Consider the following 57,671-nt stretch of genomic DNA (forward strand, 5'->3'; position numbering starts at 1 on the left):
GCCCGTGAGCGCACCGAGAGCAGGAACGAAATCTTCCGAGTTGACCAGCTCCCAAAACTTCTTGGCCCCCCGAGCCGCCAACGTATGCTCAATCAAGACAGAACCGCGAAGACGAAGCACATCTTCAACCGAATAAGGCCGTGTAATCCCTTCATACCGTTTGGAGCTCCAGCTTGCCTGCAATTGTTCCTGTTGTTGTTGTCGATCACTCATCGTTATCAATCTCCTTTAATATTGTAGTTACATCGATTCCTCTAAATAACCGCTGCCTTCGCAGGTGGGGCAGGTGGCAGGCCAAGCTCCCCGCTCCCGGTCCGCTCCGTAATGTTTCTCTTCATTCAAACCTGAAGCTCCACTCCCGGCGCTGCTCTCCAATTCTCCGTTACCGTGACATCTCGGACAGTCCATTGTCGTTCTCCCCTCCTCCAATGTATTAATACAGTTTTGAATTTCATATATATTTTATATCACAATACTTACCAATGTGCAATACTGTTTTTTTATTATTAATCTGTTTTATAACAATTAACTTTACATCCTGTCTTTTGTCCATCAAGCGTATCGCACGAATAGCCCGTTTGCTTTCCTTGAGGAAAGCAAACGGGCTATTCTTTGATCATCCACCACGTTCCAGGTCATGCGGCGTGCGGTTTCGTAAGACGGACAACCTCACCCGGCCTCCAGCAGCAAAGAATGATACATGGTTAAAAAAACCGGGGAAAGCGGGTAAAAAACCGTTTCCTCACAGGTGCAATCTGCTTGAAGCGCGTTCGGACTTCCGTGCGACGCCAGGTTCTCCAGTTCTTCACTGCCTTGACATCCTGATCTTTCCATGGAAACAACCTCCCGTATTAATGTTATAAAACATTTAATTTAATTTATATAAATATATAACAATAATTATTTATGTTCAATACTGTTTTATTAAAATAAACTGTGTTATATATTATATTTTCATCTGAAGTTTTTTCCCGCTGCTGCTCACGGGGTATGCGCTATGACCGCATTGCTTCTCTGGAGCGAGGTTCGGCCTCTGGTTCAACTGAAAAAAACCGTATACGCAGCGTATACGGGTGTGGCTTTGCTATTAATCACCTATAACATACTCAACCTGTCTTCGCGTGAAGCTTTTACGTCCGGCTTGTGTAGAATTGCTGTTCGTTTCGACTTGCTTTATCCGAGCGCCTCCATGTAGAAAACCGACAAAAACTTTCTGACGTTGATCCGGCATTTCGTTGATTTCACATCGGCTTCCAGCTCATGCATGCGTAAGCGGATCTCCTGGAAATCGAACAGCCGAGGCGCAAAATGCTCGAAGGTCGGATTCGCATAATCCGCCAGCCCCATCGACGACAGATGCGTGAAGGCTTGCAGCACCATGCGGCGAATTCGCTGCTCCATCGCGCGCACCTCGCGCTGCACGACCGGGTCGTCTTCCTTGTGACCGTGCAGTTTGTGCAGCACCTGGATGTAAATTTCCTTGAGCTGCAGCTCGAACAGCAGCTCCTCCCCCCGTTCGTCCTGATGCAGCCACTGCATCATCAGCAGCAGGTCCGGGGCCCCGGCTTCCCCGGCGATGCCGAGCTGCAGCAGCATCTGACGAACCTTCTGCTCAAGCTTGTTTTGCTCGTAGGTGCCGTAGCCGAGGCCCGATTCGCTCCTGCCGCCTCCGGGCTCCGTCTGTTCTTTGCCCTTCTCATCCAGCAGCTGCAGCGACTTGCGTATCGAATGGAGCGATACCGCGAGCGTAATATGATTGGCCACCCGCTTCAAGACCGACAGCACTTCCAGGCGGTTGATCGGCTTCTGGATGAACGTATCGATGCCCTGCTGGTAAGCCTCCCCGATCATTTCTTTGTTTTCCACCTGGGAAATCATAATAAACCGGCCGGCAAATCCCCCCGACTGCAATTTCCGGATCGTTCGAATGCCGTCCAGTCCTGGGAGCAGCAGATCGATCAGGACGACATCTATCCCGTATAGCTGATCCGCCGAAACGTGAAGACCATCCTCCGCCTGACCCGCAATCTCTCCCAGCCCGCTTTCGTTAATGATGCGCTCGAGCATTCTTCGTACAACCGCATCGTCTTCAATCAGGTAGAAACGGAGCATGCGACCACCTCCTTACTGAGCAATTGATCGATAGGAATCCTTACCTCGAAACGCGTCCCTCTGGAGCTCGGGAGCAGCCTTAGCGTTCCGTTCAAGCTATGTACAATCCCGAGCGCATGCGTCAGCCCGATTCCCGTCGAGGCATTCCCTTCCGTATCGTATTTCGTCGTGTATCCGGATTGAAACACCCATTCCTGCTCCTCCTGCGGGATGCCGGGACCGGTATCGGCAACGAGAAATATGAGATCCCGCCCGTCCACATGAACCGCAAGCTCGATCCGGCCCGCATGCCCGATAGCCTCCACGGCGTTGGCGACCAGATTGTTCAATACCGACAGCAGCGCGTAAATTTGCGACGTGACCAATGGAATGCCGCACGATTCATGAAAAGCGATCGGCTTGCCTAACATTTCCGCATACTTCCGATTCGTGCGAATGACCAGGCCGCACAGTTCCATGACGGTGATTCGGGAAGCCAGCTCCTCTTGATGCATCAGCTTGGATAAGCCTGCCAAGATCCGCTGCGAGTCTTTCTTGACTTCATGCACATTTTCCGTAACGTGCAGGGCTGTAGAAGCGTCCTGATGATCCGTCTCGCACAACCGCTTATACAACTGATAGCTTTTACGCGTAATTTCCTCGAGGTGGGCCATCGATTTGCGCAAATAAAAGGTTTCTTCATAGAGATTCGTATTAATCATCCGAAGCCGTTCCAATTCCTGCTGACGAACCTTGCCTACGGCGCGCAATTGGCGAATGGAGAAATTGTTATACAGCCCTACAACGAACATGCTGCGCAGGGACGCGAAGAGCAGCAGAAGCGAGATGCTTTGCCAGGTCGGCGAGATATGATCGCCCAGCGAGTAGCGGACCAGCAGTTCGACCATGTTGGAAGTAAAATCGACCGCCGTGCCGATTAACCCGACCCGAAACGGAAATTCCAGGTGCCGTCGCGCCCGGCTCATATGGATCAACAGCGTAAAACTGACGTAATAAACGGCCGACGGCAAGTGGGCTTGTAAACTGTCCGTATAGGCGATACCGTAAAAAAATTGATCGAAACTGAGACGAAAGCACAAGATGAACGCGCCGGTCAGCAAGCCGGTGGGGATAACGGGAACGGAACGAAACCACAGTAAGCCGAAGAAGAAGGCGGCGATGCCTAACGAGAACCGGAACGAGCCTCCGAACGGATTTACTTTCATTTCCCCGAAGAACGCCGTCGCGAACATAATGATGGTTAAGATGGCAAGTCGCTCGCGCACATGCTCCCTCTTTTCGATAAAAAATAAGACCCCCATTCCTATATTACCAAGAAATGGCGATCTTTAACACCAATGAAATTCAGGAAACGCGTCGCTCGAGCCGCCTGGACAGCACCGACAAAGCATAGTTAACGGCAAAATACATGACCGCTACGCATACAAAGATCGGAATCACATAGTTTACATTGCGGCCGTTAATGATTTGCGCATGGTTCATCAGTTCCGGCAGGGCAATGACGACCGCCAGCGAGGTGTCCTTGAGCAAGGAGATGAACTGGCTGACGATCGGCGGCACCATGCGCCGCAGCGCTTGCGGCAGTACGATATGCCACAGCGTCTGGACATTGTTCAGCCCCGACGACCGGGCCGCTTCGATCTGCCCCTTCTCGACCGACTTCAGCCCGCTTCGCACGATCTCGGAGATCATCGCCGACTCGAAAATAACGAGGGCCAGCACGGCGGCGAACATCTTATCCAGCTTAAAGCCGATTTCCGGCAATGCGAAGTACGTGAAGAAGATGATCAACAGCAGCGGCAGGTTCCGTACGGTTTCCACAGCCAATACCACCGCCTGCGAGAGGACGGGAATTTTGGCGTAACGCACAACGCCGAGCACGGTCCCGACGATAAAACTAAGCACGATCGAGTAGAAGGCTACTTCCAGCGTGACCCCAAATCCTTGGAGCAAGAACGACAGATGCTCGGGAGAGTACGCTCCTGTAAAATCCATGGATCTCCCCCCTTAGCGGTTCGTCTCTAAACGCCGCTCCAGGTACCCGACCATCAGGCTGAGCGGAACGGTTAGAACGAGATAGAATAAGCCGACAATGATGTAGACGTCAAACGTAATGAACGTCCTTGTAGAGATAAGATCGCCGAAGTACATCAAGTCGAGACCGGCGATGACGCCGAGAATCGAGGAGTTCTTCACCAGGTTAATAAACTGGTTGCCGATCGGAGGAATCACGATTTTGATGGCCTGCGGCAAAATGACATGAAGCATCGCTTGGATGTACGTCAGGCCCGACGATCGGGCCGCTTCCATCTGGCCTTTGGACACGGAGAGAATCCCCGCGCGAACCGTCTCGGCGATGAAGGCCGCCGTGTATACGGTAAGCCCAAGCGTTCCGGCTGTGAACGAATCAAGCCGGACGCCTACGGCGGGCAAGCCGACGAAGAATACGAATACGACGAGAATGAGCGGGATGTTTCGAACAAATTCCACATAAGCGGTACCCGCCCAATTCAACACACGGTAAGGCGCTATGCGGAATACGGCGAACACCGTTCCGAGAACGAAGCTGCCGATCAGCGCCAAGACGCTTGCCTTGACCGTGTTGCCGAACCCTTCCGCGTACATCCCCCAATGCTCTGTCAGCACGGTAAGATCAAGCATTCGTCAAGCTCCCTTCTCCTTCTGCATCACATCTTTACATTATTTCGCAGGCTTCGATCCGATCCATTTCTCATAGATCTTGTCGTATTCGCCGTTATTCTTCAGCTCTTTCAACGTATCGTTGACGAGCGTGACGAACTCCTGATCGCCTTTCTTGATTGCAATGCCATACGGTTCTTCGGTAAATGCGCCTTCCGTGACGCGGTAGTTCGGATCTTGCTTGGCCATCCCGTAGAGCAGCGCGTTATCGGTCGTCAGCGCGTCGCCTTGCCCGGCCTTGAGCGCCGTGAACGCTTCCGCATAGTTTTCGAACTCAAGCACCGTGGCGTCAGGCGCCTTGGCGCGAACATTCACAGCGGATGTCGAGCCTTTAGCCGTCACAACCTTCGTGCCTTTCTTGATATCGGCGATTCCGTTGATCGGGCTGTCCTTCTTCACGAGGAACGACTGGCCGGCCATGAAGTAAATGTCGGAGAAGTCGACCTCTTGCTTGCGCTCTTCCGTAACCGTCATCGTCGCGATAATCGCATCGATCTCGCCGTTGCGCAGCATCGGAATCCGCGTCTTGGACGTTACTTCCTTCAGCTCGATTTTGTTCTCGTCGCCGAGCACCTTCTTCGCGATCGCCTTGGCGATGTCGATATCGAAGCCTTCGACCTTGCCGGTGCCCGGATCCTTCAGCCCGAACAAATTCAGATCGTACTTGACCCCGACGACGAATTTGTCGCGCTTCTTCATTTCAGCGAGCGTGCCTGCCGCAGGGGTAACCTGCGCTTTGTCTTCCGGTTTCGCGCTTGGCGCCGGCTCCACCCGCGTACATGCGGCTAATGCCGTCGCGCTTAAGACAACAGCCAAACTGAGACCTACCATGCTTTTCCACGTTTTTTTCATCGTTCATCCACCCTTTTCTCATGAAATTAGTGATTGAGGATACGGCTAAGAAATAAACGCGCCCGTTCTTCCCGAGGTTGGGAGAAGAAATCGCGCGGATGCGCTTCCTCCAAAATTCGCCCTTGATCCATGAAGACGATGCGGTCGGCCACTTCGCGGGCAAAGCCCATTTCATGCGTCACGACAACCATGGTCATCCCTTCCTTGGCCAGCGTCTTCATAATATCGAGCACTTCTCCGATCGTCTCGGGATCGAGTGCCGAGGTGGGCTCGTCGAACAGCATGATCTTCGGCTTCATCGCCAGTCCCCGGGCGATCGCCACCCGCTGCTGCTGGCCGCCCGACAGCTGCGCCGGATAACTGCCGGCCTTCTCGGCGATGCCGACCTTCTGCAGATAGAACATCGCCGTTTCTTTCGCTTCGGTCTCCGATACCCCAAGCACCTTGACGGGTGCCAGCGTAATGTTCTGCAGAACCGTTTTGTGCGGGTACAAATTAAAGTGTTGAAACACCATGCCGATCTCCCGGCGCAGCTTGTTCAAGTCGGTGCCCCTGTCGTTCACTTTCACGTTATCGACAATCAGGTCGCCGCTCGTAATCTTCTCCAACTGGTTGATGCATCGAACCAATGTGCTTTTGCCGGAGCCCGAGGGACCGATGACGACCACGACTTCCCCTAGGTTGACGCGCAGATTAATATCCTTTAAGACGTGAAAGCTGCCGTAATGCTTCTGAACCTGATGAAAACTGATCAACCGGATCCCCCCCTCTTGGATGAATCGACTTTCTGATTATTTAACCTCTTGTAAAGCTAGTGTAAACACCAGCCTACCAGTTTCTACCGGAAACGACGAAGAAAATCGGAATCGCATGTTATCCGCATCACCTTTCATATAATGGAGAAGACGATCAACTGCGAACGTATGCGATGCTGATTGGCGCGATTGGTTCAAGGGGAACGAGGGGACAAGGGAGGGTGGATGCTCGGATGGATACGATGAGCGAGACAAACTCGGAAATCCAGCGCCTGACGGAAGAGCTTTTGCGGCTGCAGAAGGAAGACGGGTCATGGCGCTTTTGCTTTGAGAACGGAACGGTAACAGATGCCTATATGATCATTGTCCTGCGAACCTTGCAGGAGCCCGACGAAAGCCTGATCCGGCATCTGCACGACCGGATTGCAGCTGCCCAGCAAGCCGACGGTTCCTGGAAATTGTTTCACGATGAAGAGGAAGGGAACTTGTCCGCCACGGTGGAAGCTTACTATGCGCTTTTGTATTCGGGATACAGTGCCACATCGGACGAGTCGATGAGGAAAGCCAAGCAGTACATCTTGTCAAAAGGCGGGGTCCGCAGCATCGACAGCCTGCTGACCATCGTGCTGCTCGCGGCCACCGGTCAATATCCATGGCCGGCTTCACTCTTCATTCCTCTTGAATTTTTGCTGCTCCCTCCGTCTTTCCCGCTTAACTTTTTCGATTTTTCCGCTTATGCGAGAGTGCATCTTGCTCCCATTCTTCTCATGGCCGATCGCCGATTCGCTATGAAAACGCAAGCCTCCCCCGATTTGTCCGACTTGTCCGACTTGTCGGCCGCCCGGTCAGGCAGCCTGGACCCGTCGGGCCCGGCCGGTCAACGACAGCCCGCAGACGGCTTTCAAGCCTTGCTTGATGAAATCAGGGCGGGCCTGGGGAAGCTCGTCGGCATCCCTGGCAAGCTGCATATGGCCGCTGCCAAACGGGCGGAGCAATACATGCTGGAGAGGATCGAGCCGGACGGAACGCTCTACAGCTATGCAAGCTGCACATTTCTGATGATCTTCGCACTGCTCGCGCTCGGCTATGACAAGCAGCATCCGGTCATTACCCGTGCGGTTCGGGGCTTAACGGCCATGGTCTGCAGCTCGGACGGGAAGATGTTTCTGCAAAACTCGCCATCGGCCGTCTGGGATACCGCATTACTGTCCCACGCGCTGCAGGAAGCCGGGGTTGCCCCCGAAAGCAAGGCGATCCGGAGCGCCGCCTCTTATATCGTTTCCAAGCAACAGCGGACTTTGGGCGATTGGAGCCTCCATAACCGGAATCCCGTACCGGGTGGTTGGGGGTTTTCGGACTCCAATACGATCAATCCCGATGTGGACGATACGACAGCAGCGTTAAGAGCGATCAAGCGGTTGGCGCAGAGCGATCCCCCCAGCCGGGATGCATGGAACCGCGGACTGAATTGGCTGTTGTCGATGCAAAATCGCGATGGAGGATGGCCCGCATTCGAACGAGACACGGATAACAAGCTGCTCGCTTGGCTCCCGATCGACGGAGCCCAAGCGGCGGCTATCGACCCTTCGTCAGCCGATTTGACGGGACGAACCTTGGAATTTTTGGGGAATACGGCGGGGCTCGGCCTAAAGCACCCTTTCGTTCGCCGCGGAACGGATTGGCTGATCGATCATCAGGAAGAGGACGGCTCGTGGTACGGACGTTGGGGGATTTGCTATATATATGGCACATGGGCCGCGATGACGGGAATGATCTCGGCGGGGGTAGACACGGGCCATCCCGCTGTGCAAAGAGGCGTCAGCTGGCTAAGCAGCATCCAGAATCCCGACGGCGGCTGGGGAGAATCCTGCAGAAGCGATCGGCTTATGCGGTATGTGCCGCTCGGGGCCAGTACGCCGTCGCAAACCGCATGGGCGCTGGACGCCCTGATCGCCTTTCATCCGAAGCCGGTTCCCGAAGTGGAGAAAGGCATGCAAAGGCTCCTCGCCCTATTGAGCGAGGACGGTTGGGCCGCCGCTTATCCTACCGGGGCGGGCCTTCCGGGTGCATTTTATATGCATTACCACAGCTATCGGTATATTTGGCCGCTTCTGGCCTTAAGCCATTACAGGAAAAAATACAGCGGTTAGGAGGCCGGCAATAGGCATTTAACACGCGCTGAGCCGGTCGTTTGCCGGGTGGCGCATCGGAGTTGCCCCGGGCCATATAAATCCCCCTAGTTCTTCGGCTTTTAACGCTTCCGGCCCGAATAAACGATGGGTAAAAGGCCTGCCGCGATGACGCTGTGCCCGTTATCGTTCGGATGCACCGCTGTGATTCCGCGGGGAACCTCCTCGACGCTGCCGCTCCGGTAGCCGTCAATCAAACGCGGCTCGTTACCGGAGAACCATTGATCCACACGGGCAACGCTGCAGCCGGTTCGGGCAGCCGTTCCGCTGATGACCTGATTCAACAAGCCTATGCCGGTCACGGCGATCGGACTGTTCGGAAACGGGTTATACTGGGTGCAGCAGACCACGTCGCACGATCCGGCCGTGCGGATGTGGCGGAGTATGGCACCGAGTCTTCTTTCATATTGGCGAATCATCGCTTCCAAACCAGACTTGCCGGAGCCTTGAAGCATTTGCAAGCCGCCGCTAATGAGATCAACCCCGCCGATCCATACCGTCACCGTATCGACGAAACGAAACGGATAAGGATCCGTATCCAATGCATCTACCAGATCCGCGCTTGTCCATCCCGGACGAGCGAGCACGATTCGTTTGGCTTGTATGCCTTTGGAACGCAGCATGGAAATGATCAGGCTGGGATACATTCGCTCGACGGAACTTGCATTTTGACCAAACGTAATGGAATCGCCTAATGCCGCATATACGAACATGCCGTTCCTCCCTCTCTTATTGTGATGTACTATCTTACGCAATAATGGGAGTGTTTGCATATGCGGCCGCCCCTTTGCCGCCAACGAATCAAAGCCGGGATCAAGATTTCCCGGACACATTTTACACGGAGTCCAAGAAAAGAGCACGCCTCCCGCCATACAATATACCACTTCCTAAGGAAAGGAGGCGTTATCTATGGGATTTTTAGGCGGCGGTTCTTGCGGAGGGTTCACTAGCACGGGCGTCATCCTTGTTCTGTTCATTCTGCTTGTTATTGTTCTTCGCGGCTGGCTCTTATAATCGATCCGAAGAAAGGATCTTGTTGACGGCAAGATCCTTTCTTCACCTGCCAAGCCTTTCAGGTTAGGGAAACGGGTGCGGATGCGGGTTCAGCTGATCGATAGCCAAACGCTGCTTCCTAAACCCCAGCTCTGCCGGTACGGTCAGTACTCTTTCCAGTCCCGCCAAGCGGGTCAGGTGATGCCCGAACGTCATCGGCAGCATCCCCGGAATCAGCACCTTGACACAATATAATCCGTTTCGTAACGTTTCCGGCGTGGACTGGTCGATGACAATCACCTCGAGGTTCAACCGGCCGAACGTCTGAATGACGTCCTTCAGATCATCGGTCAAATCCGCACGCCTGTCTTTCAGCTTGAACTCCTCATCAAACGTGCGCAGAGGGCGGCTGCCATCCAGTAAAAAATGCAGGCGCTCCTCGGCTTCAGGCAAGCTGTACAGCATGGAATGGTCTTCCATCTGCCGCACCAGGGACGCATCGTGCAGCATAGGTACATAATCTTCCCGGTTTGTCTCCAATTTCTCGCCTAGCATCGGCAGGATGCCGGCCAGCTCATGAATCGCACTCTTCGCGGCTCTTACCGGGTCCAAATGAGCCCCGGCCGCGCAGATGAGATTCACTCCCGCCGGTTTGCTGTTTTTGGCGATGGCCACTACGCTCGGAATTCCATTCTCCATCGTTGTGTTAAACAAATGCAGCTTATACCCGGTCACCGCCTGCAGACGGTCGACCATCAGCCGCAATTGCCGATCGCCCGCTGAATAAGGATCCAGGCGCGGTACAGGCAGCTGCGCGTACCAGGTCATCAGAAACGAGTCGCGTTCCACCACTTCCAATATGCCGTATAACACGGCCTCTTCCAAACTTCCACCCAGCGCGCAACCGCTGGATGCTTCGTTCACAAACCCTTCCCCAAAACCTACGCTGTAATAGGCAAGCAGCTCCGGAACCAGAATCGGACGTTCCCGCAGGAACGAATAGCCCCAAACCCAATCGATGGGCCGGTCCGGATCAAACGGCTGGAACGGAAAATCGGGCTGCGCATACTGTTCCTTCGTATATACCCCTACCGTGACCGGATTGAGCGCTTGCTCCGCCACATGGCGGTAGCTGTCATTCATCACGGTCCGCTTGCCGCGGGGAGCCATCCCGCAGTTTCGTTCCAAGCCCTCTAATATAGCAGTCAGCTCGCTTTCCACATACGAATGCGTTCGGCCGGCCGTTATCTCATCTTGCGCGAACAACGGCAAGCTCACGCAAACATTGGCAAACGGCGACACGAGATCAATCCTCTTCCCTTTCAGAAGACCGGTCCGGTCATCCAGATAGTCTTTAACGAGAACTTTCTTCAGGTCGTCCAGCGGACGGCAGCGATAACTGGAGGCGCTGATCTTAGGATTAGGCTGCAGCGAAATTCGGGATGCCGCCGGTGTATCGTCGGGTATCCGCCCACAAACCGGACACAACGGGTCGGGCAGAAAGAAGTGAAGCGAGCTCTCCAGCGTGTTCATGTTCATGAGATAGACCCGTCCTTCCGAGCGGGCCCGGCCGCCCTGCAGCACCCTCCGGGCCTCCGCTGCAAGCAGGCGGCTCAGCTGCCAAAGCGCTGTTCGGGACGCCCGCCGCTGACGCGGCATTCCCCCGTTCACCAGCAGCATCATCTGCAGCTCCGACATCTCCTGACCGCGTCCCGCCATTTGCCGGCGCATGTCCGCACACTGGGAGCATCCCGGCGTACCCGGTCGAACCAGTGGTCCGACTACGCCCTCGTCCGATGAAGCGAAGCCGCTAAGCCAAATCTTGCCGCTGGGCTGCAGTGCCGCTTCCGCTTCCTGATTGACGGAAGCGTTCCAATCATCCTGCAGCACCAGCACCAATTCCGCCGCTTCCGGTACAATTGCCTTGAAATCCGTCTGACGAAAGACTTGGTGCGGGCCGGACAAGGCTTCGCACACGAAGTCCGCCAGCAGCCCTTCTCCGACAATTGCCACAATAGCGCCCACCGAGATTCCTCCTTCCGCAGCCTTGCAGGAACTGCTCCGAATACATTACAAGTATGATGAACGATCCGCTTTTGTTACGCTTTCCGATTACGGTAACGAGGTTGCGAAACATCAGCAGCAGCAAGGCCGGACGACTGATTTCCATCATTTATGTATTGAACACAAATTTTATTAATTTATAATGGGTGAAGGAAAGGGGAGGATCATCCATGATGCGAATGAAAGCATTCGCCTTTCTTGTCGCGGTACTGCTCATAAGTGCCGGCACATTTCATGAAGGGCACGCCCAGGCGGCAACGAAGCCTGCGGTATTAACCAAAGGGACGTCAAACGGGGATGTGTGGGACTTACAGTTCCGTTTAAAAACATTAGGATATTATCAAACGGCGTTAGATGGACAGTTCGGAACCCAAACCTTAACGGCGGTTCGTAAATTCCAAAAAGATTACGGCTTGGCGCCAGACGGCGTCGTTGGCCCAAATACCTGGAAAGCCTTAAAAAAGTATTCGCTGAACCGAAGCGAACTGGACGTTATGGCCAAAATTATTAATAGCGAGGCCCGCGGAGAACCTTATAAAGGACAAGTTGCCGTTGGGGCTGTAGTCATGAACCGGATTCAATCCGCCCAATTCCCGGACAATATCCGCGATGTCGTGTTTCAGCCGGGAGCGTTCACAGCAGTCGATGACGGCCAATATTGGTTAACGCCTAACAAAACCGCTTATTTGGCGGCACAGGACGCTGTTCGCGGCTGGGACCCTACAAACAATTCGCTTTATTATTTCAATCCGGATACGGCGACCAGCGCATGGATTTGGTCCCGCCCGCAAACCGTAAAAATCGGCAAGCACATTTTTGCCAGGTAAAAAAATAAGAACGGCTATGATTGATCCTATATAAAAAAACAGCTCCGTTACCGTTGCAGGTAGCGGGGCTGTTTGCGTTCCGTTCGAAACGCTAGTGCGCGACAGGCCGTTCGCAAGGGACTGCCTGTCTTCAATGGCTTAAAGCGGTCAGGGGTTAAACGACCGGAAACCAGCCCGGCGTATGCATGATGGCCTGCCACAGCGGATCCGGGATGACCAGACGCTCCTGATCGTCTTTCGTTAAGGTAGTTTGGATATCCGACTCCCGGCCTTCGGCTACTTTCACAACCCAATCGGGCTCGATAATGAGCTCGCGGCCCAGAGCAATGAGCGGAATTCCCGTTTGCAAAGCTTTCAGCGCATCATCCGCACTGTGAAGCGAGCCTACGCCGATGACAGGCACACGGTTACCGGCACGCTCGCGGATCCATTCGATCCGAGACTTGCTTTCGTCTGCGCCACGTCTAGGTTTGGACCAGAAATCCATTAACGATACATGGATGTAGTCGAGATCCCGGTCCGCTAACGCATCGACCAATTGCAGCGTATCCTCCATCGTGATCCCGGGAGTTTCCGCTTCTTCCGGGGAAAAGCGGTAGCCCACCAGAAACGGTTGCTTCGCGTGCTTGGCCACAACCCGCTTCACTTCCTCCACAACAGCTAACGGGAAGGTCATGCGCTTCTCCAAGCTTCCTCCCCAGCGGTCTTCGCGGCGGTTGGAATGCGGGGAGAAAAACTGTTGGATCAAGTAACCGTTGGCTCCATGAATTTCGACGCCATCGTATCCGGCTTCGATAGCCCGGCGGGTAGCTTCTCCAAAATCGCGAACAATCGCCTCGATCTCCGAATCAGACAAAGCTCTCGGCACGACGCTTCCTTCCTGTTCCGAAGCAACGGCACTGGCGCTTACGACATCGCCGTCAACCAGTTCCGGGGGACACATCCGGCCGCCGTGAAAAATTTGCAGGACAGCCTTGGCACCTTGTTCCTTAATCGTTTCAGCCAGACGACGTAAACTTGGAATCATCTCGTCGCGGTCGCCGGCAAACTCACCTTGAAATCCTTTGCCGTTGGGGGTTACATAGGTGCAGGCGGTAATCACCATGCCGACCCCGTTCGACCGGCGGGCATAGTAGCTGACTTCCGCGTCGCTGACTGTGCCATCCTCGTGCGATGAGAAGTTGGTCATTGGCGCCATCACGATGCGATTTTTCAGTTGAATGCCGCTTTTAAACTTGAAAATTTCGAATAAAGGCTTGTATTTTGTGTCCAAAGGTATGATTCCTCCCCAATTTATAAACAATATCTGTAACTAGTTTGTTCTGGTTTCATGCTTTTTAGCATTTCATCAGGACCCGCTCCGATTTTTTGGAGCCGTTCCAAACAGCCTTGAAGCAGGCGCATGATGGGTGTGCTGCCGGCCAGCCGATCCGGTTGCGGAGGCTGCAGACTGCCTGGCTCTCAGTTCTTCGAACCATTCTTTATCATGCGTCATCAGAGCAAGTTCAATCAAACTGCGCACTTCTTCCGGAGCTGACGGTGTGTAGGCCGGCAACTTCTTTACTCTGGCAAGCTTGGTTTCGATGGTCGTACCCACCGTTTCCTGAAGGTCGCATTGTGTCACCACAACCTTCAGTTCGCCATTTTCGTTCATCGACTCGACGTATCCGATAAATTTTTCATCCTTAACGGATGTGCCGCTTACCCAATCGCCTTCTCTAATCAACGCATCGTTTGCTGGATTCATACCCGGTCACCTCTTTCTTTTTACTAAGCCAACCTATCTGAGATCGTTTTAGTAACAGTTCGCTACTGTCATTATATTTGTAACAGTTCAAAGTGTCAACTGTCTACTTTCATTTTGAAAACCAAGACAAAAAGGGAACCGTAATTAAACGAATCCCCTTGTGCTTCTACAAAACTCAGGATCATACATGGCGATGGCGGCGTTTTTCATCAGATCTTTAAGAATGGGAGCATCCTCGGGGGTAACTGCTTATACCGACACTTGCCGATGCAACCAGCTCATATTTGTCTAATGAGCAAGGCAGACTTGCCTCTGCCCTTTTTACTTTTCTTCTTTGCCTTGTACAACGCAGTATCCGCATGTTTAAAAAGCTTCATCATGTTGGTTCCATGCTCCGAATATATAGAGTACCCTATACTTGAATTTACGATGATGCCGTCATTTAAATCCGGCACAGGAAAGGGGTCCCCCAGCGATTGCAGGAACAGGTGTATAAAAGCGGTTATTTCCTGTTTGCCATGAATGTTTTTCATGATAACGGTAAATTCGTCTCCGCTTAATCGGCCTACAAAGTCACCTTCCCGCTTGCAGTTCAGCAAGCGATTGGAAAACTCCTTCAAAACCATGTCGCCTACATCATGGCCATACGTGTCATTGATGGTTTTAAATTGGTCGATGTCCATAATCAGCAAAGCAAAATCTTCATTTTGGCGAACCGCCTCCTCCAGCGTCTCATCCAAAATGAGTTTGATCTTCCGGCGGTTATAAAGCCCTGTTAAATAATCGTGATACGCCATAAATTCCAATTCTTGCATGGTTTGTTTTCTAACGGTGATATCCCTCGAAACGATTAAAATCTGATGGACTTCGCCTTCGTCCGACAAGATCGGGGAACATGCGGCTTCATACCAGACCCATTGACCGTTCCTGATCTTGTTCCGAATTTCCAGCACATACGAGTCTTTCGTTTGTATCATCTCTCGATACGTTTCTTTCAATTTAATTACATCATCTTCGTGTAAGTAATGGAAGATGTCGAATTCATCGTTACAATGTCCGGTATGGTGCTGATGGGATGGAGATACATACTCGATCTTGCCGTGAATATCTGTGATTTTGATCATATCTTGCGAGTGTTCTTCAATGAGCCGGTATTGCTCTTCTTTTTTTCTTAACGTTTGCTCCAATTTTTTTTGATTTGTAATATTAAAATAAATCATGAAAACGCCCAAAATCCCGGTTCCATGATCCTCGATAGGCGTTGCCTTCATTAAAAAATATTGTTTATCCTCATTGATTTGCACAGCAAACTCATGTTTATAAGACGGCAGACCTGCAGACATTACACGGGCGATCCCTTGCTTAAGATCGTCGTCGCCATCATATAAATTCAAATAACGTATACCGAGATAGGCATCTAATTTCTCGCCGCTATGGATCGGAAAGTTAATCCATGATTGATTTACAAAATGAATAGCGCCCTGTTTGTTTATAAATACGGCAGGTTCGGACAACGATTCTATAATCAATGAATTCAACCGGCAGGTTCGTAATAAAGCGTCCAGCATGTTCACCTTCTTTATCCGTTAATTTCCCAAACAACACGATCTTCACCACAATGGTTTGTTCCAAAATCAAACGCTTACACAACTTTTCTCTTCATCTTATTCCATGATTGGATACTTATCAATCTATTTTCCGTCAATATACTACATTTTGAAACAAATTTCGACAATATTCCTCCTGAGCGGTACCGTTCATCTCCGGCACATAAAAAAAGAAGGCTCCTATACGGAGCCCTTTCGAAACAGATACATTCGTGCCTGATATTTGACAAAGCAAATTCGCCTAGAACGCCGAGTTGCCTTGTACCGATTCTTGAAAAGCCGATAGTCGTACAGGGTTACGATTTAACCGTCATTTGCTCGCCCGGTTTGAGCACCCGGCCTTGTATACCTTTTTCCTCCAGCCTGCGAACGAACGCTTCAGCGTCCTGCCGAATAGCCGGGAACGTATCATAGTGGACCGGTACGACCAGCTTGGCCCCGAACCATTCCGCCGCTTGGACGGCATCTTCAGGTCCCATCGTATAATGGTCGCCCATGGGAATGAAGGCAACGTCAATCGAATGACGGTCTCCAATCATCTTCATATCGCCGTAAAGCGCCGTGTCACCCGCATGAAGTACGGTAATGCCCTCCGCGGTAACGATAAAGCCGCCCGGCATGCCGCCGTACACAATTCGCTGCTCGTCCTCCAGCACGATCCCCGAGCTATGGAACGCTTGAATCATTTTTGCCTTCGCAAAACCCAGATCGACGGTTCCCCCCGTATTCATGCCAATCGTCCGGAGTCCCTTCCAGGACATGTAGGCTGCAAGCTCAAACGTGGCTACGACCGGCACATCATTGGCTTTGGCGATCGGCTCCGCATCCAATATATGATCCATATGCGCATGTGTCAGAAGAACCGCGTCCGTCTTAATGTCCTCAGGTTTGGTTACCGCCAGGGCGTTGCCCCGCAGGAACGGATCGATGATGAGCGATTTGTCCCCGGTTACGATTTGAACGCAAGAATGTCCATGGTATATAATTTCCATTTTCTCGATTCCTCCTTATTTGCCCAACAGTTGGTTATCGTTATTCAAAATCATGTTACCGATTAATTTTCCCCATGTCAAAAAAAGGATTTCCTCAAAACAATGAACGCCTCCATCAAACCCGGTAAAGGTTCTGATGAAGGCGTTTCTTCTATTTCTCTATCCGTTACGCTTCACTTTGCAGTCGCTTGATGCTCAGAAGCTCTTTCATCACTTGACAGCCGCCCCGGCCAAATAGATCATGCAGCCGGTTGTAAGCCGCGTACAGCTCGTCGTAAACAGCCTTGTTCGCAGCATTCGGGAGATACGTTTCCTCACGTACATGCGCCATCTTCGCAGCAGCCTCGGCTATACTGTCGTAGCCGCCGCGTTCGGCCCCCGCAGCCACGGCTCCGAACATCGCCGCCCCAAGCGCAGGGGTTTGGGTCGACGCGGCAATCTTGATCTCACGGCCGGTCACGTCTGCATAAATTTGCATCAGCAGACGGTTGCGCTGCGGCAAGCCTCCGCAGGCGAACAGTTCGTTCACCTCGACGCCCGCCGCCTCGAACGTATCGATAATCTTACGTGTGCCGAAGGCGGTTGCTTCCAATAAGGAACGGTAAATTTCCTCCGGCTTCGTCTGGAGCGTCAATCCGACGATCATGCCGCTTAAATCGGCATCCACCAGCACGGAACGGTTGCCGTTCCACCAATCGAGCGCCAGCAAGCCGTGCTCGCCGGGCTTCAGCTCCGCTGCCCGTCGTTCCAACCAGCCGTGAACGCTGAGCCCTTCGCTTGCCGCCGCTTCCAGCACGTAGCCGGGCACCTGGTGGTCAACAAACCAGCCGAACAGATCCCCTACCGCGGGCTGACCCGCCTCATACCCGTAAAGCCCGGGAATGATGCCGTCTTCCACGACACCGCTGATGCCTTCGGCATGAATTTCTTTGTCGCTCAGCAGCATATGACACAATGAGGTGCCCATGGCCATGACCATTTGACCCGAGCGAACGGCCCCGGTACCCGGAACGCCCGCGTGCGCGTCGATGATGCTGGCGGCAACTGCCGTTCCGGCACGCAGCCCCAGCATATCAGCCGCTTCCGCCGTCAATTCGCCGGCTTTCGTTCCAAGCGACACGACGTCGCCCGCCAGCTTCGTTTCCACGAATCGTTCAAGCTTCGGATCCAAAGCTTTGAAGAAGTCCGGCGAAGGATAGCCGTCCGCTTTATGCCAGAATGCTTTGTAGCCTGCGCCGCAGCTGCTGCGGACCGGATTGCCGGTTAGTTGAAGAACCGTCCAGTCCGCAGCCTCCATAAACCGGTCGGCCGCCTCATACACTTCAGGAGCCTCATTCATGATTTGCCACGCTTTGGCGACCATCCATTCCGACGAGGTTTTACCGCCGTACCGGCTTAAGAACAGCTCGCCCCGCGCCTCGGCCGTTTCATTAATCCGGTTGGCTTCGTCCTGCGCCGCATGATGCTTCCACAGCTTGACATACGCATGCGGCTCATCGCGGTAAGCCTCTTGATCGCATAGAGGATTGCCGTCCTTATCGACAGGGAGCATGGTGCACGCCGTAAAATCGATCCCGAGGCCGATCACTTGCGCCGGATCAACCCCCGAAATGCGCAGCACCTCGGGAACCGACCGTCTTAGGACCTCCATGTAATCGTCCGGATGCTGAAGCGCCCAGTTCGGCTCCAGCGGCTTTCCAGACCCCGGCAAGCGTTCATCGATCACACCGTGAGGATACGGCGTCACGTGGATGGCAAGCTCCTCACCGTTGTCGACGTCAACGATGACGGCTCTGCCGGACTCCGTCCCGTAATCGACTCCTATCGCATATCGTTTTCCCATCGCATGTTCCTCCGTTCTAGCGGTACAACGGGCCGAAAGTCGAGCATGCCCGATAATCGGCTCCCACCGGCTCATTCACACCGAACGCCGACCATGCGCCAGGACGGAATATTTGATCTTCGGGAACGTTGTGCATGCACACCGGAATCCGCAGCATCGAAGCTAACGTAATTAAATCTCCGCCGACATGACCGTAGCTGACGGCGCAATGATTCGAGCCCCAGTTATTCATTACCGTATAGACGTCTTTGAATGCGCCTTCCCCGGTAAGCTTCGGCACGAACCAGGTCGTCGGCCAAGTCGGGTTGGAGCGCTGGTCAAGCACATCGTGAACGTCCTCGGGAAGCTCGACCGAATAGCCCTCTGCAAGCTGCAGGACCGGGCCGACGCCTTTAATCAGATTAATCCGTGCGATCGTCATCGGCATGCCGCCACGCGTCGTGAAGTCTGTCGAATACCCGCCTCCGCGGAAGAAATCGACCGCCGGACACCACTTCGTCGCATCCAGGCATTTCTTCACTTCTTCGTCCGTAATGTCCCAGAATGGCTTCATGGCCGGCTGTCCGTTGATTGTTTGCTCGCCAGTCGCATCCAATGCCGCAGGTCCGGAGTTGATCAAGTGAATGATCCCGCCGGCAGCAGGCCCGGTCAGCTCATGTCCCGTCACGCGCTTGACCGCTTCCGGACTCCAATACGTACGCACATCGGCGAATATTTGCGCGCTGTTCGTCAACAAGTGACCGAAGAGCATCGTGACCGCATTGAGGTTATCGTTCTCGGTAGCCATTATGAACGGTTCGCGAATGCCGTTCCAATCGAACGAGCTGGTCAATATCGCTTCCATAAAGTCGCCGTTCGGAAAGTGATCGGTCCAGGCGCGCTGTCCTTGGAAACCGGCGGCGATCGCGTTATGTCCGAGCGCCTCTTCCTCGTAGCCCATCTCCGCGAGCTTCGGATTTCCGATCATCAGGTCGCGGGCGATCAGCGTCATTTTGACAACCGTCTCCAGATCTTGCTCCTTCTGTTCGTCGGTTCTCTTCAGCTCAGGAGGATTCACATCTGCGCCGATATGACAATTTTCTTTGGTCCATGCCAAAGCGCGTTCGAATTCTTCCTTATCGTAAATTCCCCGTTCCATCCGCCGGACAAATTCCGTCATATCCACATACTCATTGCGCATGCCCAAATAGTCTTGGAAGAACGATTCGTCCACGATGCAGCCTGCGATCCCCATGGACACAGTGCCGAGCGCCAAATATGACTTGCCCCGCATCGTAGCGACGGCAAGGCCCGCCTTGGCAAAGCGCAGCAGCTTCTCTTGAACGTCGTCCGGAATCGAGCTGTCGCCCATATCCTGAACATCCTTGCCGTAAATGCTGAAGGCCGGCAGCCCTTTCTGATTATGCGCCCCGAGCGCCGATGCCAAGTATACGGCACCCGGTCTTTCCGTCCCGTTAAAGCCCCAGATGGCTTTAGGCATGAAAGGATCCGTATCGATCGTCTCAAGCGGGTAGCACCAGGACGGCGTCACCGAGATCGTAACGCCTACGCCTTCCTTGCGGAATTTCTCGGCTGCTCTCGCCGCTTCCGCTACGCCGCCAATCGTCGTATCGGCAATGACGCATTCGACCGGCAGCCCGTTCGAATGACGCAAATTTTCGCTCAAAAATTTGGCGCAAGCGATGGCCATATTCATCGTCGGCTCTTCCAGCGATTCACGGATACCGCCTCGGCGGCCGTCAATAATAGGGCGAATTCCGATCTTAGGCATATCTCCTTGCAAACGGTTTACGAATCGGGACGAGTTCATGGTTTTCCTCCTTGGTTTTAAACAAACGTTTATTTTTAAATTCCGTATGTCTTGGCAACCGTCTTGGACAAGCGATGCAGCTGCTCGATCTCAAGCCGGTTGGTAGCCGTAAAGTCCAGATGGTTCTTGGAGCGGCAATGATAGTTGGAGAGAACCCCTTCCAGCATCAAGTAATATTTGGCGTTAACCGGATACAATTGTTTCTCGATGAAGGAAGCGATACTTACGAAATTGCTCAGATGATCCGCTTCCTCCGGCTTCTGCTGCCAGTTTTGCATGAGCCAGACATACAGCTCCGGGTGGAAGTTGGCCATGACGCCGCTGTACCCGGTGACGCCGAGCTTCAACGTCTCGAGCAGCGTGGCCGTGTTCGCGTTATATATATTCAAGCCGGTCCCTTGAACGGCTTCCAATTTCAATCTTATATTCTCGGCATCGCAGCTGGTGTCTTTCAGAAACAGAAAACGGCCGGTTTCGGCGCACCATTTCAGCGCTTCCGGGGAAATGATTTTTTTGTAAGGGAACGGACACTCGTAGAATCCGAGCGGTGTTTCTTCCGGAAGCTCCTTCAGCAGCTTCTCCAAATTTCGCTTCCAGGTCGCGTCCGGTTCTCCTTCCGAGGACAGCCGGTTTGTAATTAACACAAGCGCATCGATTCCCGTATCGGCCAGCGCCTTCAGTTCCTCGACCTGATCCTCGTACTTATCCGATATGTGCCCCGATGCAATAACAGGAACTCGGCCCGCAGCCTTTTCCTTCACGAATGCCGCAAGCTTCACTCGCTCTTCCTTGCTTAAGAAGAACATCTCACTCGACTGGCATACCGCAAACAATCCGTCAACGCCATGCCCGATATACCAATCGATCAATCGTTCCAAAGCGTCATAATCAATCTCGTTCGATTCTGTGAACGGGGTGATCATTGTAGGCCACACACCCGCAGGAATTTGTTTCATCATCCGGTTCTCCCTCACGATCCGTAGTAGGTTTCCATATCTATATTCCGCTTCATCCCACGGATATTTGTCTAAAAGCTATACTTTCTCTTTTCCACGTATACGTCATATACAAGTTGTTTCCTTCGGCAATGATGGCGGGATAGGAATATTCCCCGGCCTCGTTCTCCAACACAAACTCGCTTCCCCACGTCAAACCGTTGTCCTCGGAAGCGCGCAGCACGAGGGGCGACCTCGGTCCCCAATTGTCGCCGACCGGGTTAAACGCGAGTACCAGCGTACCGTTATCCAGCTTCACCACATCGATGCCGCTGTTGTTGTTCGGAAGCGATGTCGGGTATGCGCCGCACCAGGAACGGCCGCCATCGTCAGAATCACTTCTATAGATGAAGCCTTCCGTACTGCGCAGCAGCATATGAACCTTCCCGGGCTCCGATTCCCATAACGTAGGTTGAATGACGCCCCGGCCGATAAACGATTGCTTGGAAACCGGAATATCGCTGTCCGTCACTTCCTGAATGTTCCCGTAGTCCAGCTCCTCGATGCGAATGTCTCCGCTCTTGGTCCAGCTCTTCCCCTCGTCCTCGGACCGATCCGCGAACGACTGCCAAATGCCGTCTTCCGTCGAAGCGGGAGCAAGCCAAGTTCCGTCCTGAAGCACGATCAGCTTGTTGCGCACCGGCCCCCGGCCTCCGCGGTCTCCTGCAACCAATTCGACCGGCGCCGACCAGCTTCGGCCTTCATCCCGGGACGTCTTGACCATGGTGTACCATTCCTTCAGCAAACGACCGACCTTATAGAAGAGAACGAGTTCGCCGTCCGCCTTCCTGTGAAACACCGGATTCCAATGCGGTTCGTTCACCTCATCCGCGAGCTGGACCGGCTTCGTCCAAATTCCGCCTTCGCGCCGCGAACCCCAGATGGAGATATCGTCCGCCCCTTCCTCGCTTCCGGCAAACCAGGCGGCAAGAATGTCACCGTTCGGCAGCAGCGTCAGATGAGAGGCATGACAGCTTGCAAACGGCTTATTTGTGTCAAAAATAAGCTCTTTGACAACGGGTGTAAATTCCATGCTGATTTCCTCCTGTGAACAATCTATCCCTTAATCCCGGTATTGGCTATACCCTCAACAAAATACCGCTGAAGGGAAAGAAAAACGATGATGGACGGAATAATCGCCATACAAGCCCCTGCCAGCGAAGTCCCATACTGAAACTGCGCGGTCGAGTTGGCGCCGCCCATGAACTGTGCGATACCGACCGCTAGCGGCTTCAAGGAATTTTCGCGAATCGCTATCAACGGCCACAGGAAGTTGTTCCAGTTCGTAATGAACATGAGAATGGTGACGGTGGATACGGCAGGCTTCGCAAGCGGAAGCATGATTTTACCGAAAATCCCGAAATCCTGGCAGCCGTCAATCCGAGCCGCTTCCTCCAGCTCTTTAGGAATACTCTTGAAGAAGCTGGTAAGAATAAAGACACTCGTAACGTTGGCGCCCGCCACAAGAACAATGGCATAATAGCTGTTCAGAAGGCCTAACTTGGATACCAAGAGAAATAACGGAACGATGTACGCTTGAATCGGAATTAAAAGCATCGATACGACGAGCGTGAAGATCACTTTCTTGCCCGTAAAATGCAAGCGGCCGAACGCATAGGCGGCGAGTGTCGTCAAGGCGAGAACAAACAAAGTCGAAGCGACGGTCATCCCGACACTGTTCATCATCCAGCTAAGGTAGGGATAGTTTTTCAAAACCATCGTGTAGTTTTCCAGTGTAATGACTTCCGGCACCCATTTCGGCGGGTAGCTTACGATCTGGGCCTCCGGCTTGAGCGACGATAGGAATGACCAGAGCAAAGGGAACAAGAATATGATGCTAACGACAATCATGACAAGGTATACCGGTAACTTTTTCGCATTCATGCTAACATTCACTCCTAGTCATCCAGCTTCAGCAATTTGGATTGGATTTGAACCATCACGATCAAGATAGCCAAGATGGCAACACCGAGCGCCGATCCGTAACCCAAGTTGTAATTTTGGAAAGCGGTGCCGTACAAGTATTGAACAAGCGTCAGGGTCGCCGTGCCTGGTCCGCCGTTGGTCATGACGAAAATTTGGTCAAACACTTGAATCGTGTTAATGAGCGTTAGCGTGATGATCATTGAGGTGATCGGCTTCAATAACGGGAACGTGATTTTCAGAAACGTCTGGTACTTGTTCGCTCCGTCAATCTCCGACGCCTCATACAAGTCTTTGGAAATGTCCTGCAAACCGGCCAAATAAAGAATCATGTTATAGCCCAGGAAAGACCACACGGTCACGATCGCTACGGAGAACAGCGCGTATTTTTCATTCGTCAGCCATTCAACCGGGTTCAGCCCGACCAGCTTCAAATAATAGTTCAAAATCCCGAAGTTGTTGTCATACAGCCAGTTCCAGATAATCCCGACGACAGCCGGAATCAAGACGTACGGAATGATCGAAATGGTCCGTACCGCATTGCGAAACCGCAATTTTTGGTTAAGCAGGATCGCCAGCAGCAAGCTGAATACAACGAGCGGCGGCAGTGTCATAAGCAGAAAAACCAATGTGTTTTTTAACGATGTGTAAAAAATCGGATCGCGAAACAGCTTAATAAAGTTGTTCAAGCCTGCGAAGGATGCCGTGCCTACGATGTTCCACTTCATAAAGCCGACGAATAAGCCGGCCACACTCGGTCCGAAACGGAATACGAGAAAGACCAACAAGTAAGGCAAGAGAAACAGCGCCGCAACCTTTCCTTGTTTTTTCATAGATTCTACAACCCTTCCGCTAAAATAACATGTAGTTGATAAGTGAATCGGATACGGCCGAACGGACGATCGATCGAAAGTCAGGCCGTATCCTTGGTGGGATCGGGATTATTCCGCGAGCAAGGCGTCCATATCTTTCTGCAGCTTCTTCACGATTTCAAGCGGATCCTTGTTGTTCAACACAGCATCCTGCGCAGCCGTCAAGATCGGGCTTGGCGCCGTGCTGGAGAACAACTGAGCGGCTTTCGGATGCGCCGGCAAGAGAACCGCGTTGTTCAGGCTGTTCACAAATGCATCGCGGCCCGGCATTTTCTTGGCGACTTCCATACCTGCGTTGCTGGAAGGAAGCTGTCCGGATTTGGCCCAATCGCCCGAGTTTTTGTCCAGCCATTTCACGAATTCAACGGCAGCGGCTTTCTCTTCCGCGCTTGCCTTCGAGTTCACCGGGAAGGTCAGAACTTCTGCTGCGCCCCATGCGGCCTGCTTATCGAACACTTTCGGGTATGGCGCGCTGCCCCACTGGATGCCGGAAGCTTCCAGCTTCGGCATTTGCCACGGGCCGTCCACGATCATTGCCACTTTGCCGGACGTAAAGTCATCGACAGGAGATTTTTGGCCTTTAGGCACCACTTTGTATTTAAAGATCAGATCCTCCAGGAAGCCTAAAGCTTTAGCCGCTTTTTGCTCGTCGAGCACCAGCTTCTTCATATCTTCCTTGAACGGATTGTCTCCTTGTTGGTTGAGCAAAGCGTAGAACTGATAGAACGCGTGATGGTTCATGCTGAACCCTAAGCCGTACTGTGTAATGTTGTTCTCGTCAAAGCCCGCTTCGTTCGGATGCTTGCCGTTCTTGTCTACCGTCAGCTTCTGGGCGGCGGCGATAAGTTCTTCTCCCGTTGTCGGTGGAGCGCTTACACCGGCTTTAGCGAACAGATCTTTGTTATAGAAAACACCGTGCATATGCACATCAAGCGGCACCGCATATTGCGTTCCTTTATACAGCGTACCGCCCCAGGCAAATTCGGAGTAATCCGCTTTATTCATCTTGACCGACTCAACGGTTTTCGCATCCAATACGCCCATCTCGGCAAATTGTCCGATTTCGAACGGATGCATAGCCAGAACCTCCGGCGGTTCTCCGCCCTTCATTTCGGTCAAAAATTTCGTAAACAACGGCGTCCACTGCATCGAGCTGAATTCAACATGAATTTTGCTCTGCTCGGCATTGAACTTTTCAACCAAGCCTTTCATCGTTTCCAGGTCGGGACCCGTCCAGCCGCCCCAATAATCGATCTTGACCGGTCCGCTCTGCGAAGCCGTTCCGCCGCTCGCGGCCGGCTGTCCGGCGCCAGGCTGGTCGCTATTGTTCGAACAACCTGCAAATACTGTAAATAACGCGGTTGATGCAAGAATCGCCGACACCCTTTTGAATTTCATTCGTGAAACCCTCCCGTAGTTGTTGGTTATATCTTAAAGCGTTCCAGCGTCGATCCTGCTATGTGACGTCCGAATCCGCATTTAAGCTGCTTGTTCTTCCTTGAAAATCGCCGCAGGACCGGCGAATGACCAGATGCGTCTCAAACACTTTACTGACGGATTGCTGATACCGATGCTGCATCATCCCGGCCAGCAAATGGAAGCAGGCGTCCGCCATTTGTTCAACGGGCAGATGAACCGTCGTCAGCGTCGGCACTGTGTATTGCGTAATTTCATCATCGTCATGACCCACGATTTCCACATCTTGCGGAACCGCTTTCCCCGCTTCGTTTAATGCCATCAACGCGCCGACCGCCATTTGGTCGCTCGCGGAGAACAACGCCGTAGGAAGAGCGCTCCCATGAGCGAGCAGACGCTGCACGGCTTGATAACCGCCTCTTTCGGAAAAATCTTCAAACACCAGATGCTGCTCCTGAATTTCCATGCCCAGCTCGCGTCCTTTATTCAGAAACCCTTCCATACGCAGCCGGATCGCGCTGGAAGAAACGTCCGGTACAATCACTCCCACCTGACGATGGCCGCGGCTCGCAAACAACTCCGCCACTTTCTCGCCGGTCAAATAACTGTCGACATTGACATACGAGTATTTGTTGGAACTGCGTTGGTACATTACAATCGGCACCATCGGGGTTACTTCTTCCAAGTACGCTTCATCCTGCTCTGTCGGGTTCGCAATGATCGCCCCGTTAAATCGCGTGCCCGTTAGCAGACTGTGAACTTCATTCAGCCTGGTGCCAACGTAAGGCTGAATCAATATCTCGTATTCTTGCTCATCCGCTATGGCATTGATGGATTGTTGAAGCCCTTTCAAAAACCGGTTGATGAGCGCGGCTCGGGTATCGATCGACCAAAATAACGCAATGATCGGAAGAACGGTTTCTCCGCCGCTTCGCAAGCGTCTGGCCGAGATGTTCGGTTGATAGTTTAACCGCCTGGCCGCCTCCATAATCTTCTCCTGCGTAGCGGCCGATATCCGATAATGATCGCCCTTGCCGTTCAGTACCATGGATGCCGTTCCTTGAGATACGTTTGCTAATTGAGCGATCTCCTTAATACTGGCCATGCTTCACCTCCTTGCAAGAAATGCGGTCTGACGCTTCTTGCTAATACGTTTTGCTAAATCGTATTGCTAATACGTTTTTATTATATTTTACAAACGCTTTCACGTCAATCCTTTTTGTAAAAACGTTTTAGCAAGAAAAAAAGCACCTGATCGGAGCCCCTTTCGGCGGTTAAAAAAAGGACCGGGCGCTTCAGCCGATTCCCATCGGTTGAGCGCCTGGCCCGTCTTCCTTCGCTTTCGCTTGATTCAATTGGCCCCGCACGACTGGCGAACGACGATATGCGCATCGAAGATTTTTGATGACGGCCCCGTCGTTTTGTGATGCATTAAATCCGTCAGCATACGGACGCACTCGCCGGCCATTTCTTCTACAGGCAAGTGTACGGTTGACAAGGATGGGATCGTAAACCGGGTCACTTCATCGTCGTCATAGCCGATCATTTCGATGTCCTGCGGGACGCGCTTTCCAAAGGTGTGCAGCGCCGACAATGCACCGACCGCCATTTGATCGCTGATGACAAACAATGCGGACGGCAGCTGCCCGTCGGTCTCAACCATCCGCTGAATCGCCTCATACCCTCCGCGTTCCGAGAAATCGGAGAATAGGATATGCTCCGGCTCCACATGCAGACCGAGCTCTGCGGCTTTCGCCAAGAAGCCTTCCTTGCGAAGCCGTATCGCCTTGGACGAAACGTTCGGCACGAGCGCCCCTACTTTACGGTGTCCCCGCGCGGCAAACATGGCGGCAACGTCTTTCCCCGTTCCGTAGCTGTCAACGTACACCGAAGCATATTTTGCCGAACTTCTCTGATACAGCACGATAGGCACATTCAATTGAGCCTGCTCCAAAAATTCCTCGTCTTCTTCCGTAGGAATAGCGATAATTGCACCGTTAAACCTTGTGCCCGTAATCAAGCTTCGCATTTCTTTCAATTTGGTGCCGACATAAGGCTGAATGAGCAGCTCGTACTCACTTTCTATGGAAGCAAGCTCCTTCTGTAGCCCGTGCAAAAACCGGCTGATTAACACGGTTCGGGTATCCAGCGCCCAGAAGAGAGCGATGATCGGCAGTACCGTTTCGCCTCCGCTTCGAAGACGTCTGGCCGAAATATTGGGCCGATAGTTGAGCTGCCTGGCAACCTCATATATTTTTTGCTGCGTGAGGGCGGAAATGCGGTATTGATCTCCTTTGCCGTTTAGCACAATAGAGGCGGTTCCCTGGGAAACGTTAGCCAATTGGGCGATATCTTTAATGCTTGCCATAAAAATTGCACCCCGATAATTGATAAAAATGGACGTCGCATCGTCATGCTTACAAGTATTGTATAAGGTTTCAAATCAACTGTGCGAATCCGTTAATTTATCTTACTTGGCAAATCCTGCTATGTCAACGGATGACAAGCCGGGGACACTTGGACACTTGCTTGCCTCGACCGGACTCGCTCCCGTTAGTTGTGCCCCTACTGGCTGGGCGCGAGGCGCGCGAACGAAGAAAAACCTGGCGGAAGATCACCGCCAGGTCCTTATGGGCTAATCCTCTGCGATTGAGCGCGGGAAGGAGACTGTATTTGACGAACTTTCGATCTGATCAGGTCATGCTTCTTGATACCTTGCAAAGGAATGCGTATAAAGTGCGGCATCCAGCAATCGGAACCTTCTTTTCCGATAGGATGTCCGTTTTTACAAAAAATATTAAAAACCGATGCATCAGGACCGCAGCATCCGCCCGCTGTCTTTCGGATTGTCGTCGTATCCAGACTTTCGATATGGACGATAAGTTCAGCATCCGTTATTTCATTCGCACCCTGGTAGGGAAGAAGATCGGCCCTAATGATTTCATGCCCATAAACATAGGAAAACCGCGGTACATAACTTTCTTTTTCTTTTAAAGAAATTTCTCTCAAATCCCCCAGGTGCCTTAGCGTCCTTGTAACCTGCGTACCGCAAGCTTTACAAGCCAGAGAACTTCTGTACACATCAACCGTTCTCCAGCTTTGATCAAAGCTTATATGATCCTGCCTGTACAGGTCCATCAAATCGGATATGACTTGTTCAGCCAAACCTTTTACTTTCATCATATAAGGGACTAATTCCCTTTGTTGGTAATATCCGGTTTCATGACGCTTAGGCAGCGGCTTGATGACCGCATGTAATTCAGGGGTTTCCCGCAAATGAATGAGATGATCGACTCTGTTGGCTTCAACCCATTGCTGTATATAAAGCAACTCCGCTTTCACTTCATCATCCATGCTTTTCAGATACGCTTTGAAATCAACAGCGTTATTATCAAATACACAAGATCTGGCGATTTCAATACAGGTATGCATGACCTCCATCATAGCTGCAAACTCGCTCACGCATACATGGAAACGATCAGGCGTCAATGCGTTAGCCGCATTTGCCGCTTGACTATAATGAAATTCCAAACATTTTCTTTTAAATTCCAATGTCTTTATCCGATTTTGCATCCTGTAATCCTTCTCCGTTTATACGATTATCGTCACCCTTCCAAATTCAGACGAGATCGCGGGCCTATTTGTTTCACTGCCTGCCCTTGCGCTCATCGGCGACTTGATCCGGGTTCGTCCCTTTTGTTTCCTTTCCGAAGAATAACACGGCAAGCGCTCCGATAATAATGGCAACGAAAAATATTATAAATATCGAACTAAGCGCAACGTTTTGTGCTATCAGTATGCCTACAAGGTAGGGACCCATTACACCGCCGATCCGTCCGAAGGCAGCCGCAAGCCCGACACCCGTGGAGCGGACTGCCGTCGGGTACAACTCCGGTGTGTAGGCATACATGGCTCCCCAGGCCCCAAGGTTAAAGAAGGAGAGGGAAGCCCCGGCCGCGATCAGCATCGCTTCCGTACCGGCGTTACCGAACCATACAGCGCTGGCAGCCGTAAGCAGCAGGTAGGTGACGAGCACGAACTTTCGGCCGAGCTTTTCAATCAAGTAAGCGGCGGTAAAATATCCGGGCAGCTGTGCAAGCGTCATGATGAAGACGTACTGAAAGCTTTTCACGAGACTAAAGCCCTTCATCACCATAACGGACGGAAGCCACAGAAACATGCCGTAATAGGAGAATACGACCATCAACCACAAGATCCAGAGCGTGATCGTGGATCTGCGGTGCGACGATGACCATACGGAAGCCAGCCGCTCCCTAAACGACAGCTTTCGGTCTTGCTGCGCGGTATAACGAGGCGAATCCTGTATCGCCCGTCTTAGGTACAAAGCGTATAATGCCGGTAAAGCGCCGATGATAAAGGCAGTCTTCCAGCCATAATGAGGAATGATGAAATAGGCGATCAGTGCGGAGACGATCCATCCGCCGGCCCAGAAGCTCTCGAGCAGCACAACGGCACGCCCCCTCTCATGGGCAGGCACCGACTCGGAGACAAGCGTTGAAGCGACCGGAAGCTCCCCGCCTAATCCGAAGCCTGCGATGAAGCGAAGCGCGCACAATACGGCAAAGCTGGTCGCCAGGGCGGACAGCCCGCTTGCGGCAGAGAAAATGAGAAGCGTCCAGAGCAACACGGCCCGGCGTCCGTACCGATCCGCAAACGAGCCCGCCACGGCCGCTCCGACGGCCATTCCGATTGAATTAACCGCTGTCAGAAATCCAACCTGCTGCGCGTTTAAATGCCAATCGACAGCTAGCGCGGCAACGATAAATGAGATCATCCCGACTTCCATCGCATCGAATAACCAGCTAAGTCCAGCGCTGAACAGCAGCTTCCGTTGTTTCGGTTCACGCAGCAAACCCGCTTTATTCATGTTCAGGCCCCTTTTCCCCGTCTATAAGTGCTTTTAGTATCTCATTTTTGACAAGAATACGCATCCCTAAACGGAAATACCCGCATGGAATGTTTTAGATCAGCTCCATGAGCGGAATGTCCTTGACATCCTTGTTTATAGGTACCGGTTGTCCATGTTGACGAACCAGGGTGAAGTATTCATAAGGTCCGATGACCGATAAGTCGCCCTCCATGACGCCGGGGTAAGCGCGATTAACCGAGTAAACCTGGCTTTGGTGGGCTTGCAGCGCCTGTCCCTTGATCGCGCGGAATTCACGAATATCGACCTTGCCGGTAATCGGAAATAACCGGTTCGGGCCTTTGTCCGCGCAGTGCTTATAGTAATGAGGAATCGACGAATAATAGAACGCCGGGAGCCGGTTCCGTGCAAGCAGCTCCTCCGCCAGCAGCATCGCCTGCTCCGCAGCTTCCGAGATCGCGATATGGTCGGGATGTCCCGTAACCCCGTCCGGCGGAAAAGTAACGACAACGTCAGGCTGCTGATCGACAATCGTGTCTTTCAATTTCCCGATCAGTTCCGTGCGGTCCTGGTCCTTCAAATATCCGTCCGGATACCGGTAAAGAATCAAGCTCGAGACGCCAAGAATATGACAGGCCTGCCTCAGCTCCCCTTCCCGATGGGCAACCAATTGCTCACGCGTTTGGAAGGAAAACGGGCCGCATCTGCCTTTACAACCCGATGTGGCGCATACCAGAACGAGCTCATGACCCATGCCGGAGCATTTGGCCATCGTCCCCCCGCAGGCAAACGATTCATCGTCGGGATGCGCAAAAATAAAGAGCAGTTTCTTTTTGTTTTCCATGCCATTCACCTCCATAAGATTGGAGCTACGATTCGTGCAGCCCTATTTGGCGTATATGAGCCAGTCCCATGGAAATAACGCCGTAAATCGGTTCTTTCTTGGCGGAATCCCACTGAGCCGAAGGAAAATCGGAACGGATCCGCCCGCAAATCAGCCCTCGCAAGTACGGCGCGTTTTGCAGTACGCCTCCCTGCAAAATAACGGAAAATTTCTCGTTCTCCATACTCAAATTGCGGATGACGGCAGACGCTCCCCGGTACAGTTCATCAGCCGCCTCTTCAACTAACAAGCGGCTGGCCTCATCCCCGTCGTTCAAGGCTTGGCTGACGACTTCCCACAGCTGGGCTACCCGTTCAACCGAATATTCCGGAGAGAAGGTCCAATTGTACAGCTCTTCGGCATTATTCAAGCCGAGATGGGAGAGGAGCCGTTCCGTTAACCGGGTCGGACGCCCCCGGCCGTCTTCGGCTTTCATAACCGCCGTGATGGCTTTTTTGCCGATCCAGTAGCCGCTGCCTTCGTCGCCTACGAGGTGTCCCCAGCCCCCCGCCCGGCAGTTCATCCCTTCCTTATTCACGCCGTACACGATCGATCCGGTGCCGGCGATAACGAGAACGCCGGGCGCCCCATCGGTTGCTCCCAGCAGAGCGGCGAAGCCGTCATTCTCAATGATTAACCGGTCAACCTGAATGTCCAGCCCGTGAAGAACTTCCACTACCAATGCCGTCAGCACAGTCCGATCCTGTTCCGTATCCAGCCCCGCCAAAGCAAATACCGCACAGCCGAGCTTGACGCCGCCGCTTCCGTCCCGCTCCGGCGCATAACCCGCGTCTGTCAAAGCCGCCTTCACGGCAAGGGAAACTTCCCGCGCGGCCGCGTCTTGGCCGACGCTTTGATAATTGCTGGAGCCGGCCCGACCTTCACCGAGCCAACCGCCCCGAACATCCGCAACGACCGCACGGCACTTCGTGCCTCCGCCATCGACGGCCAGCAGAGAGAATGTCCGCGCGCCCACTAAGACCGGCTCCAGTCTTGAATGACCGTGTCCAAATGTTGAAGCGCCTGACGGGATCTTTCTTCGGACGCATAAGTCCACTCCAAATGGCTGATATGCCGCTCCCTCCGGTCTGCGATCATGCGCTCCATCTCAAGGGGACTCGGCCCGCCCGGCAGCGAACGGATCGTGACGAAATGAACGGGATCCAGGGCTTGCCTCAGCTGATCCTCATTCAAAGTAACGCTGCGGCCGATCACGTCTTGCGCCGCTTCATTCACCAGTCCAAGCGTAATGTCGTTAGCCGCCAAGCCCTGCGCAAGCGCCTTGTTTACGATGCCGCTTACGATATGGTGGGACTTGCGGAAGGACAGCCCGTCCGTTCGCACCAAGGTGTCGGCAAGCTCGGTTACGGTAGCGAAGCTGCCCTCGGTTCGTTTGCGCAGCACCTCTTTATTGACCTCCATGGTGCCAATTACAGAAGCCAACAGCCGATAGATGTTATCCAGAATCGCCAGCGCTTTCCAGGCATACGGCTGCAGGTCGTCCTCCGTATCGACAATATCGCCGAAAGGCGTATTATGAATCATCGTCAGTACCGTATTCGCGCTGCCCACGCAGGAGGACAGCAGGGAGCGCATATGCTCTAGAGAAACCGGATTGCGCTTTTGCGGCATGATCGATGAAATTTGCACATATGGAGCGGATACTTGAAGCACGGCGAATTCCTGCGTGCACCAGAGCAGCAGATCCTGCACGACACGGCCCAGATTTATCGCAGCCAGCTGAGCCGCCGTGCAGATCTCGGCCACATAATCGGCTCCTCCGATCGCGTCATAAGAATTTTCGACCAAGCCGTCAAACCCGAGCAATTCACGCATTCTTTCCCGGGAAATAGCAAAACCGGATGTCGTCAAAGCCGCCGCGCCCATGGAACTGCGGTTGCAGTTTGCGTAGGCGCGAAACATCCTTTCTACGTCCCGGCTTAAGGAATCGACGACGGCCATGGTGTAATGAGCCATAGTAGTAGGCTGAGCCTGCTGCGTATGCGTGTAGCCGATCATGATCGTATGGACATGCTCCTCGGCGAAAGCGAGCAGGTTTTCCTTTAAGTACAAGGCGGAGGATACCGTAACCAGCAGCTTCTCCCGCAGCGTCATCCTGTAGATGGCGATGCCCATGTCGTTGCGGCTTCTGGCCAGATGCAAATTGCCGGCGATATCCCCGGCTTTGTCCAGTAGCTCATGTTCGACCTGGAAGAACAGGTCTTCAAATTGTCCCGTGTACGAGCATTGCCTGAGTTTATCCAGATCGATCCCGTGAAGAGCCTTGGCGATCGCCCCCGCTTCTTCGGGGGATACAAGCTTTTGCTCCGCAAGCATGATGAGATGGGCTTTGTTAATCGCCATCATCGGACCCAGCAGATGCTTCTTGGCTTCGTTAAAGGCGGGCTCCAATACGCATTCGGCATAGGTTTTCCCAGGAAACAGATGACCTTCCGACTGGATAATCTGATCTTTGCAGCTCATACGGCTATTCCTCCCGTTTATTTTCTACTCATTTCAGCCAGTTCCGGATCAGCATGTTCATCTGGCGCGAGGCTTCCTCCACAATGACTTTGCCGGCCTCCAGCGAAGTTTGCTTGATTCTGCCTGTATAGCCGTCCCAGCCTTGAGGTTTGCCTTCTACGAGCACATAAGGCAGCGGCGATAAAGGAGGACATGAATCTAACTCCACGTCGGAATCGGACACTTCGACCAAGCCGGGATGCATCGCTTTGACCGCGGACATTTCATAAGGACCTCCGTGCCCGCGTCCGGCCGTTCCGTGGAACAATCCCTTCCGCTCCGTGAGCCCCGTCTCCACCATCTGCCACCAATTGACCAATAAAAAGCCGGCGTCGGGGTACTGGGCCGTCACGGCTTCCGCGACGGTTCTGGAAGGCCCCATGTTGGCATCATGAGCGTTAAGCAGCAGAATGCGGCGAATTCCCGAGGAACAGATGCCCTCGGTTAAGTCCGTCAAATACTCGATGAATACGGACGGTCGAATGGAAATCGTCCCGGGGTAATCACGAGTTTTACCGGGGCAGGCCGTATAGGGTACGGGAGGATAGACCAACGGCTGCAGGTCCGGATCGATCCTCTCGGCAAAGCCTTGAGCCAGCAGGACATCCGTTCCCAGCGGGGAATGCGGCCCGTGATACTCAATCGACCCTAAAGGCACAACGGCAAATCGTGCCTGTGCCATAAGCTTCCCGGCATCTCTTCCGTGGATCGTCATTACATTCATGGATTCCTGTTGCCTCGCTTCACCTGAAATTTTCGAATGCCGGAGGACCCGTGAAGGTCCTCCGGTTCGCGCCTTTACTGATGTTGGGAGATCATGTTAACGAACAACCGGATCGAGCCTGGAACAAGACTGGGAATTTCGCGATACCAGACCAAAGAGCTGTACGTATAGATGCCCTTGCCGTATGGAGCCGTCAGGAACGTGCCGGTAAATTCCTTCTCTCCCGGATCGCCGTTGGAAATTAAAGCCGTGTACTCCTTACCCCATTCCGCCGGGTTATAAGCGGAACGATCCTGAATCCAGTTATTCCAGTCGGCATCCGTAATTTTGTTCGGATAGTTGAACATCGGATGATCCGGCGCCAGCAGGGTCACTTTGGAATTTTCGTCCGTAACGCGCCATTTAATCAACGGTTCTCCGATTTTAATCGGATACGGAGCCAAGCCCGGCGACCACTTGTCTTCCGGCTTATGGTACTGTACGACGAGATTGCCGCCGTTTTCCACGTAGCTTAAGAGCCGCTGATTGCTTGGAATCAATTCCGGCCGGAAAGCATAGGCGCGAATGCCCAGAACGATGGTGTCATAGGAAGACAAATCGCCGAACTGGATGTCCTTCTCCTCCAGCTTCGTTACGTCGACTCCGACCTGCTGCAGGTATTGGTCAATGTTGTCGAACCCGCTGGATACGTAGCCGACCTTCAAGCCTTTCGGCACTTCCAGATCGAAGGCCTCCACCTTCACCTCCGCAGGCTGCAGCATATAGGTTTTGCCGATATGAGCGTATTGAATCACCTGTGCGCCTCTCGAGGTTTGGCTGCTTCCGCTCGTAGCCACGGCTTGAATCGTGTAGCTGCCGTTCGCCACTTGCGCAGCAGGGACGACCGAGAAGCCTACGGACTTCACTTCCCCTTTGGCCGCGAAGCTCAGTTCCTGCGCCGCATCCGTCTTCCAGCCTTCCGGCAGCTTCAGCGAAATGGATGCCTTGGCTGCGCCCGGGTTGTAGTTGCGCACGGTCACTTTCACAGGAATCGGCTCATCGGTCTTCAATGTATTCAAGATCGCCGCGCTTGGGCTGAGTGACATGGAGAACGGAGGAAGCACGGCGACCGCATTGGGCGGCACAACCTGAACCTTGTTCTTCACTCCATTCACTTCGTATTCGACATCGCTGGTAATAATCGGTTTGTCATAAGGCTTAAATTCCGCCGCGTCCTCCGGCACGTTTACTTCAAAAACCGTTGAAGCCGTCTGGTTATAAGCGAGAAGCCCGACAACGTTGCTGCCCGCCGCCTTGGCCGTCCATCCTTCCGGAACGTTCAGCTTCAGCGTAACGTTCTTCAGCAGCACCTTCCCGCCGTTATAGGCGGTTACCGTTATTTTCGTCGTTTGGCCCGGCACGAGCTCACCGGTCTCCGGCTTCACCTTGGCCACCAAAGATGCAGCTTCCATGCTTGCTTTGTTCAACTGTTCTTCCTTCACGTGCAGACGGTAAGTCAGATCATATTTCGTCGCCTGATCCAAAGCGGATTTCGCTACATCCGTCAAAGCGTTCTGAACGCCGGCTTTCATGGCCTCCACTTTCCCGGCAACTTCGGAAAACGCGGGATAAGCGGCAATCACCTGATCGGCATCGGTTTGCAGCCTGCGCAAATCCTTGACAACTTGAGCATCCTTTCCTTTCGCTTCCAGCTCTTTGGCCAAATCTTCAAACGTAAAAGCGATCCCTTCGAAGAAGTCCTTTTCCTTCTCCTTACCGGGTACGGTGGATTGCAATAACGTATAATAGCTGTTGATCGGACCTTCATCCACATGGCGGCCCATGCCCTGGCTCTTATGCATGAAGCGGGATTCTTCCCCGAGCTGCGTGTAGGAGGCGCCGTAAATTTCATCGTAATCTCCCACGGGAACGGCTACGCTGTATGTCTTGTCGTTTGCCGGCACGTACAGTTTTTTAATTTGCCAAGGCTGCAGCCCGTTCTGTAAATGTTCAGGGAACACTTTCGGGTCTGCGGCATCTTGATAAGCTCTCACCGTGATCACATTAATAGCCCGGTGGTGCCCGTGGGTCGAATCTTCGTTCAGAAAGGCAGGCACGACCACGTCGGGACGCAGCTCGCGAATTTGCCTGATCAGCCGTTCGTAGACAACCGAATCTCCCCATTTCAGCAAAGTTTCATCCGGGCTTTTGGAGAAACCGAAATCATAGATCGGGTCGTTGATGGTTTCACTCAGCATACGGAGCGAGACATTCGTAATTTTGGAGGCTTCCTGCAATTCACGGGTCCGTATGATGCCGAGAGCGTTGCCCAGCTCGCTGCCGATTTCGTTCTGTCCGCCCTCGCCGCGATTCGCGATGATACTGTAAGTGTTCACCCCTTTGCCCAAAGAAAGGTAAGCCAGCGTCGCGCTGTGCTCATCGTCCGGGTGGGCGCCTGTGTTCATGGCGGAAGCGACGGTCGTTAACGGCTTGATCGACTTCCACAGATCCACGACTCCACGATCCGCATTCGCCGGCGCGGGTGCCATCGACAGAACTAGTGTGCCTGCCACGGCAAGACCGGTAACGGCGGATACATATTTCTTCGTAACGCGTGCACGTAGACTCATCCTGTTCCTCCTTATATCCCTTCCTAATTAAGCGGAAACGGCCGTTTCCCGCCCTATATCACAACGCGGCATTCGAACCCTAGGAATTCACCGCGAGATGATCGAACGAATGGTTGGCGAACAAGGGTGCCTCCGGGAGCCCCTTAGATGGCGGTCCCGGCATTGCCTCCGGTCATTTTACGGGTGACGAACAGAACGATAACGATCAGTACAATTTGCAGCACCCCATAGGCGCATGCGGTACCAAAGTCAAAGGCGTACATACGCTGGAAAATCTCTACCGAAATCGGCGACGTTCTGCTCGTAAACAGAAGGATCGAAGAAACGAACTCCCCGATGCCCTGCACGAAAGCGAGCAGCGTTCCCGCGAGAATACCGCTTAAAGCCATCGGAAACACAACGCGCCGAAAGCTGTACCACCACGTAGCGCCCAAATTCCGTGCGGCTTCCTCTACCGAACTGTCCATCTGCATCAGCGTCGCCGAGGTAGAGCGGAAGACCAGCGGCAAATGCCGGACGAAATAAGCCATCGGCAAAATCCAGAACGTCCCGATCAGCACCTGATTGAAGGAGAAAACGGACGGTTCGCTGAACGCGGAAATCAGATTGACCGCTACGACCGTACCGGGCAGCGCCCAAGGCAGCATGATCAGCAGGTCGAGCAGAAATTTACCTTTAAATTTCAGACGAACCATCGCATACGCAGCCGCTACGCCGAACAGGACGTTGCCGAGGGTGGCAATCGCGCTCATCTCGAACGAATTCGCTATCGGTCTCCACGTTTTGCTGTCGGTAAACAGCTCTACATAGTGTCTGGTCGTATATTCCGGCGGCAGGATTTGGTACGTCCACGTCCCGTCCACGGAAAAGGAAATAAGCACGAGCACGAGAATGGGCAGCAGCAGGATCGTCACGCCGAGCGTCGACAGCGCCATAGCGGTATACTTGCCTAGCGCGCTCTTGACTTCGGTCCGGTGAATGCTGACCCCCTTGCTCGCATTCTGGTAGCTGCGAAGCCCTTGATACCAGCGCATCAGCAGCAGGAAGAGGATCGATACGATCGATAGGATCGTGGATTGCGTCGCCGCCATATCCAGAGAGCCGTTCGTCCGCGACAAATAAATTTGCATGGTCATCGTACGGTCGATGCCGAAAATAAGCGGAGCCGTATACGAAGCCATCGAGATCATGAATACCAGCAAGGAGGAGGCAACCATCGCCGGCGTCAGCATCGGCAGGATGACGCGTCTCCATACGTACAAGCGTCCTGCGCCTAACGAGGCGGCCGCTTCCTCAAGAGAAGGGTCCAGACCTTTAATCGCCGTGGAGGCGGTCATGTAGAAATACGTGTACATCGTGAACGTATGAACCATAATAACGCCCCAGAAACCTTTTAACGAAAAAGGAACCTGCTCCAGATCGAACCACAGCTTCAATGTGCGGGGAATAATTCCGCTTTCGCTGTATAAAAAGGTAAACGACAGCACCCCGATTAAAGGAGGCAGCGCCATCGGCACCATAGCCAGCACCGTTAACATTTGGCGGCCCGGAAATTCGTACCGCTCCAGCAGAAAAGCCATCGTGACGCCGACGATCGCACAGGTGATGACGCTAATCACGGAAATGTAAACGGAGGTCCAAAGCGCCTCCAGGTTCGCGGAATGCTTCAGGCTGAAAAACTTGGCGTAATTTTGCATCGAGAATTGCCCTTGAATCCTAAAGCTGTCGACAAACGTTTGAAAAAACGGAAACACCACATAAGCAAGCAGCACCAGGAACAAGGGGGCGACAAGCACATAAATGAAATAACGGGACGAAGTGAGCAGCGTCCAGCGGTTGACGGGCGGGGCTGCCGGCTCCAACGGCGTCTTCATCAGTCACTCCCTCCCGTCATTTAAGAAATAGACGCTCTCTTTCGGGATGATCAAGAAAACCCGGTCGCCGCTTGCCTTCAGATTGTGTCCTTGACCCAGGAACATCGCCTTCAACGGGCCGAAGCCGGTTTCCGTTATATAATTCATACTGACTCCGGTAAACTCGGAGATCACCACATCGCCTTGAACCGTATTCGTCTCATCCGCGGAACCGGCATCCGCTTCGCGAATTCGTTCCGGGCGGACGGAAACGGTAATCCGGGAGCCCGGTCGGATGACGTTCCCGGAGGATGCGTTCCGGCAGTAACCCCGGATGACCGTATCCGGAGTCAAGCGCACGCAGGCTTCTCCGTCCTCCACCCGTTCCACCGTTCCCTCCCATAGATTGGTCTCGCCGATAAACGAAGCGACAAACCGGTTGACGGGCTTGTTATATATGTCTTGAGGGCTTCCAATCTGCTGCACGACTCCGCCTTGCATGACCATAATGCGGTCCGACATGGACATCGCTTCGGATTGGTCGTGCGTGACGTATATCGTCGTGATGCCGAGCTCCAGCTGAAGCCTCTTGATTTCGAGTCTGGTTTCTTCCCTTAGCTTGGCGTCCAAATTGGACAAGGGTTCGTCAAGCAGCAAGATTTGCGGCTCGATGACTAATGCGCGCGCTAAAGCGACACGCTGCTGCTGGCCCCCCGACAGCTGATCGATTCGGCGGCTGCCGTATCCTTCAAGATGAACCAATCTTTGAGCTTGTTCCACTTTTTCCTTAATTTCGGCTTTCGATTTTTTGCGGACTTGCAGACCGAAGGCAATATTCTCAAACACCGTCAAATGGGGGAATAGCGCGTAGTTTTGAAACACCATACCGGTATTGCGTTTGTGGGGAGGCAGCCCCGTGACCTCGCGGTTGCCGAACAAAATTCGGCCCGAGCTGGGGATGTAGAAGCCCGCGATCATACGCAGCGTCGTCGTTTTGCCGCAGCCGCTCGGTCCCAGAAACGTGAAAAATTCCCCCGGCTTAATTTGGATATGGACGTCGTCCACGCCCTTGACCGTGCCGAACAGCTTGCCTACATGCTCCAAAGTCACATCAATCAAAACGGTAACCCCCCGGCTGGAATGTTGGGGCGGAGCTTTCACTCCGCCCGCATGCCCTTTATTTTGCGCCTTTGCCTTTAATGTTTTGATCCCAATAGTCCATCCATTCCTTTTCCTTGGCGGCCATCGTTGCCCAGTCCAGTTCCATCGGCTTGAGTTCAATGCCTTTCAGCCACGCCGGGAGCGTATCTTTACTGATATCACTGCGTGTAGGAATTTGGAACAGCTTCTCCGCAAGCTCCGAACGAAGCTTCGGTTCGAACAGGAACTCATAGAACTTCTTGGCAATTTCTTCGTTTTTGCTGCCCTTGATGATGCCTACGCCATCCACCAGGATCGGAGCTCCGCTGGCCGGATAGATGAAGTCAAACGGCTGATTTTTCGTCTCCTTTTGAATCATGATGTCCTGCAGATTCCACAACGAAAGCGAGCCTTCCTGGCGTGCCATTTTCAAGTAAAGATTCGTAGGGTCCTGGGTATATTCTTTCGTGTTGACATCCAGCTTCTTCAGCCATTCGTAGCCTTTGGCCGGGTCGCCGGCACCCTGTCTGAAAATCATCGCGGAGTAAATCGTACGCATCGTTCCGGAGGCGAGCACGCCGCGAATCAAAATTTTTCCTTTATATTTGGGATCGAGCAGGTCATCCCAATCTTTCGGCGCATCTTCTTTTTTCAACATTTGCGGGTTGTACATGATGACTTCCGGAAGCAGCATCTCGCCGTACCAGCGGTCTTTGCCGTCCTTGTACTGAGCCGGAACCGTACCCGCAAAGGTTGGCTTGTAGGCCGCCAACAAATCTTCGTCGGCCGCTGTCATAAACATGGATTGCGTACCGCCCCACCAGAAATCGCCCTGCGGGTTCGCTTTTTCTCCACGAACGCGCTCCAGAACCTGCTGTGCGCCCATCGTCAACACTTCCACCTCGACGCCCGGGTTCTGCTCTTTGAATTTGGGGACGATTTCATCCACGACCGTTTTATCCCTGGCCGTATAAATAACCAGCTTCTTCGCTTCAGCCGGCTTCGGCGGATCGGCCGGTTTCTCGGCGGGCTTCTCCGCCGGTTTTTCTGCCGGCTGTACGCTTGCCCCGCCCCCGCTGCAGGCGGCTAAAGCAAGAACGAGCGAGCTGACAAGCATGCCGTTAAACCATTTTGCTGCTTTTCCTACTCCAAAATTCAATTCGAATTCCCCCTTAAGTTTTATTCACTCCAGGACCTATGGTTCGGAAACGATTCAAGCACGCAATGGACCGCGCCGATAATGCCCGCCTGATCGCCAAGCGATGCCGTCTTGATTACCGGCACGACGGGAATGAGACGGGACAATAGCTCTTGAATCGTTTGGAGCCCTTGTTCATCGAGATGGATCATTTCTCCGCCGAGAACCAGCAGTTCCGGATCCATAATGCTGGCCACATTGGCCATGCCGAACGCCCAGTGCCGGTAGGTATCTTGCAGAAGGGCGCGCGCCTCCGGATGGCCTTCCGCAGCCGCCGCCTGAAGCTGAGGAAGAATAGGCGCTCCTTCCTCCCATGAAGGCAGCAAGGGCTGTGCCTTGGACAAGATGCCAGGTACGCCGAAATTGCTCTCGAACACGCCGTATTCTCTTTGGCTGCGGTTGCGGAATGGGCCAATCATCATGTACCCGATCTCGCCGGCGGCCTCCTTGCTTCCCCTGTACAGCTGCCCGTTAATGACGATGCCTGCGCCGATGCCCGAGCCGACATAAATCTGGATGAGGTTCTTCGCTCCCCGACCGGCGCCTTGATAAAATTCACCTATGGTCATCATATTAACGTCATTGTCAATAAATACGGGAAGTCCCAATCTCTCCTCCAATGCCTGCCGGACTGGCTGCCCCATCCACCCTGTGCTGGGCGCGAAGGAAATCGTGCCTTTGTTGCGCTCGGTTATGCCAGGCAGCCCGATCCCGATGCCGTGCAGTTGGCTCCTCTCAAAAGAACATTGCCCCAGCAGCTTCGTCAGTCCGGCTTCCAAAGCGGCAAGCGCCTTTTCCCCGTCGGCAGGCGGCTTCAAGCGGGCTTGATAACGGGACAGGATGTGCCCATGCAGATCGGCAATCGCCATGTGGATGCAGTTGCCCTCATACACAGCGCCAACGACCGCATACGCCTGCGAATTGTATTCCAGCAGAACGGGCTTGCGGCCTCCCCGAGACTGTCCCGTCCCAATTTCCCGGATCAGTCCTTCGCCGATCATCTCATCCACCAGAGAAGAGATGCACGGACGGCTCAATTTCGTCTCCGCAGCGAGCTCCGCTCGGGACATTCTTTTCTGCTTCAGCTGATAAAGAATGCCTTCACGATTCATCTGTTTCACGAATTTGGTATTTCCCGTTTGACCTCTCGTTCTCAATGCAGCTTGGTTCACCGCCTTTCGTCGGCAGAACTTACTTAGTTAAAATGACTAACTAAGTATGATGGGTTTAATTGTAAATGAAAGCACTTACATGTTCAATGATAAATTGTATCTTTTTCTTTTATTTGTATATCCTTCCATATGTACTTGCTCAAATTTCGGCAATTCTCACAAACATCTTTTTACGCGGTCCCGCATAGCTTCACCGCCAACTCACGTGACGCCCGGAGCCGGTCCGCCTGACTGGACGCAGTCTCGGCTTGCCTATACATAGGACGAAGTGATCGCCGCATATACTTACAGACAACTAATCACGGGGTGATCCACATGAGTAAAGAGACAATGACACTAGGACAGTTCATGGATAGACCGCAAAAACGAAACCGGCCTCGTCGATCCGTATTACTTATCAGGATTCCCGGAGGCCGAAAAACAGCTCGACTTATTCGATATATGTTCACCTGAACGCTCCCAACCAAACAAAGGCTAATTCCAAGCAGCCGCAGCTGCCGGAAATTAGCCTTCTTCATCCGCCTCATGGCGGCGCAAGCCATCCTGCTGCGATTCCCGGGACTGGCCGTTACGGTGTGGACATCATTTGGGCCTGCATTGTAAAGTATTCCCGGATACGTGTCAACGTAAGGTTATCGATTCCGAATTGATTCGCCGCTCCGATAACGGTAATTCTTGTAATCCGATTGAAACCGGCGTTGACACCCAGAGGGGAGAACACATTAAACGGCGGTGCGTTTGAAGGCCCCGTTGCGGTGGCAACAAGATTATTGTTGGCGTCAAAGGCGTTAATCGTAAGCGGAGTGGCCGATGTGTAGAAAAAGTTAACCTCAGATAGGGGATTGCCGAATGTGATGTCTGCTTGGTTGCTAGCCGGAGTAAAAATGATGGTTACGGGCGAAGGCTCATTCGAAAAATTCCCTGTCCCTCCGGCCCCGGCTTCAATCAATGTCAACCATTGCGGTGAAAAGAGCGCCGTGGTGAAACACGCCGGAACCGGTACGGGAAGTGGCTGCACATTCCCTCCGCCTTCAAACGTAATGAGCGCGGTTTCTGTGACGGGAGTCGAGGAACAAATCACTTGAATAGGACCGTTCTGACTGACCGAAAATTGTGGCGGCTCTGTCTGATTCGAGATGCCGTGAGTTATCAATAACTATCACCCTTCTCTTTAGATTATGCTGCATGTTATCTATATGTAGATAGTTGCTCCTGAAAAAGTCCAATTTTAAAAATGGTCTCGGGGAGCCGAGTGGTTTTGTGGATGTCGGTTCCCCCGGATTTCTATTTCTACCTTAGTTTTGAAGCATTTTTGCTGCTCTTTGCAGATTGTGGGTCAGGATTCCGAAGCCGACCCAGCATTTTGAGCCAGCAAAGCCCCGGTACCTGCTGCGGTTCAAACCGTACTTGCGCTTGAGAAGACTAATCTTCGCTTCTCCGGCTGCACGGTAACGCTGCAAGTCCTTAAACCATTTTTCGTTTTCGTACTCCGTGCGGGCAATGCCTTTCTTGCCCTTTCGCGGCAAGCTGGCTCGCTTTACACCAAGTTCAGTAATGGCTGCTTCATTCTTCTTGCTTGAGAAGCCGCGGTCGGTGGCTACGGCCTGCGGTGCTTTGCCGAACTGCTTGATATGTGCTTCTATGGCGGGAACAAGCAATTCGTCATCAGAGGGATTTCCCTCATAGACGGCGTAACCGGTGACGAAGCCGCTTTCCGTCTCGTCGATTCGCACCTTGTATCCGAACTCCGTGCCTTTGGCTAGCTTGCCCTTCTTGATCGGCCTGGCTTCGGGGTCAAAGAAGCTGACGATACGATCGGCGATGATACGATTGCCGGAGACGACCTGTCTGGCTTGTTCCAGCAGTTTCCCGGTAAGCTCGACCGCCGCCGACAGTTTTGCTTTGCTTTGCTGAACGGCCGTTTTGCCCTTGTCTTGCAGTTTTTCTACGACGCTTTGTGCACCCTTTACGACGCTGTCGGTTACTTCGATTACGCTTTGCGTAATCTTGTCAACTTCTTCCCACGATTCCCGTGTGCGACGCCGCAGTACTTTGGCGATGGACAGAATCTTTTCTTTAACTTCAGCCGTACGATCTTCAAAGCCTTGAACGGCGTGGGAAGCGACCTTGCGGATTTTCTGAATCATTCGCGTGATGACCTTCACACCATCCTGCAATAGCGTAGCATCTGTCGGGTGATGAATGTCGGATTCCACGACAGTCGTGTCTGTACGGAATTTACGGGTTTTCAGAATCGCTTTTTCTTCACACTGTTTGATAAGCGCAGCGTTGATGTCCTGGGCGATTTTATCGCCGTAGCGTTTGCGGGCATAGATGAGCGTGGACGGATCCGGCATCTTCTCATCGATGGCAATACGGCAGAACATTCGCCAGGTGATGCTGTCGCCAACTTCCTTCACGAGCGACTCGTAGCCCAAATTATATTTGTGTTTCAAGACCATAAGACGGATGTACTTCTCGATCGCCAGCGTAGGGCGACCGCTCTTCTTGCCTTTCGGATGCAGCTTCGCGAATGGTTGAAGAAATTTTTCGTCGTCCAGCAAGCGATCGATGATGGCAAGTTCGGCCGGCAGCGTTCTAACAGCTTCCGGAAGAATCGCATCCCACATCGTTATTTGCTCGTCACGAAGTTTCAACATTTTCATCACCTCAAGGAAGGATTCCCGAGGCTCTGCGTTGAACTCCTTAAACAAAGGAATTCTTCCCTCGGGGATGGATGGATTGTTATCTGGACAATAACAATTTCCATTTTGAGGTGCCGAATTCCTTTTTATTTTGTCAAAATAGCCCGACTTTTTCAGGGGTAACTAGATAGTCTTAAGGGTGCCTGGATTGTTTTAACGTTGTCATAACCGCACAGCAGAAATAAATGATTGACGAGGTGGTGTTGGCTTATGTACTATAATCAACCGTTGTCTCCAGCTCCTCCGGCGCCTGCTTCCTTGTATCGCAATAACCGCCATATTATTGAAGTCTCTGGCGAAGGAACGGTTTCTGCCGCTCCCGACAGAGCCGTTATAGAACTTGGCGCAATCACCGAAAACACAAGCTTGCGGATTGCCCAAAGGGAAAATGCAGCCGCCGTTACAGATGTTATAAACTCCCTGCTGCAGCTAAACATTCCGAAGGAACGTATACAAACCGTCGCTTACAGGATCGAGATGCAGTATTCCTATGAGGATGGGAAGCAAATCTTTACCGGTTATCGCGTGACACATCTGCTTCAAATTACCCTGGATCAAATAGACCGGACAGGACTTGTTGTCGATACGGCTGTTGAACATGGCGCTAATTCCGTCTTAAACATTCAATTTTCAATGGCGCACCCGGCCGCTTATTATCATCAGGCCCTGTCGTTAGCCGTTAAAAATGCCGAAAGCAAGGCCATGACCATTGCGACAACGTTAGCCGTCACGCTTGTGAAATATCCGGACAACATTCAAGAAGAAGCTCGTACACGGGAACCGGTCCCTTATCAGGCCTTACATTACGCGGCAACCGCACCTACGCCGATCCAACCCGGACAATTGAAAATTACCGCTTCTGTAAGGGCCCAATATAGTTACGTCTAAGCTTTGACGGTATCCAATAAAATCGGGTAGGAGGCTACTCATTATTTGAGTAGCCGACCTCCCACACCACCGTACGTACCGTTCGGTATACGGCGGTTCCTAAGTTTACACAGTGACTTGCCGGTAATAATCTGAAAAGAATAGGAATCCCAGATTCTTAATTGTGGTGTTGTTGAGGGATGTTGCGAGGATCGGGCTGTTGGACGTTCGCCAATAGCCCTTTCTTGTGTTTGCGTATTCCCACGCCTTCTGATCATGGATTCCAAGTGACTTCAATCTATCGAATCTTGTTCTCACCCGTTTCCATTGTTTCCAGAAAATCATTCGAATTCGCCTTCGCATCCATTCGTCCGTCGTTTGGAGCAACTTCTTCATATCGGCAATCTTGAAGTAGTTCACCCACCCCGTGATGTACCGTTTGAGTTTCATTGCCCGGTCATCGTTCCCCATACCGTTTCTTCTCGACGTCAGCTCTTTTACTTTGGCTTTCATCTTGGAGATCGATTTAGGATGTATCCTGACCTTTGTTTGTCCCTTTCGGCTATAGAATGAGAAGCCAAGAAACTTTATTCTTTTCGCTTCATCCACAACCGTCTTTTCTCGATTCACCCTGAGGAGCAATTTCTGTTCGATGAAGGGGAGGATATTTGTCAATGTTCGTTCCGCGCTCCTTCTGCTCTTGCAGAAGATGAGCATGTCGTCTGCATAACGAACGAAACGATGTCCTCTCTTCTCTAGTTCCATATCCAATTCATTTAACATGATGTTGCTCAGGATTGGACTTAGGTTCCCTCCCTGTGGCACGCCGAGTTCCGTTTCTTCGAATTTGTGTTTAACAACCACGCCAGCCTTCAGATATTTGTGAATGAGCGATATGACTCGTCCGTCCTTTATGGTTCTAGACAGCACTTCGATCAGCTTACTTTGGTTGACCGTATCGAAGTATTTCTCCAGATCCATGTCGACGACATGTTCATAGCCATCATCAATATTCACCTGACTTTTCCGGATCGCATCGTGTGCTTTCCGTTTCGGGCGGAAGCCGTAACTGTTCTCCGAAAATTGCTTTTCGCAGATCGGTGTCAACACTTGGGCAATAGCCTGCTGGATGAATCGGTCCACCACCGTTGGGATTCCCAGATTTCTTTTCTTTCCGTTCTCTTTCGGGATTTCGACCCGTCGAACGGGATTTGGACGGTATTTGCCGTCCAGGATTTGTTGTTTGATGGTTTCACCGTTTTCTCTGAGATATTGTAGAAGTTCATCTACTCCCATCCCGTCGACTCCGTGCGTTCCCTTATTCGCTTTGACTCGCTTGAACGCTTCGTTCAGGTTGTCTCGGCTCACGATCTTCTCAAGCAACTTATCCCCCGACTTGCTTGTGTTGGCATCGTCCTTTTCAGCTATCCTCTCAGGAATGTGCACTCCCGCATATCCTTCGTGTTCCGCACTATCTTTCTGCGTGGAGCCTTCTTTTCGAAGTTGGCTGCCCTTTGCTCCTGTTCTGGTAACATTCATTGATGATCACCTCCTAAGGTTCAGCCCTTCCCTTCTGCTGTCGACGGCAGAAGGTACTATGGCGTCTGCTGACTTCTCATGATAAATCTTGTTTCAACCGTGATTCGAAGTCCATCTCCTCACGTCCATGAGACCTCCCACGGTAAGACGACTCACTTTCCTTCCATGCACCCGCATCATTTACAATGGTACGTCCGTGTAGTTGATTGGACTTCGCTTTGTTTTGCAAGCTCATCCCATACCTTATGCCTGATGATGTTCGTGTTCCTCGGGTCGGAATTTTGCCTCCAGCTTCCTTCAGATTCCACCTCGCGATGGACACCCTTGCTCTTGGCTAGTGGTTGGTAACTACAAACCCCCACAGCGGACTTTCACCGCCTAGTTAGTCGCCATGCGTGGCGCACAAAAACGAGGCAGCCCTTATCGGGCTGCCTGCCTGTTTAGCGCATACCAGCGCTGTGCGAGTGAGTACACCGATCCGTCCCGCTCCGTCCTGCGAACCGCTAGAAATAAGCTTTGATCGCTTTCTCGGTGGACTCTTTAGCCACACGAATCGTTTTTTCGATATCCCACTCCCAGTATTCCGGTCTGAACAGCTCGACGGAAACCATCTCACTGTAGCCGATATCCTTCAAAGTGCGCAGGAGTAAGTCCAGGTTTACCGCGCCTTCCCCAGGCATCACCCGGTGATGGTCGCGCAGCGCGCCAACCGGCAAATCTTCGCAATCGTCAATATGAAACACGAAAATTTTGGAAGGCTCCGCCCGCTGCAAATCTTCGATTTTGGAATTCATCGCATGAAAGTGAAAGCAGTCCAGCACCACGCCGACATCGTTCCGGTTGACGGCTTCCACGATGTCGTACGCTTGACCGAACGTATTAACCGAGCAGTTCGGATACCCTACAAATTCCAGCGCGAGCCTCGTATCGTAGGCTTGCGCGATATCGGCCAATTCATGGAGGACTTTCACGGTTTCCTCTTTAATTTGACTCTTCGTATAGTCCCCGATATCAAAGGTCGGAACGACGATAATCGTCTTGCAATCGATGACCTTGCCCACTTCGCAAAGAAACTTCAGATCGTCCTTGATTTGCCGATATCCCGGTTCGTCTCTATGGTTGATATACTCCAACGCGTTGAAGGCATACGGTTTAATGCGATTCCGCTCAAAAAACTGCTTGAGCTCCTCTACCGTATGATTCTCCAAGTACGCCTTCAGTTTATCCAAGCGGATTTCGATCAGATCGTATCCGTATTTCTCGCAAACCTCCAAGTCCTGCTGCAATGTCGAATACTTCATCGTTGTCGCTTGATTAAAAGCTATTTTCACAGGAGCCACCGCTTTCTACAAGTATCTGTCTTCTTCAATCGTTAACTGTACGCCAATTCCATAATTTTTTCCTGATTCGCTTCCGCGCGGCTGAGCTCGCCCTTCTTGCGCCCTTCATGCATAACGACGACTCTGTCGCTCATGCCCAACACTTCCGGGAGCTCGGAAGAAATCATGATAATCGCTTTTCCCGTCTGCGCCAATCTGGACATCAGCTTATGAATTTCGGATTTAGCTCCGACGTCGATCCCCCGTGTCGGTTCATCCAGAATGAGAATGTCCGGGTTGTTCAACAGCCATCTTGCGAGCAGCACTTTTTGCTGGTTGCCTCCGCTTAAATTCATGATGAGCTGATCCAGACTCGGCGTTTTGATGCTCAGCCGTTCAACGAACAAGTTGCACATGTCGGTGACGAGCTTTCTCTTAATAAAACCGCCTCTATTCAAATAGCTGTCGATGCTGGAGATGATCATATTATCCCGGATCGAGATAGGCAGGAAGGCTCCCGTAATTTTGCGGTCCTCCGTCAATAAGCCGATCTTGTGTTTAATCGCATCCCGGGGAGAACGGATGCTCACCTTGACCCCGTTGATGTAGATTTCGCCGGCATCAGGCGGGTGAATGCCGAAGATGCTCTCGATGACCTCGGTCCTTCCTGCGCCCATCAATCCGGCAATACCCAGAATCTCTCCTTTTCTTACATCAAAGCTGATGTTGTTAAACTTGCCTTCGCGCGACAGGTTTTTGACGGACAGCACAACTTCCCCGATATCCGCATCTTCCTTATGAAACACCTGCTTGATCTCCCGACCGACCATCATTTGGATCAGCGATTCCTGGTCCAGCTCTTTCGCCGCTTTGGTGCCGACATATTGACCGTCTCTGAACACGGTAATGTCGTCGCAAATCCGGAAAATTTCATCCATCTTGTGCGAAATATAGATAATGGAAACTCCTTTGGCCTTGAGCGATCCGATAATGGCGAACAGCTGTTCAACCTCTTTATCGGTAATAGCGGACGTCGGTTCGTCCATAATGATCAAATCCGCGTTGTAAGAAACCGCCGTGGCAATCTCCACCATTTGCGTGTTGGCGATGCTGAGATCAATCATTTTGGCGTTCGGATCGATATCGATTTTCAACGTTTCAAACAGCTTGCGGGTATCCTCCACCATCTTTTTCTTGTCGAGCCATCCGAATCCTGTCGTCGTTTCCCGCCCCAAATAAATATTTTCCGCTACCGTCATCTGCGGGATCGGGCTCAGTTCCTGATGAATCATCGAAATGCCCCGGCTCAGCGCATCCTTCGATCCGGACAGCTTGATTTCCTGACCTTTGAATTTCACCGTTCCCTGATCGGGCGTATAAATGCCGAAGATGATTTTCATCAGCGTCGATTTGCCCGCACCGTTCTCTCCCATCAAGGCATGAACCGTGCCTTTTCGGACTTTCAACTGGATGTCGTCCAGCGCTTTCACACCAGGGAACGTTTTGGTAATATGCTCCAGTTCCAATATGTAATCGTTGGCCATCATAATCACCTCGTTTGGATTTCAGACTCTGAATTGATGAACCGTTCGGTGCAGTTTCTCGGCCATGGCATACAGCGTGTTTGCGTGGGCCGTATTTTGCTGAAGAAATGCCAGCTGTTCCTCCGTAACCGCCGTTACACTTTGTGTCCCGGTTGCTATCGTCTCCGAGAAGCCCGATATTTGCTCCACCGATTGGACGATTGTCTCCGAATGGTTCGATAAGTGGCGCAGCGATTCCGAGACGTCGCGGATTTGTTCCGTCGTATCCTGAACCAAATCTCGGATTCCGCCGAACAGGTCTCCGACGGCCGTCGAGGCGTTGATCCCTCTGGAAACCTCCACGACCATCTCTTCAACGGATTGGACCGCGAACATCGTCTCCGTTTGAATGCCGGTCACAAGCTCGGTTACCCGTCCCGCCGAATCATTCGTCTGCTGCGACAGTTTGCGGATTTCCGAGGTGATGACCGCGAATCCACGCCCGTGCTCTCCCGCTCTTGCCGCTTCAATCCCCGCATTTAATGAAAGCAGATTCGTTTGCGTCGCAATCGAAGAAATCACTTTATTAATATCGTCGATTTCGCGCGATCTGGCCCTCAACGTTTGCATGGTATGCTCTAACTGACTCATCAGCTTCTGAATCGTTTCCATCTGGTTCGTGATTCCGTTGATCTCACGGTCACCCTCCACGGCCTTCTCCAGCGCGTTTCCGGCAATTCCCATGGCGTGCTGGCTGCTTTGATCGATCCGGCGAATGTCCGAGGCCATATCGTAAACAGCTTGCAAGCTGCTTTCCACGCTCTGTACCTGATTTTCCGTGCTCTCCGATAAATGCGTCATGATTTCGGCGACATGCTCGGCAGCTTTCCCCGTCTGCTCCGTCCCTTCGGACACTTCTTTAGATACGGCGATGACTTCACCGGCGCCCTGGTTGATTTCTACGACCAAATGATGCAAATTGTTCTTCATCTGATTGAAAGCTTCAGCCAGTTGTCCGAGCTCATCCCGCCTCGTTGCCTGCACATCCGCAATCGCAAGATCGCCGCCGGAGATCGACTTGGCCGTCTCCGACAACTGGCGCAGCGGCTTCGAGATCATCCTTGAGATGAAATACCCGATGATTAAAGCCAGCACGAGATTGATGACGCTGACGGAGATGACCAGCCTGCGAATATCGGTGATGACGGTTTGACTCGCCGCCTTCTCTGCATTCATCAATTGGTCCTGCTTGTCGGACAACTGCCCGGCGAACTTGACAATCACGACGCCAAGCGGAAGTATACCGGTTTTCGCTTCCTGAACGGCGCTTTCCAACTGATCTTTGGGAAGCCCGAATATCCGGTCCACCTTCTCCTTATATTGCTTGTTCAGTTTGATCGTATACTCCAGCTGCTCCAGCATTGCAGGATCGGCAAGCGCGCTTTTCATCTGCGCGAACAATTCGTCCATGCGTGCGTTCGTATTCGAAAAGTCCGTCTTAAAGAAGGCATCCTTGGTCAATAAATAAGCGTTCAAATTACCGTTTTGCGTGGTTGCGTAATATTTGAGGTTGTCCGCGTAAGACTTCATGACGGCATGACGGTCTAAGATGTTGGAAAGGGACTGATCGATTCGATTCAAGGAAAGATAATACATGGTACCCGCACAACCGGCGATCACGGCGATAACCAGAAAACCGGCCAGCAGTTTTTGCAGAATGGATATTCTCATCTTGTAACCCCCCCTTTCCCGTCATTCCCCGAGTCATCTCTTGACATTCTCTTACTTTTTCTTGTTCTTCTTCGAGTCGATAAATACGGCTACCGTGATGATGACGCCCTTCAAAATTTGCTGCCAGTACGAGGACACGTTCAGCAAATCCAACCCGTTGTTCATGACCCCGATGATCAGCGCGCCGATAACCGTGCCGCCGATCGTACCGATGCCGCCGGAAAGACTCGTTCCCCCGATAACGGCTGCAGCGATCGCGTCAAGCTCATACATCATACCGGCCGTCGGCTGACCGGATGCAATCCGGGAAGTCAGAATGATACCGGCAATCGCGGACAGCAAGCCGGCATAACCGTAAATCAGTATTTTATATTTTTCCACATTAACGCCTGCAATCACAGCCGCTTGTTCGTTGCCGCCGATCGCATAAATATATTTACCGAACTTCGTTCTGTTCAGAATAATGTAGGACACAAGAGCCACAATGAAAAAGATGATAATCGGCATAGGAATTCCTAGTACGCTGCCTTGCCCGATGAACTTGAAGGAGTCGGAAAGATTGCCGATCGGCTTCCCGCCGGTAAACAGCAAGGCGGCTCCTCTAGCTGCTGTCATCATGCCCAAAGTGACGATGAATGGAGCAATCCGCCCTTTGGCAATAATCGTTCCGCTGATTAGACCCGTGCCCGCTCCGATAGCCAGCCCGACCAGAAGCGCAAGGGCCAGCGGAAAGCTGCCGGGGTGCGACATGCTGGCGACGACGACGGACGTAAGGGCGATGACGGATCCGGAAGACAGGTCGATTCCCGTCGTAATAATGATCATAGTCACGCCGATGGCGACGATACCTACCACGGACATCTGTCTAATAATGTTCAAAATATTGCCTGAGGTGAAAAACGTAGGGGACAGCAAGGACATGAGAATGACGAGACCGATCAATATGAGCAGCATGCCGTAACGACCGAGCAAAGCTTTCGCCTTCGTTGAACGTTCTTGCGGACCCGGTTTTTGGCCCTGTACAATTACAGTTTCTTTCATATGCTTATCCTCCAGTATGAATGTGTTTCTTTAAATCGCGTCCGGCTTGCGTCAACACGGACTACATATGTAATAGCATCCTTCGGTGGAAGAAATGACTTTCTTTTCGCCGTTGAGCCTTGAATGAACTGCATCTCATAGACCAAACATCGTGCTTAAAGACTTGTTGCGGAAGGACACATCCCGGATGGGGTGTCCTTCCACGCTGAATGTCGTTCGAATGAAACTATAAAACTATAAGGCTACCCGTATTGGATTACTGCCATTTTTTGATGTACTCTTCCACGTTGGCTTTGGTCACAAGCTCATAAGGAATGTAAACATTCTTTTCTACCTTCTCGCCTTTTGCCGCTTTAATAGCCGTTTCCAATGCGCCCCTGCCTTGGCCGTCTGCATTTTGGAACACGGTGACATGCAGCTTGCCGGATTTCACGAACTCGAGCGCATCCGGGGTTGCATCGACGCCTGCGAACACGATGTCCTTCGCTTTGCCTGCCGCTTCCGCCGCCATAATCGCGCCGATCGCCATTTCGTCGTTGTTGGAGACAACCGCATCGATTTTTTGACCGGAGTTCAACCAGTTCTCCATCAGAGCCATTCCTTTGGCACGATCCCAGGAACCCGTTCCTTCCAGTACCAATTTCATCTCAGGGTTCTTGCTGATGATTTGTTTATTTCCTTCAGTCCGTTTGATTTGCGCTTCCTGCCCCGATTGTCCGGTCATGATGCCGATATTTCCTTTGTTATTCAGCAGCTTGGCCACTTCTTCCATCTCCATAATGCCCGCCGTAATGGATTCGGAACCAACGTAGGATGTCGCTTTATCCACACCATCATAAGAACGGTTCACAACGACGATCGGAATGTTGGCTTTATTGGCGCGGTCCACCATGTCTACAATGGATACCGTATCGACCGGAACAATCGCAATCGCGTTAACCTTCTGCGAGATGAAATTCTCAACTTGCGCCAGCTGTTTGTTCGCATCATTCTGCGCGTCAACGTAGGTCACTTCGACATCTTTCTGAGTCGCCTGGTATTTCTTCATCCCGTCCTGCAGATAGCTCAGCCACTTGTCGCTAAAGTCCGGGAGCGCGGCGCCGATCACGATTTTTTTACCGCCGGAAGCGGCATCATTACCACCGGAAGGCTTGGCCCCGCTTTGATCCGGTGCTGTGGATTGGTTAGTGCCGGAAGAACAAGCGGAAACGATCATTGCAAACACCAAACTTAACAATAGGACCATGCTGAATTTTTTCATAGTACTTCCCCCTCAACGAGTTTGATCAAGCGCTCTCCTGTGACTGACTAGACGCTATAACTCACTTACTGGATGGTGTAAACTCCCAGTCTTTCCTTTCCTCACCTCCTTAAAGTGTGATGTAAGCGTTCGCAGGATACGGCGTTCATGGTTCGTTCTTCTTGCGGACGACGGACATTTCTCCAGCCACCTCGTGAATCCTGCATCGATTTGCTGCCGCTTACTCGTCTTATCATCGCCTGCAAGCTTCTTTACGTAAATTGGGTTAAGCGCTTTACCCTTTATAAAGTAAAGCACTCATTCCAGAGAAACATTTACCAGATTAAGCGCTTTACCTGCATTTTACTATAACCTTTTATTTCTTGCAATCCCTTTCATAAGAATTTTGTCGGTATACGAACAGGCATCCTCCTGCCGGATCGAATTTTATGCTGCTGAACCATCCTGCTGCCACTGCCGGCAGTTTGGCGCAGTCAACCCTAAAGTAAGCGCTTCCTTTTCGGGGTAATCGATTACCTTTTTAGCACATTTTAATTTATTTGCTCTTTTTTTGCAACAAAGTTCTTGGTTATTTCCGATTTTCGCCATGCTTTCTTACTTTTTCTTCGAGGTGGAATTTCGAATCACGAGCTGTGGGGGCATTTTTATGTTCTGCTTGAGATTCGCTTGGCGTTCAATTTTGTCAATCAGCATATCGATTGCTTTTTTCCCCAATTCATGGACCGGCATCGCAATGGAAGAAAGTTCAGGAACTACGATTGTACACATTTGTGTGTTATCGAAGCCGATGACAGACAGTTCGTCCGGGACTGTAAGATGACGTTTTCTGGCCGCTTGCATAACCCCAATCGCCATGATATCGTTACATCCGAATATCGCAGTGGGCCTATCCGTCAAATCCAATAAAGTTCCGGCGGCGATTTCCGCATCTGCCATTTTGGAGCGGGTTATGACAATCATGTTGTCCTCCGCGCTAAGCCCGGCACTGCGCAAAGCCGATGTGTACCCGCGGATTCGCTCCCGGCAGCTGATCGAATCGTCAGCAATAACGCCTATTTTTTCGTGTTTCAGGGAGATCAAATGCTCGGTCGCCATAAATCCGCCCCAATAATCGTCGACGGTCACACTATCGATGGCCATTTCCGGCCGCTCGTGCGCAAAGAGCACGACGGGAACTTCATCTTGAAGCAGCTCGCTCAGCAGCTCTTCGTTGCTAAATTTTGAAGCGATAATAAAACCGTCGACCTTCTTTTGCCTTAATAGCGTAATATGTTTTGCTTCTTTCTCCGGATTATTGTCGGTACTGCACATCACGATACTGAAACCAAGTTCTTGCCCGCGATCCTCGATATGCTTCAAGTACTGCGCATAAATCGGGTTATCCATATCCGGGATCAGCAGTGCGATCTGGTACGTGCATTTCCCCTTCAATGCGGAAGCCAGTACATTAGGCCGATATCGCATCTCGTCCATGATTTGGTAAATTTTCTCCTTCGTCCTATCGCTTATTCTTCCCTTGTTGTTGATAACCTTGGAAACAGTAGCGGTCGAAACACCTGCGACCTTGGCGATGTCATAAATGGTCGGCTTCATAGGCATTACACTCTTTCTTTTGATGAAAACATGTCATTTGATTTGTTATTGTACTATAATACCAATGAAAACACTACCATTTACTTTTTTTTGAAACCAACAGACTTTTCGGGAATTGTATCGCGGTCACGCCGACTGAACTCCGCAAACAGCAAAAGATCCCGGAGGCACTATAGCAACTGCGGGACCCTTGCTTGCGCTATTTATCCAAATGGATGTTGAACCCGAGAATCGTATCTTTGCGGTGCCGCTCGATCTCCAGCAGCGTTTCGATCCTGGCATCCTCCGGAGCATGCTGCTCCAGGAACTTACGGAACGCCACCATGAATTGAATCTCCATGTTCAGTTCATTGTAGTTATTCGGATAACCTTCGAGCGTCCGAAGGTTATCCTCCCATTCCGCCAAGTCCGTGCTCGCGCTCTCTCCCTCCCGTACTCTTCGGGTGAGCTCGCGAAGCCTGGAGAGCGCTTTTCCCAGGGGCCCGGTGCGCTTGTGTCTTTGACGCAGCACATAGCCGGCCAGCAGCAGCAGCCCCAAACCGATCCAAGCTCCAAACTGTTCCATCCCATCACCATTTTCGCGAAAATTGGAAACAACCCTTATCCCAACCGTTGAAGCAAAGTTCGTTCCCCATTATATCACAGCCCGCCTCGGCTTGTATCCGGCTTCAAACAGGGGTGTACCGGAAACTGTCCATGAATTTTTTCTGCTGTCACCTACCGTAATCGGATGTACGATCCGAAAACTATACTGTTCTGCATCATGTTTGGGGTATATGCTAAGGAGGAGTTTTTATATTACAAAAAACACACAGCGCGGCAGGGCTCGTGGCTGCTGAAATCACGCTTGTTTATCATGACGTGACTTTTTTATCCTGGGAGGCGGCCGGGGCTCTTCTGCTTGGTTGCTTAGCCGGCACTTTGGCCGATGTAGATAAACAGGGGTCGACGATGGCCAGGGTGCTTTTTCCGTTGTCGGCGCTGCTCCGCATTCTGAACGTACGTCACAGGACGGTTACGCATTCCTGTCTGTTTATCGGGGCTTTGATGCTTCTGGCTCTTCCTTTGCCCGTACTTTATTACTGGGTATTCATCGCCGCCTATGCTTCACACCCGCTTATCGATTTACTCAATGAGAAGGGCGTGCAGCTGTTCTGGCCGCTGAAATTGAAAGTTCGCGTACTTCCCAAATTTCTGGCTGTGGATACGGGATCGATGAGCGAGACGGTATTTCAATGGCTGCTGCTTGCCATAAGCTTGTGGATTCCTTTCAGAACGATTGAATTCTGAGCACCAAGCTTTCCTTGAGTGCCTGCCAATCATGCCAAAAGGATAGTCACACTGCCGGTCATGCGCCGCCGCTGCAGGTAGACTATCCTTGTTTCAATTTTCTTGAACGAAGCCC

52 protein-coding genes (2 of these 52 cut by a window edge) are annotated in these 57,671 nt (G+C 52.2%); 5 read left to right on the plus strand and 47 right to left on the minus strand.

Annotated features, from left to right (window positions below; all coding sequences use genetic code 11):
* From aceA to ACZ439_RS03245, 9 genes are all read right to left on the minus strand, one after another.
* Window positions 1-213, minus strand: partial view of an isocitrate lyase gene (aceA, locus tag ACZ439_RS03205; protein ID WP_127606374.1) — the start only. The gene continues 1,068 nt to the left of window position 1, outside the view; only the first 213 of its 1,281 coding nucleotides appear in the window; it begins with the start codon at window positions 211-213; the stop codon falls past the left edge of the window.
* Window positions 214-240: 27 nt separating this feature from the next.
* Window positions 241-408 (minus strand): hypothetical protein, encoded by a 168-nt coding sequence (locus tag ACZ439_RS03210; protein WP_155614220.1) that lies wholly within the window; start codon window positions 406-408, stop codon window positions 241-243.
* A 261-nt stretch (window positions 409-669) separates the two neighbouring features.
* Entirely contained in the window at window positions 670-834 is a 165-nt protein-coding gene (locus tag ACZ439_RS03215; RefSeq protein WP_155614219.1) for a hypothetical protein, read from the minus strand.
* Between the two features lie 339 nt (window positions 835-1,173).
* Window positions 1,174-2,112 (minus strand): response regulator, encoded by a 939-nt coding sequence (locus ACZ439_RS03220; RefSeq protein ID WP_054797256.1) that lies wholly within the window; start codon window positions 2,110-2,112, stop codon window positions 1,174-1,176.
* On the minus strand, window positions 2,094-3,377 hold the full coding sequence (locus ACZ439_RS03225; RefSeq protein ID WP_464620615.1) for a sensor histidine kinase: 1,284 nt from the start codon (window positions 3,375-3,377) through the stop codon (window positions 2,094-2,096). The genes ACZ439_RS03220 and ACZ439_RS03225 overlap by 19 nt, the downstream gene beginning before the upstream one ends.
* Before the next feature lie 79 nt (window positions 3,378-3,456).
* Window positions 3,457-4,107 carry an amino acid ABC transporter permease gene (locus ACZ439_RS03230; protein WP_054797255.1) on the minus strand — a complete coding sequence of 217 codons (651 nt, stop codon included), beginning with the start codon at window positions 4,105-4,107 and terminating at the stop codon, window positions 3,457-3,459.
* Window positions 4,108-4,119: 12 nt separating this feature from the next.
* Entirely contained in the window at window positions 4,120-4,773 is a 654-nt protein-coding gene (locus ACZ439_RS03235) for an amino acid ABC transporter permease (protein ID WP_054799779.1), read from the minus strand.
* A gap of 39 nt (window positions 4,774-4,812) precedes the next feature.
* Entirely contained in the window at window positions 4,813-5,664 is an 852-nt protein-coding gene (locus ACZ439_RS03240) for a transporter substrate-binding domain-containing protein (protein ID WP_127606378.1), read from the minus strand.
* 26 nt (window positions 5,665-5,690) lie between these two features.
* Window positions 5,691-6,419: an amino acid ABC transporter ATP-binding protein gene (locus ACZ439_RS03245; protein ID WP_054797253.1), complete on the minus strand. Its 729-nt coding sequence runs from the start codon at window positions 6,417-6,419 to the stop codon at window positions 5,691-5,693.
* Window positions 6,420-6,652: 233 nt separating this feature from the next.
* Between ACZ439_RS03245 and shc the strand changes: the two genes are divergently transcribed.
* A complete protein-coding gene (gene shc, locus ACZ439_RS03250) occupies window positions 6,653-8,569 on the plus strand; it encodes a squalene--hopene cyclase (protein ID WP_464621104.1) in 1,917 nt (638 codons plus the stop codon).
* Between the two features lie 101 nt (window positions 8,570-8,670).
* Here shc and ACZ439_RS03255 read toward each other — a convergent pair whose 3' ends face one another.
* Window positions 8,671-9,321: an SGNH/GDSL hydrolase family protein gene (locus ACZ439_RS03255; protein ID WP_054797252.1), complete on the minus strand. Its 651-nt coding sequence runs from the start codon at window positions 9,319-9,321 to the stop codon at window positions 8,671-8,673.
* A gap of 196 nt (window positions 9,322-9,517) precedes the next feature.
* Between ACZ439_RS03255 and ACZ439_RS03260 the strand changes: the two genes are divergently transcribed.
* The gene (locus ACZ439_RS03260; RefSeq protein WP_155614216.1) at window positions 9,518-9,622 is read left to right on the plus strand and encodes a sporulation protein YjcZ; all 105 of its coding nucleotides are present in this window, start codon (window positions 9,518-9,520) and stop codon (window positions 9,620-9,622) included.
* Window positions 9,623-9,685: 63 nt separating this feature from the next.
* Here ACZ439_RS03260 and ACZ439_RS03265 read toward each other — a convergent pair whose 3' ends face one another.
* Entirely contained in the window at window positions 9,686-11,626 is a 1,941-nt protein-coding gene (locus ACZ439_RS03265) for a TOMM precursor leader peptide-binding protein (RefSeq protein ID WP_054797251.1), read from the minus strand.
* Between the two features lie 209 nt (window positions 11,627-11,835).
* Here ACZ439_RS03265 and sleB point away from each other — a divergent pair, with 209 nt between their 5' ends.
* Window positions 11,836-12,492: a spore cortex-lytic enzyme gene (sleB, locus tag ACZ439_RS03270; protein WP_464620616.1), complete on the plus strand. Its 657-nt coding sequence runs from the start codon at window positions 11,836-11,838 to the stop codon at window positions 12,490-12,492.
* Between the two features lie 154 nt (window positions 12,493-12,646).
* Here sleB and ACZ439_RS03275 read toward each other — a convergent pair whose 3' ends face one another.
* The 26 genes from ACZ439_RS03275 to ACZ439_RS03400 all read right to left on the minus strand — a co-directional run bounded on the left by ACZ439_RS03275 (window position 12,647) and on the right by ACZ439_RS03400 (window position 45,347).
* Entirely contained in the window at window positions 12,647-13,765 is a 1,119-nt protein-coding gene (locus ACZ439_RS03275; RefSeq protein ID WP_054799780.1) for an NADH-dependent flavin oxidoreductase, read from the minus strand.
* Between the two features lie 75 nt (window positions 13,766-13,840).
* Entirely contained in the window at window positions 13,841-14,239 is a 399-nt protein-coding gene (locus ACZ439_RS03280; protein ID WP_141334651.1) for a hypothetical protein, read from the minus strand.
* Window positions 14,240-14,517: 278 nt separating this feature from the next.
* Complete coding sequence (locus ACZ439_RS03285; RefSeq protein ID WP_464620617.1) at window positions 14,518-15,807, minus strand: diguanylate cyclase; 1,290 nt, start codon at window positions 15,805-15,807, stop codon at window positions 14,518-14,520.
* A gap of 335 nt (window positions 15,808-16,142) precedes the next feature.
* Entirely contained in the window at window positions 16,143-16,838 is a 696-nt protein-coding gene (locus ACZ439_RS03290; protein ID WP_054797247.1) for a metal-dependent hydrolase, read from the minus strand.
* A 166-nt stretch (window positions 16,839-17,004) separates the two neighbouring features.
* A complete protein-coding gene (locus ACZ439_RS03295; protein ID WP_054797246.1) occupies window positions 17,005-18,681 on the minus strand; it encodes a ribulokinase in 1,677 nt (558 codons plus the stop codon).
* A 16-nt stretch (window positions 18,682-18,697) separates the two neighbouring features.
* Window positions 18,698-20,491, minus strand: coding sequence for an L-fucose isomerase (locus ACZ439_RS03300; RefSeq protein ID WP_464620618.1), 1,794 nt, complete (start codon window positions 20,489-20,491; stop codon window positions 18,698-18,700).
* A gap of 35 nt (window positions 20,492-20,526) precedes the next feature.
* Window positions 20,527-21,450 (minus strand): dihydrodipicolinate synthase family protein, encoded by a 924-nt coding sequence (locus ACZ439_RS03305; RefSeq protein WP_127606399.1) that lies wholly within the window; start codon window positions 21,448-21,450, stop codon window positions 20,527-20,529.
* A 49-nt stretch (window positions 21,451-21,499) separates the two neighbouring features.
* Entirely contained in the window at window positions 21,500-22,519 is a 1,020-nt protein-coding gene (locus ACZ439_RS03310; protein WP_054799782.1) for a sialidase family protein, read from the minus strand.
* A gap of 23 nt (window positions 22,520-22,542) precedes the next feature.
* Window positions 22,543-23,370, minus strand: coding sequence for a carbohydrate ABC transporter permease (locus ACZ439_RS03315; protein WP_054799787.1), 828 nt, complete (start codon window positions 23,368-23,370; stop codon window positions 22,543-22,545).
* Between the two features lie 14 nt (window positions 23,371-23,384).
* Window positions 23,385-24,242, minus strand: a complete 858-nt coding sequence (locus tag ACZ439_RS03320; protein WP_127606403.1) for a carbohydrate ABC transporter permease — start codon at window positions 24,240-24,242, stop codon at window positions 23,385-23,387.
* A 108-nt stretch (window positions 24,243-24,350) separates the two neighbouring features.
* Window positions 24,351-25,679, minus strand: a complete 1,329-nt coding sequence (locus tag ACZ439_RS03325) for an ABC transporter substrate-binding protein (RefSeq protein ID WP_127606405.1) — start codon at window positions 25,677-25,679, stop codon at window positions 24,351-24,353.
* A 58-nt stretch (window positions 25,680-25,737) separates the two neighbouring features.
* Entirely contained in the window at window positions 25,738-26,802 is a 1,065-nt protein-coding gene (locus ACZ439_RS03330) for a LacI family DNA-binding transcriptional regulator (protein WP_464620619.1), read from the minus strand.
* A gap of 246 nt (window positions 26,803-27,048) precedes the next feature.
* On the minus strand, window positions 27,049-28,065 hold the full coding sequence (locus tag ACZ439_RS03335; RefSeq protein WP_464620620.1) for a LacI family DNA-binding transcriptional regulator: 1,017 nt from the start codon (window positions 28,063-28,065) through the stop codon (window positions 27,049-27,051).
* A gap of 260 nt (window positions 28,066-28,325) precedes the next feature.
* On the minus strand, window positions 28,326-29,270 hold the full coding sequence (locus tag ACZ439_RS03340; RefSeq protein ID WP_127606411.1) for a hypothetical protein: 945 nt from the start codon (window positions 29,268-29,270) through the stop codon (window positions 28,326-28,328).
* 73 nt (window positions 29,271-29,343) lie between these two features.
* Window positions 29,344-30,585, minus strand: a complete 1,242-nt coding sequence (locus ACZ439_RS03345; protein WP_464620621.1) for an MFS transporter — start codon at window positions 30,583-30,585, stop codon at window positions 29,344-29,346.
* 94 nt (window positions 30,586-30,679) lie between these two features.
* Window positions 30,680-31,429, minus strand: coding sequence for a PIG-L deacetylase family protein (locus ACZ439_RS03350; RefSeq protein WP_054799786.1), 750 nt, complete (start codon window positions 31,427-31,429; stop codon window positions 30,680-30,682).
* Window positions 31,430-31,454: 25 nt separating this feature from the next.
* Window positions 31,455-32,444, minus strand: coding sequence for an N-acetylglucosamine kinase (locus ACZ439_RS03355; protein WP_464620622.1), 990 nt, complete (start codon window positions 32,442-32,444; stop codon window positions 31,455-31,457).
* Complete coding sequence (gene argH, locus ACZ439_RS03360) at window positions 32,444-33,952, minus strand: argininosuccinate lyase (protein WP_054797238.1); 1,509 nt, start codon at window positions 33,950-33,952, stop codon at window positions 32,444-32,446. The genes ACZ439_RS03355 and argH overlap by 1 nt, the downstream gene beginning before the upstream one ends.
* 28 nt (window positions 33,953-33,980) lie before the next feature.
* The gene (locus ACZ439_RS03365) at window positions 33,981-34,715 is read right to left on the minus strand and encodes a creatininase family protein (protein WP_054797237.1); all 735 of its coding nucleotides are present in this window, start codon (window positions 34,713-34,715) and stop codon (window positions 33,981-33,983) included.
* A 74-nt stretch (window positions 34,716-34,789) separates the two neighbouring features.
* Entirely contained in the window at window positions 34,790-37,324 is a 2,535-nt protein-coding gene (locus ACZ439_RS03370) for an NEW3 domain-containing protein (RefSeq protein ID WP_054797236.1), read from the minus strand.
* A 143-nt stretch (window positions 37,325-37,467) separates the two neighbouring features.
* Complete coding sequence (locus tag ACZ439_RS03375) at window positions 37,468-39,198, minus strand: ABC transporter permease (RefSeq protein ID WP_464620623.1); 1,731 nt, start codon at window positions 39,196-39,198, stop codon at window positions 37,468-37,470.
* 3 nt (window positions 39,199-39,201) lie between these two features.
* Window positions 39,202-40,296, minus strand: coding sequence for an ABC transporter ATP-binding protein (locus ACZ439_RS03380; protein WP_054797264.1), 1,095 nt, complete (start codon window positions 40,294-40,296; stop codon window positions 39,202-39,204).
* Between the two features lie 58 nt (window positions 40,297-40,354).
* The gene (locus tag ACZ439_RS03385) at window positions 40,355-41,434 is read right to left on the minus strand and encodes an extracellular solute-binding protein (protein WP_127606609.1); all 1,080 of its coding nucleotides are present in this window, start codon (window positions 41,432-41,434) and stop codon (window positions 40,355-40,357) included.
* Window positions 41,435-41,496: 62 nt separating this feature from the next.
* A complete protein-coding gene (locus ACZ439_RS03390; protein ID WP_372813946.1) occupies window positions 41,497-42,627 on the minus strand; it encodes an ROK family transcriptional regulator in 1,131 nt (376 codons plus the stop codon).
* Between the two features lie 628 nt (window positions 42,628-43,255).
* Window positions 43,256-43,840: a hypothetical protein gene (locus tag ACZ439_RS03395; protein ID WP_127606431.1), complete on the minus strand. Its 585-nt coding sequence runs from the start codon at window positions 43,838-43,840 to the stop codon at window positions 43,256-43,258.
* A gap of 142 nt (window positions 43,841-43,982) precedes the next feature.
* Complete coding sequence (locus ACZ439_RS03400) at window positions 43,983-45,347, minus strand: ISNCY family transposase (RefSeq protein WP_074730150.1); 1,365 nt, start codon at window positions 45,345-45,347, stop codon at window positions 43,983-43,985.
* Between the two features lie 255 nt (window positions 45,348-45,602).
* On the opposite strand from ACZ439_RS03400, the gene ACZ439_RS03405 reads away from it, so the two are divergent.
* The gene (locus ACZ439_RS03405; RefSeq protein ID WP_054798710.1) at window positions 45,603-46,280 is read left to right on the plus strand and encodes an SIMPL domain-containing protein; all 678 of its coding nucleotides are present in this window, start codon (window positions 45,603-45,605) and stop codon (window positions 46,278-46,280) included.
* 105 nt (window positions 46,281-46,385) lie between these two features.
* On the opposite strand, the gene ltrA is transcribed toward ACZ439_RS03405, so the two are convergent.
* The 9 genes from ltrA to ACZ439_RS03450 form a co-directional block, all read right to left on the minus strand.
* Window positions 46,386-47,798 (minus strand): group II intron reverse transcriptase/maturase, encoded by a 1,413-nt coding sequence (gene ltrA, locus ACZ439_RS03410; protein ID WP_054798695.1) that lies wholly within the window; start codon window positions 47,796-47,798, stop codon window positions 46,386-46,388.
* 503 nt (window positions 47,799-48,301) lie between these two features.
* Window positions 48,302-49,129, minus strand: coding sequence for a sugar phosphate isomerase/epimerase family protein (locus ACZ439_RS03415; RefSeq protein WP_127606435.1), 828 nt, complete (start codon window positions 49,127-49,129; stop codon window positions 48,302-48,304).
* Between the two features lie 41 nt (window positions 49,130-49,170).
* Window positions 49,171-50,661 (minus strand): sugar ABC transporter ATP-binding protein, encoded by a 1,491-nt coding sequence (locus tag ACZ439_RS03420; protein ID WP_127606437.1) that lies wholly within the window; start codon window positions 50,659-50,661, stop codon window positions 49,171-49,173.
* 21 nt (window positions 50,662-50,682) lie between these two features.
* Window positions 50,683-52,371, minus strand: coding sequence for a methyl-accepting chemotaxis protein (locus ACZ439_RS03425; protein WP_464620624.1), 1,689 nt, complete (start codon window positions 52,369-52,371; stop codon window positions 50,683-50,685).
* Window positions 52,372-52,422: 51 nt separating this feature from the next.
* Complete coding sequence (locus ACZ439_RS03430; protein ID WP_127606441.1) at window positions 52,423-53,412, minus strand: ABC transporter permease; 990 nt, start codon at window positions 53,410-53,412, stop codon at window positions 52,423-52,425.
* Window positions 53,413-53,668: 256 nt separating this feature from the next.
* Entirely contained in the window at window positions 53,669-54,673 is a 1,005-nt protein-coding gene (locus ACZ439_RS03435) for a sugar ABC transporter substrate-binding protein (protein ID WP_127606443.1), read from the minus strand.
* Between the two features lie 426 nt (window positions 54,674-55,099).
* Window positions 55,100-55,261, minus strand: coding sequence for a hypothetical protein (locus tag ACZ439_RS03440; protein ID WP_155614206.1), 162 nt, complete (start codon window positions 55,259-55,261; stop codon window positions 55,100-55,102).
* A gap of 6 nt (window positions 55,262-55,267) precedes the next feature.
* A complete protein-coding gene (locus ACZ439_RS03445; protein WP_127606445.1) occupies window positions 55,268-56,266 on the minus strand; it encodes a LacI family DNA-binding transcriptional regulator in 999 nt (332 codons plus the stop codon).
* Window positions 56,267-56,465: 199 nt separating this feature from the next.
* The gene (locus ACZ439_RS03450) at window positions 56,466-56,831 is read right to left on the minus strand and encodes a hypothetical protein (RefSeq protein ID WP_054795414.1); all 366 of its coding nucleotides are present in this window, start codon (window positions 56,829-56,831) and stop codon (window positions 56,466-56,468) included.
* A 263-nt stretch (window positions 56,832-57,094) separates the two neighbouring features.
* Here ACZ439_RS03450 and ACZ439_RS03455 point away from each other — a divergent pair, with 263 nt between their 5' ends.
* The gene (locus tag ACZ439_RS03455) at window positions 57,095-57,556 is read left to right on the plus strand and encodes a metal-dependent hydrolase (RefSeq protein WP_236595945.1); all 462 of its coding nucleotides are present in this window, start codon (window positions 57,095-57,097) and stop codon (window positions 57,554-57,556) included.
* A gap of 93 nt (window positions 57,557-57,649) precedes the next feature.
* On the opposite strand, the gene ACZ439_RS03460 is transcribed toward ACZ439_RS03455, so the two are convergent.
* On the minus strand, window positions 57,650-57,671 hold the 3' portion of the coding sequence (locus ACZ439_RS03460) for a TVP38/TMEM64 family protein (RefSeq protein ID WP_141334625.1). 608 nt of this gene lie beyond the right edge of the window; the window shows 22 of its 630 coding nt (coding positions 609-630); its start codon lies beyond the right edge, outside the window — the gene reads right to left on this strand; its stop codon occupies window positions 57,650-57,652.

Source organism: Paenibacillus sp. JCM 9796, assembly GCF_055379675.1.

Excerpts from the sequence above, each read along its gene's own strand:
- ACZ439_RS03210 (WP_155614220.1), bottom strand. The coding sequence starts at position 408 with ATGGACTGTCCGAGATGTCACGGTAACGGAGAATTGGAGAGCAGCGCC.
- ACZ439_RS03215 (WP_155614219.1), bottom strand. The coding sequence starts at position 834 with ATGGAAAGATCAGGATGTCAAGGCAGTGAAGAACTGGAGAACCTGGCG.
- ACZ439_RS03220 (WP_054797256.1), bottom strand. The coding sequence starts at position 2,112 with ATGCTCCGTTTCTACCTGATTGAAGACGATGCGGTTGTACGAAGAATG.
- ACZ439_RS03230 (WP_054797255.1), bottom strand. The coding sequence starts at position 4,107 with ATGGATTTTACAGGAGCGTACTCTCCCGAGCATCTGTCGTTCTTGCTC.
- ACZ439_RS03235 (WP_054799779.1), bottom strand. The coding sequence starts at position 4,773 with ATGCTTGATCTTACCGTGCTGACAGAGCATTGGGGGATGTACGCGGAA.
- ACZ439_RS03240 (WP_127606378.1), bottom strand. The coding sequence starts at position 5,664 with ATGAAAAAAACGTGGAAAAGCATGGTAGGTCTCAGTTTGGCTGTTGTC.
- shc (WP_464621104.1), top strand. The coding sequence starts at position 6,653 with ATGGATACGATGAGCGAGACAAACTCGGAAATCCAGCGCCTGACGGAA.
- ACZ439_RS03255 (WP_054797252.1), bottom strand. The coding sequence starts at position 9,321 with ATGTTCGTATATGCGGCATTAGGCGATTCCATTACGTTTGGTCAAAAT.
- ACZ439_RS03260 (WP_155614216.1), top strand. The coding sequence starts at position 9,518 with ATGGGATTTTTAGGCGGCGGTTCTTGCGGAGGGTTCACTAGCACGGGC.
- sleB (WP_464620616.1), top strand. The coding sequence starts at position 11,836 with ATGATGCGAATGAAAGCATTCGCCTTTCTTGTCGCGGTACTGCTCATA.
- ACZ439_RS03280 (WP_141334651.1), bottom strand. The coding sequence starts at position 14,239 with ATGAATCCAGCAAACGATGCGTTGATTAGAGAAGGCGATTGGGTAAGC.
- ACZ439_RS03285 (WP_464620617.1), bottom strand. The coding sequence starts at position 15,807 with ATGCTGGACGCTTTATTACGAACCTGCCGGTTGAATTCATTGATTATA.
- ACZ439_RS03290 (WP_054797247.1), bottom strand. The coding sequence starts at position 16,838 with ATGGAAATTATATACCATGGACATTCTTGCGTTCAAATCGTAACCGGG.
- ACZ439_RS03295 (WP_054797246.1), bottom strand. The coding sequence starts at position 18,681 with ATGGGAAAACGATATGCGATAGGAGTCGATTACGGGACGGAGTCCGGC.
- ACZ439_RS03300 (WP_464620618.1), bottom strand. The coding sequence starts at position 20,491 with ATGAACTCGTCCCGATTCGTAAACCGTTTGCAAGGAGATATGCCTAAG.
- ACZ439_RS03305 (WP_127606399.1), bottom strand. The coding sequence starts at position 21,450 with ATGATGAAACAAATTCCTGCGGGTGTGTGGCCTACAATGATCACCCCG.
- ACZ439_RS03310 (WP_054799782.1), bottom strand. The coding sequence starts at position 22,519 with ATGGAATTTACACCCGTTGTCAAAGAGCTTATTTTTGACACAAATAAG.
- ACZ439_RS03315 (WP_054799787.1), bottom strand. The coding sequence starts at position 23,370 with ATGAATGCGAAAAAGTTACCGGTATACCTTGTCATGATTGTCGTTAGC.
- ACZ439_RS03320 (WP_127606403.1), bottom strand. The coding sequence starts at position 24,242 with ATGAAAAAACAAGGAAAGGTTGCGGCGCTGTTTCTCTTGCCTTACTTG.
- ACZ439_RS03325 (WP_127606405.1), bottom strand. The coding sequence starts at position 25,679 with ATGAAATTCAAAAGGGTGTCGGCGATTCTTGCATCAACCGCGTTATTT.
- ACZ439_RS03330 (WP_464620619.1), bottom strand. The coding sequence starts at position 26,802 with ATGGCCAGTATTAAGGAGATCGCTCAATTAGCAAACGTATCTCAAGGA.
- ACZ439_RS03335 (WP_464620620.1), bottom strand. The coding sequence starts at position 28,065 with ATGGCAAGCATTAAAGATATCGCCCAATTGGCTAACGTTTCCCAGGGA.
- ACZ439_RS03340 (WP_127606411.1), bottom strand. The coding sequence starts at position 29,270 with ATGCAAAATCGGATAAAGACATTGGAATTTAAAAGAAAATGTTTGGAA.
- ACZ439_RS03345 (WP_464620621.1), bottom strand. The coding sequence starts at position 30,585 with ATGAATAAAGCGGGTTTGCTGCGTGAACCGAAACAACGGAAGCTGCTG.
- ACZ439_RS03350 (WP_054799786.1), bottom strand. The coding sequence starts at position 31,429 with ATGGAAAACAAAAAGAAACTGCTCTTTATTTTTGCGCATCCCGACGAT.
- argH (WP_054797238.1), bottom strand. The coding sequence starts at position 33,952 with ATGAGCTGCAAAGATCAGATTATCCAGTCGGAAGGTCATCTGTTTCCT.
- ACZ439_RS03365 (WP_054797237.1), bottom strand. The coding sequence starts at position 34,715 with ATGAATGTAATGACGATCCACGGAAGAGATGCCGGGAAGCTTATGGCA.
- ACZ439_RS03370 (WP_054797236.1), bottom strand. The coding sequence starts at position 37,324 with ATGAGTCTACGTGCACGCGTTACGAAGAAATATGTATCCGCCGTTACC.
- ACZ439_RS03375 (WP_464620623.1), bottom strand. The coding sequence starts at position 39,198 with ATGAAGACGCCGTTGGAGCCGGCAGCCCCGCCCGTCAACCGCTGGACG.
- ACZ439_RS03385 (WP_127606609.1), bottom strand. The coding sequence starts at position 41,434 with ATGCTTGTCAGCTCGCTCGTTCTTGCTTTAGCCGCCTGCAGCGGGGGC.
- ACZ439_RS03390 (WP_372813946.1), bottom strand. The coding sequence starts at position 42,627 with ATGAATCGTGAAGGCATTCTTTATCAGCTGAAGCAGAAAAGAATGTCC.
- ACZ439_RS03400 (WP_074730150.1), bottom strand. The coding sequence starts at position 45,347 with ATGTTGAAACTTCGTGACGAGCAAATAACGATGTGGGATGCGATTCTT.
- ACZ439_RS03405 (WP_054798710.1), top strand. The coding sequence starts at position 45,603 with ATGTACTATAATCAACCGTTGTCTCCAGCTCCTCCGGCGCCTGCTTCC.
- ltrA (WP_054798695.1), bottom strand. The coding sequence starts at position 47,798 with ATGAATGTTACCAGAACAGGAGCAAAGGGCAGCCAACTTCGAAAAGAA.
- ACZ439_RS03420 (WP_127606437.1), bottom strand. The coding sequence starts at position 50,661 with ATGGCCAACGATTACATATTGGAACTGGAGCATATTACCAAAACGTTC.
- ACZ439_RS03425 (WP_464620624.1), bottom strand. The coding sequence starts at position 52,371 with ATGAGAATATCCATTCTGCAAAAACTGCTGGCCGGTTTTCTGGTTATC.
- ACZ439_RS03430 (WP_127606441.1), bottom strand. The coding sequence starts at position 53,412 with ATGAAAGAAACTGTAATTGTACAGGGCCAAAAACCGGGTCCGCAAGAA.
- ACZ439_RS03435 (WP_127606443.1), bottom strand. The coding sequence starts at position 54,673 with ATGAAAAAATTCAGCATGGTCCTATTGTTAAGTTTGGTGTTTGCAATG.
- ACZ439_RS03440 (WP_155614206.1), bottom strand. The coding sequence starts at position 55,261 with ATGGCGAAAATCGGAAATAACCAAGAACTTTGTTGCAAAAAAAGAGCA.
- ACZ439_RS03445 (WP_127606445.1), bottom strand. The coding sequence starts at position 56,266 with ATGAAGCCGACCATTTATGACATCGCCAAGGTCGCAGGTGTTTCGACC.
- ACZ439_RS03450 (WP_054795414.1), bottom strand. The coding sequence starts at position 56,831 with ATGGAACAGTTTGGAGCTTGGATCGGTTTGGGGCTGCTGCTGCTGGCC.